General features: G+C 71.3%; 51 protein-coding genes (1 of these 51 only partly in view). 36 read left to right on the forward strand and 15 right to left on the reverse strand.

The window, feature by feature from the left end; all coding sequences use genetic code 11:
• Positions 1–50: 50 nt before the first annotated feature.
• Together GQ466_RS29060 and GQ466_RS29065 are read right to left on the reverse strand one after the other, a co-directional pair.
• Positions 51–1313 (reverse strand): PucR-like N-terminal domain-containing protein, encoded by a 1263-nt coding sequence (locus GQ466_RS29060; RefSeq protein ID WP_161106265.1) that lies wholly within the window; start codon positions 1311–1313, stop codon positions 51–53.
• A 134-nt stretch (positions 1314–1447) separates the two neighbouring features.
• Positions 1448–2311 (reverse strand): universal stress protein, encoded by an 864-nt coding sequence (locus GQ466_RS29065; protein ID WP_161106266.1) that lies wholly within the window; start codon positions 2309–2311, stop codon positions 1448–1450.
• A gap of 83 nt (positions 2312–2394) precedes the next feature.
• Between GQ466_RS29065 and GQ466_RS29070 the strand changes: the two genes are divergently transcribed.
• The 6 genes from GQ466_RS29070 (at position 2395) to GQ466_RS29095 (ending at position 7757) form a co-directional block, all read left to right on the forward strand.
• On the forward strand, positions 2395–3060 hold the full coding sequence (locus tag GQ466_RS29070; protein ID WP_161106267.1) for a dihydrofolate reductase family protein: 666 nt from the start codon (positions 2395–2397) through the stop codon (positions 3058–3060).
• Positions 3061–3172: 112 nt separating this feature from the next.
• Positions 3173–4015, forward strand: coding sequence for an LLM class F420-dependent oxidoreductase (locus GQ466_RS29075; protein WP_161106268.1), 843 nt, complete (start codon positions 3173–3175; stop codon positions 4013–4015).
• A gap of 130 nt (positions 4016–4145) precedes the next feature.
• Positions 4146–4793: an ABC transporter permease subunit gene (locus tag GQ466_RS29080; RefSeq protein WP_161106269.1), complete on the forward strand. Its 648-nt coding sequence runs from the start codon at positions 4146–4148 to the stop codon at positions 4791–4793.
• A complete protein-coding gene (locus GQ466_RS29085; RefSeq protein ID WP_161106270.1) occupies positions 4786–5985 on the forward strand; it encodes an ATP-binding cassette domain-containing protein in 1200 nt (399 codons plus the stop codon). Before GQ466_RS29080 ends, GQ466_RS29085 begins: the two co-directional genes overlap by 8 nt.
• Positions 5982–6779 (forward strand): ABC transporter permease subunit, encoded by a 798-nt coding sequence (locus GQ466_RS29090; protein WP_161106271.1) that lies wholly within the window; start codon positions 5982–5984, stop codon positions 6777–6779. The genes GQ466_RS29085 and GQ466_RS29090 overlap by 4 nt, the downstream gene beginning before the upstream one ends.
• Entirely contained in the window at positions 6780–7757 is a 978-nt protein-coding gene (locus GQ466_RS29095; RefSeq protein WP_161106272.1) for a glycine betaine ABC transporter substrate-binding protein, read from the forward strand.
• A gap of 349 nt (positions 7758–8106) precedes the next feature.
• Here the strand turns inward: GQ466_RS29095 and GQ466_RS29100 are convergent, their stop codons facing one another.
• Complete coding sequence (locus GQ466_RS29100) at positions 8107–8751, reverse strand: TetR/AcrR family transcriptional regulator (RefSeq protein ID WP_337193668.1); 645 nt, start codon at positions 8749–8751, stop codon at positions 8107–8109.
• A 97-nt stretch (positions 8752–8848) separates the two neighbouring features.
• Here GQ466_RS29100 and GQ466_RS29105 point away from each other — a divergent pair, with 97 nt between their 5' ends.
• The 5 genes from GQ466_RS29105 to GQ466_RS29125 all read left to right on the forward strand — a co-directional run bounded on the left by GQ466_RS29105 (position 8849) and on the right by GQ466_RS29125 (position 14264).
• Complete coding sequence (locus GQ466_RS29105; RefSeq protein WP_161106274.1) at positions 8849–9706, forward strand: lipase family alpha/beta hydrolase; 858 nt, start codon at positions 8849–8851, stop codon at positions 9704–9706.
• 71 nt (positions 9707–9777) lie between these two features.
• Positions 9778–11238: an aminotransferase class I/II-fold pyridoxal phosphate-dependent enzyme gene (locus GQ466_RS29110; protein ID WP_161106275.1), complete on the forward strand. Its 1461-nt coding sequence runs from the start codon at positions 9778–9780 to the stop codon at positions 11236–11238.
• A 407-nt stretch (positions 11239–11645) separates the two neighbouring features.
• Positions 11646–11945: a class I SAM-dependent methyltransferase gene (locus GQ466_RS29115; protein ID WP_161106276.1), complete on the forward strand. Its 300-nt coding sequence runs from the start codon at positions 11646–11648 to the stop codon at positions 11943–11945.
• A 151-nt stretch (positions 11946–12096) separates the two neighbouring features.
• Positions 12097–13218, forward strand: coding sequence for an LLM class flavin-dependent oxidoreductase (locus tag GQ466_RS29120; RefSeq protein WP_161106277.1), 1122 nt, complete (start codon positions 12097–12099; stop codon positions 13216–13218).
• Positions 13215–14264 carry an AraC family transcriptional regulator gene (locus GQ466_RS29125; RefSeq protein ID WP_161106278.1) on the forward strand — a complete coding sequence of 350 codons (1050 nt, stop codon included), beginning with the start codon at positions 13215–13217 and terminating at the stop codon, positions 14262–14264. Before GQ466_RS29120 ends, GQ466_RS29125 begins: the two co-directional genes overlap by 4 nt.
• A gap of 6 nt (positions 14265–14270) precedes the next feature.
• Here the strand turns inward: GQ466_RS29125 and GQ466_RS29130 are convergent, their stop codons facing one another.
• Positions 14271–15248, reverse strand: a complete 978-nt coding sequence (locus GQ466_RS29130) for a LysR family transcriptional regulator (RefSeq protein WP_161106279.1) — start codon at positions 15246–15248, stop codon at positions 14271–14273.
• A 96-nt stretch (positions 15249–15344) separates the two neighbouring features.
• Between GQ466_RS29130 and sfnG the strand changes: the two genes are divergently transcribed.
• The 6 genes from sfnG (at position 15345) to GQ466_RS29155 (ending at position 21371) form a co-directional block, all read left to right on the forward strand.
• On the forward strand, positions 15345–16469 hold the full coding sequence (gene sfnG / locus GQ466_RS29135; protein ID WP_161106280.1) for a dimethylsulfone monooxygenase SfnG: 1125 nt from the start codon (positions 15345–15347) through the stop codon (positions 16467–16469).
• Between the two features lie 6 nt (positions 16470–16475).
• Complete coding sequence (locus tag GQ466_RS33210; protein ID WP_378186718.1) at positions 16476–16538, forward strand: putative leader peptide; 63 nt, start codon at positions 16476–16478, stop codon at positions 16536–16538.
• A 48-nt stretch (positions 16539–16586) separates the two neighbouring features.
• Positions 16587–17813: an acyl-CoA dehydrogenase family protein gene (locus GQ466_RS29140; protein ID WP_161106281.1), complete on the forward strand. Its 1227-nt coding sequence runs from the start codon at positions 16587–16589 to the stop codon at positions 17811–17813.
• A 57-nt stretch (positions 17814–17870) separates the two neighbouring features.
• A complete protein-coding gene (locus GQ466_RS29145) occupies positions 17871–19070 on the forward strand; it encodes an SfnB family sulfur acquisition oxidoreductase (RefSeq protein ID WP_161106282.1) in 1200 nt (399 codons plus the stop codon).
• Positions 19071–19088: 18 nt separating this feature from the next.
• Positions 19089–20261 carry an LLM class flavin-dependent oxidoreductase gene (locus tag GQ466_RS29150; RefSeq protein WP_161106283.1) on the forward strand — a complete coding sequence of 391 codons (1173 nt, stop codon included), beginning with the start codon at positions 19089–19091 and terminating at the stop codon, positions 20259–20261.
• A 387-nt stretch (positions 20262–20648) separates the two neighbouring features.
• Positions 20649–21371, forward strand: a complete 723-nt coding sequence (locus tag GQ466_RS29155) for a GNAT family N-acetyltransferase (protein ID WP_161106284.1) — start codon at positions 20649–20651, stop codon at positions 21369–21371.
• An 84-nt stretch (positions 21372–21455) separates the two neighbouring features.
• Here the strand turns inward: GQ466_RS29155 and GQ466_RS29160 are convergent, their stop codons facing one another.
• Genes GQ466_RS29160 through GQ466_RS29170 form a run of 3 tightly spaced genes read right to left on the reverse strand, consistent with a single transcriptional unit; the run spans position 21456 to position 26782 of the window.
• The gene (locus GQ466_RS29160; RefSeq protein WP_161106285.1) at positions 21456–24035 is read right to left on the reverse strand and encodes an ABC transporter ATP-binding protein/permease; all 2580 of its coding nucleotides are present in this window, start codon (positions 24033–24035) and stop codon (positions 21456–21458) included.
• Between the two features lies 1 nt (position 24036).
• Positions 24037–25131: an ABC transporter permease gene (locus GQ466_RS29165; RefSeq protein ID WP_161106286.1), complete on the reverse strand. Its 1095-nt coding sequence runs from the start codon at positions 25129–25131 to the stop codon at positions 24037–24039.
• A gap of 4 nt (positions 25132–25135) precedes the next feature.
• Complete coding sequence (locus tag GQ466_RS29170) at positions 25136–26782, reverse strand: ABC transporter substrate-binding protein (protein ID WP_161106287.1); 1647 nt, start codon at positions 26780–26782, stop codon at positions 25136–25138.
• Between the two features lie 488 nt (positions 26783–27270).
• Here GQ466_RS29170 and GQ466_RS29175 point away from each other — a divergent pair, with 488 nt between their 5' ends.
• From GQ466_RS29175 to GQ466_RS29220, 10 genes are all read left to right on the forward strand, one after another.
• Positions 27271–28827 carry an ABC transporter substrate-binding protein gene (locus GQ466_RS29175; protein ID WP_337193669.1) on the forward strand — a complete coding sequence of 519 codons (1557 nt, stop codon included), beginning with the start codon at positions 27271–27273 and terminating at the stop codon, positions 28825–28827.
• A gap of 5 nt (positions 28828–28832) precedes the next feature.
• Positions 28833–29780: an ABC transporter permease gene (locus GQ466_RS29180; protein ID WP_161106288.1), complete on the forward strand. Its 948-nt coding sequence runs from the start codon at positions 28833–28835 to the stop codon at positions 29778–29780.
• Between the two features lie 79 nt (positions 29781–29859).
• Complete coding sequence (locus tag GQ466_RS29185; RefSeq protein ID WP_161106289.1) at positions 29860–30759, forward strand: ABC transporter permease; 900 nt, start codon at positions 29860–29862, stop codon at positions 30757–30759.
• A complete protein-coding gene (locus GQ466_RS29190; protein ID WP_161106290.1) occupies positions 30756–32399 on the forward strand; it encodes a dipeptide ABC transporter ATP-binding protein in 1644 nt (547 codons plus the stop codon). Before GQ466_RS29185 ends, GQ466_RS29190 begins: the two co-directional genes overlap by 4 nt.
• Positions 32396–33205: a DUF1684 domain-containing protein gene (locus tag GQ466_RS29195; RefSeq protein WP_161106291.1), complete on the forward strand. Its 810-nt coding sequence runs from the start codon at positions 32396–32398 to the stop codon at positions 33203–33205. Before GQ466_RS29190 ends, GQ466_RS29195 begins: the two co-directional genes overlap by 4 nt.
• A gap of 2 nt (positions 33206–33207) precedes the next feature.
• The gene (locus tag GQ466_RS29200; protein WP_161106292.1) at positions 33208–34221 is read left to right on the forward strand and encodes an LLM class flavin-dependent oxidoreductase; all 1014 of its coding nucleotides are present in this window, start codon (positions 33208–33210) and stop codon (positions 34219–34221) included.
• Between the two features lie 19 nt (positions 34222–34240).
• The gene (locus GQ466_RS29205) at positions 34241–35296 is read left to right on the forward strand and encodes an LLM class flavin-dependent oxidoreductase (protein WP_161106293.1); all 1056 of its coding nucleotides are present in this window, start codon (positions 34241–34243) and stop codon (positions 35294–35296) included.
• Positions 35297–35309: 13 nt separating this feature from the next.
• A complete protein-coding gene (locus tag GQ466_RS29210) occupies positions 35310–36704 on the forward strand; it encodes an NtaA/DmoA family FMN-dependent monooxygenase (RefSeq protein ID WP_161106294.1) in 1395 nt (464 codons plus the stop codon).
• Positions 36701–37516 (forward strand): TauD/TfdA family dioxygenase, encoded by an 816-nt coding sequence (locus GQ466_RS29215; RefSeq protein WP_161106295.1) that lies wholly within the window; start codon positions 36701–36703, stop codon positions 37514–37516. Before GQ466_RS29210 ends, GQ466_RS29215 begins: the two co-directional genes overlap by 4 nt.
• Entirely contained in the window at positions 37513–38211 is a 699-nt protein-coding gene (locus GQ466_RS29220) for a GNAT family N-acetyltransferase (protein ID WP_161106296.1), read from the forward strand. Before GQ466_RS29215 ends, GQ466_RS29220 begins: the two co-directional genes overlap by 4 nt.
• A gap of 218 nt (positions 38212–38429) precedes the next feature.
• On the opposite strand, the gene GQ466_RS29225 is transcribed toward GQ466_RS29220, so the two are convergent.
• A complete protein-coding gene (locus tag GQ466_RS29225; protein WP_161106297.1) occupies positions 38430–38957 on the reverse strand; it encodes a hypothetical protein in 528 nt (175 codons plus the stop codon).
• Positions 38958–39019: 62 nt separating this feature from the next.
• Between GQ466_RS29225 and GQ466_RS29230 the strand changes: the two genes are divergently transcribed.
• Together GQ466_RS29230 and GQ466_RS29235 are read left to right on the forward strand one after the other, a co-directional pair.
• Complete coding sequence (locus GQ466_RS29230; RefSeq protein ID WP_161106298.1) at positions 39020–39628, forward strand: TetR family transcriptional regulator C-terminal domain-containing protein; 609 nt, start codon at positions 39020–39022, stop codon at positions 39626–39628.
• Positions 39629–39731: 103 nt separating this feature from the next.
• Positions 39732–40751: an NAD-dependent epimerase/dehydratase family protein gene (locus tag GQ466_RS29235; protein WP_161106299.1), complete on the forward strand. Its 1020-nt coding sequence runs from the start codon at positions 39732–39734 to the stop codon at positions 40749–40751.
• A gap of 96 nt (positions 40752–40847) precedes the next feature.
• On the opposite strand, the gene GQ466_RS29240 is transcribed toward GQ466_RS29235, so the two are convergent.
• On the reverse strand, positions 40848–41741 hold the full coding sequence (locus GQ466_RS29240; protein WP_161106300.1) for an alpha/beta fold hydrolase: 894 nt from the start codon (positions 41739–41741) through the stop codon (positions 40848–40850).
• A gap of 318 nt (positions 41742–42059) precedes the next feature.
• Between GQ466_RS29240 and GQ466_RS29245 the strand changes: the two genes are divergently transcribed.
• The 5 genes from GQ466_RS29245 to GQ466_RS31115 all read left to right on the forward strand — a co-directional run bounded on the left by GQ466_RS29245 (position 42060) and on the right by GQ466_RS31115 (position 48273).
• Positions 42060–43895 (forward strand): MFS transporter, encoded by a 1836-nt coding sequence (locus tag GQ466_RS29245; RefSeq protein ID WP_161106301.1) that lies wholly within the window; start codon positions 42060–42062, stop codon positions 43893–43895.
• A gap of 133 nt (positions 43896–44028) precedes the next feature.
• Complete coding sequence (locus tag GQ466_RS29250; RefSeq protein ID WP_161106302.1) at positions 44029–45390, forward strand: cytochrome P450; 1362 nt, start codon at positions 44029–44031, stop codon at positions 45388–45390.
• 88 nt (positions 45391–45478) lie between these two features.
• Positions 45479–46312, forward strand: coding sequence for a methyltransferase domain-containing protein (locus tag GQ466_RS29255; protein ID WP_161106303.1), 834 nt, complete (start codon positions 45479–45481; stop codon positions 46310–46312).
• Positions 46313–46376: 64 nt separating this feature from the next.
• Positions 46377–47645 (forward strand): cytochrome P450, encoded by a 1269-nt coding sequence (locus GQ466_RS33015; RefSeq protein ID WP_161106304.1) that lies wholly within the window; start codon positions 46377–46379, stop codon positions 47643–47645.
• Positions 47646–47835: 190 nt separating this feature from the next.
• Positions 47836–48273, forward strand: a complete 438-nt coding sequence (locus GQ466_RS31115) for a hypothetical protein (protein ID WP_202421278.1) — start codon at positions 47836–47838, stop codon at positions 48271–48273.
• Positions 48274–48387: 114 nt separating this feature from the next.
• On the opposite strand, the gene GQ466_RS29270 is transcribed toward GQ466_RS31115, so the two are convergent.
• From GQ466_RS29270 to GQ466_RS29290, 5 genes are all read right to left on the reverse strand, one after another.
• A complete protein-coding gene (locus GQ466_RS29270; protein WP_161106305.1) occupies positions 48388–49341 on the reverse strand; it encodes a terpene synthase family protein in 954 nt (317 codons plus the stop codon).
• Positions 49342–49346: 5 nt separating this feature from the next.
• Positions 49347–51287, reverse strand: coding sequence for a squalene--hopene cyclase (shc, locus tag GQ466_RS29275; protein WP_161106306.1), 1941 nt, complete (start codon positions 51285–51287; stop codon positions 49347–49349).
• Between the two features lie 127 nt (positions 51288–51414).
• The gene (locus GQ466_RS29280) at positions 51415–52464 is read right to left on the reverse strand and encodes a polyprenyl synthetase family protein (RefSeq protein WP_337193670.1); all 1050 of its coding nucleotides are present in this window, start codon (positions 52462–52464) and stop codon (positions 51415–51417) included.
• 530 nt (positions 52465–52994) lie between these two features.
• On the reverse strand, positions 52995–54014 hold the full coding sequence (locus GQ466_RS29285) for an NADP-dependent oxidoreductase (RefSeq protein ID WP_161106307.1): 1020 nt from the start codon (positions 54012–54014) through the stop codon (positions 52995–52997).
• A 276-nt stretch (positions 54015–54290) separates the two neighbouring features.
• Positions 54291–54986, reverse strand: a complete 696-nt coding sequence (locus GQ466_RS29290; RefSeq protein ID WP_161106308.1) for a type 1 glutamine amidotransferase domain-containing protein — start codon at positions 54984–54986, stop codon at positions 54291–54293.
• Between the two features lie 105 nt (positions 54987–55091).
• Between GQ466_RS29290 and GQ466_RS29295 the strand changes: the two genes are divergently transcribed.
• Positions 55092–56015, forward strand: a complete 924-nt coding sequence (locus GQ466_RS29295) for a LysR family transcriptional regulator (RefSeq protein ID WP_161106309.1) — start codon at positions 55092–55094, stop codon at positions 56013–56015.
• Positions 56016–56164: 149 nt separating this feature from the next.
• Here GQ466_RS29295 and GQ466_RS29300 read toward each other — a convergent pair whose 3' ends face one another.
• On the reverse strand, positions 56165–56812 hold the full coding sequence (locus GQ466_RS29300) for a class I SAM-dependent methyltransferase (protein WP_161106310.1): 648 nt from the start codon (positions 56810–56812) through the stop codon (positions 56165–56167).
• A 357-nt stretch (positions 56813–57169) separates the two neighbouring features.
• Here GQ466_RS29300 and GQ466_RS29305 point away from each other — a divergent pair, with 357 nt between their 5' ends.
• Positions 57170–57671, forward strand: the 5' portion of a protein-coding gene (locus tag GQ466_RS29305; protein ID WP_337193671.1) for an acyl--CoA ligase family protein. It continues 1058 nt past the right edge of the window; the window shows 502 of its 1560 coding nt (coding positions 1–502); it begins with the start codon at positions 57170–57172; the stop codon falls past the right edge of the window.

The raw sequence follows: 57671 nt of genomic DNA on the forward strand, positions 1-57671 counted from the left end.
CCCCTTCCCGCAGCGCGCCGTTCGGGAAAGGGAAGGGGTCTCCTTTTCTCTCAGCCGACCGTGTCCGCGTCCTCGCGCGCCTGCCGGATCCACGCGCGCAGGAGCAGCATCAGCTCCAGCCGGATCTCGGGGTCCTCGATGTCGAAGTCGAACATCTCGGTGAGCTGCGCCATCCGGTAGCGGACGGTCTGCGGATGGACGTTCAGCGCCACCGCCGCGTCCGTCGCGTTGAACCCGTTCTTCAGGCACTCCAGCAGCGTGACCGCGAGGCTCAGCCCCTTCTTCGAGCGGTTGCGCAGCTGGAGCGGGGCGAGGCGGCGCGCGGCGACGACGTCCACGAGCGGCCCGCCCTCCTGGATCAGCAGTTCGGGAAGGTGCTCCTCCGCGCGGATCAGCCGGCCGGGCCGGGGACGGCCCGTCTCGCGCGGCCCCGGCGCGAGGTCCAGCGCGCGCCGCGCCCAGTGCAGCGACATCCGGGCTTCCTCGGGCGCGACCGTCGGCCCTGCGGCGGCGGTCCATCCGGCGAGCGTCCCGGCGAGCCGGTCCACCTGCCCTGGGCCCTCCGGGTCGGGGACGACGATGCACGGCCGGCCCTGGTCCAGCCCGACGAGCATCTCCGGCGGCAGGCCCGCCGGCCCTTCGCCGCCGTTGCCCGGCCAGGGCTGCAGCACCACGACCGCGAGACGGCGCGGCAGGCGCCAGCCCGCCACCGCCGCCTGCTCGGCGATCACGTTCGGCGGGACGGGCGCGTCCGACAGCAGCAGGGACAGCAGCCGCGCCCGGCGCTGCTCCCGCTCCCCCGCCGCCTTCTCCCTGGCGCGCGCGTATCCGTCGGCGGCGGCGGACGACAGCTCGTCCAGGTACGCGAAGTTCGCCTCGGCCATCGCGCTGAGGAACTCCAGCGGACGGCCCTCGCGCTCGTACTCGGTCGACAGGTACCGCCAGGCGAGCCGGGACGCGATGCGCATGGCGTTCTGGAAGTGCTCCAGGCTGCGTCCCTCGACGGCCTCGCCGTACCCGACGTCGAAGTAGACCTTGTGGACGTCGTCCCAGGAGGTCTCCGGATCGTCGATCAGCCGGACGAAGTGCTCCATCGCGAACCCGACGGCCGCCTCCACGACCTGCCGGTACTGCGGGTCGCCGGGCCGCGCGTACTCGGGCACCTCGCGCAGCACGCCGTCGATCATGTACTGCTCGACGGCCGCGAGGTGGGCCCGCAGCCATACGGCGGCCCCGTCGGGCAGTTCCCGCCAAGGCTCGGCGGAGATCGACACCGGCCAGCCCCCGTCCCTCTGCGTCCTCGTCGCGGTCACCGCGCACCTCCGTATCCCCGGGAATCCCGACCGTAGAGCGCCGTTCGGTCAGGGGACACTCAGCACCCACACGCGGTGATCGGCCGCCGTTGTCACTCGACTCACAAAGCGGGGACGCGCGGCGCTCCGATCGGTCAGTGCCGCTCCGGCGGGACGACCGCGACCGGGCAGTGCGCGCGGTGCAGCATCGCCTGGCCGACCGAGCCGAGCAGCAGGCCGGTGAAGCCGCCGCGTCCGCGCGAGCCGACGACGAGAAGGTCGGCGCGGGCGCTCGCCCCGGCGAGGACGCGGGCGGGACGGCCCGCCACCACCTCCTGGACGATCTCCAGGTCGGGATGGTGCTCCTGCCGTCCGGCCAGCGCCTCGGCGAGCGCCCGTTCGCGGTCGGCGGCGTCGGGCTCGTCCACCGGCGGGACCAGCGCCCCGCCGCCGACCGGCAGCGGCTCGTCGAACACCAGCAGCGCGCGCAGCCGGGCGCCGCGCCGCGCCGCGATCGCGCAGGCCACGTCGATGGCGCGGGCCGAGGTCGGCGAGCCGTCCACGCCGACGAGCACTTCGCCGTAGGGGAACGAGCCCGGTTCGCGGACGACCACCGCCGGCACGGTCGTGTGCGCGGCGACCTGGGACGCCACGGAGCCGAGGAACGCGCCGGTGAGCCGTCCCGCGCCGTGCGAGCCGACGACGGTCATCAGCGCGGCGCGTCCCTCGTCGACGAGCACGCCCGCGGGCTGCCCCGGCAGCTGCTCGACGCGCACCTCGACGTCGCGGGCGACCGAGCGCGCGTGCGCCGCGCAGCGTTCCAGCGCGTCCCGGCCGCCCTGCGCCAGCCAGGTGCGGGCCTCCCGGACGCGCGGATCGTTGCTGTCCGCCAGCAGCCACGCCCCGGCGACGTTGACGAGCCGCAGCCGCGCGCCGGCCCGTTCCGCCTCCGCCGCGGCCCACGCCACGGCCGCCGTGCTCTGCTCCGACTCGTCCACGCCCACGAGGATCTCGTTCATGGCACGGAACGCTACGGAGCGTCGCGGCGGGATGCGCGCACCGTGACACGGGCGTTTCCGGACCGTCCGCCTAGAGTGCAGGCATGGACATGGACGCGATGCTGGAGGCCTATTCGTATCCCGCCACGACGCCGTGGCTGCGCGCCAACATGATCTCGTCGCTGGACGGGGCGATCCGCTACAAGGGCGACACGGGCGCGCTCGGCTACGCGGCGGACTGGGAGCTGATGCGCCGCTTCCGCACGCTGGCCGACGTCGTCGTCATGGGAGCGACCACGATCCGGGAGTACGGCGAGTACCCGGCCTCGGCGGCCGAGCTGGCGATCGTGTCGCGGAGCCTCGACCTGGACTTCGACGGCCCGCTGTTCGCCGACGCGCCCGTCCCGCCGCTCCTCTATACCTGCGCGTCCGCGCCGGCCGACCGGTTGCGCAAGGCGCGCACGCGCGCCCGGGTGCTGCTGCACGGCGAGCACGACGCCGACATCCCCGCGATGCTCGCCGACCTCGCCGACCGCGGGCTCGCCCGCCAGCTCTGCGAGGGCGGGCCGACGCTGCTCGCCGAGATCGCCGCGGCCGGGCGCGTGGACGAGCTGTGCCTGACGCTGAGCCCCGTCCTCGTCGCGGGCGACGCGCCGCGCATCATGAACGGCCGGATCATCGACCTGCAGCGGATGACGCTCCGCCATGCGATCCAGGACGGCGACTACCTCTTCCTGCGCTACCTCCGCGCGGCGCCCGCCGAGACGTGACCCCGAGCGGATTCGCCGCCGACGCGCGGGTACGCGGAACAACGTTGGCCCGGCGGACGCTCTTGCGTCCGTGGAAGGACGGCCTTTCCCCATCACGCGAAGCGGAGGAGACATGACGGACATCGACGTCGGCCGGTTCGGGATCTGGCGGCGCTGGCAGGAGACGAGCCCGGAGTTCGCCCGGGAGGCCGAGGCGCTCGGCTACGGCGCGATCTGGCTCGGCTCCTCGCCCGGCGCGGACCTGGACGTCGCCGAGCGCCTGCTCGCCGCCACCGACCGGATCGTCATCGCGACCGGCATCGTCAACATGTGGGCGACGTCCGCCGACGACGTCGCCGCGTCCTACCGCCGGATCACCGACGCCCACCCCGGACGGTTCCTGCTCGGCGTCGGGATCGGCCACCCCGAGGCGACGCGCGAGTACCAGAGCCCGTACGACACGATCGTCGCCTACCTGGACCGGCTCGACGCGGGCGGCGTGCCCGTCGACGGCCGCGTCCTCGCGGCGCTCGGCCCGAAGGTGCTGCGGCTCGCCGCCGAGCGGGCGCGCGGCGCGCACCCCTACCTCGTCACGCCCGAGCACTCCCGGCGGGCGCGCGAGATCCTCGGCCCGGACGCGCTGCTCGCGCCCGAGCAGAAGGTCGTCCTGGACGAGGACGCCGACCGCGCCCGCACGACGGCCCGCGGAAAAGTCGCGCATCCCTACCTCAAGCTCAGCAACTACACGAACAACCTGCGTCGCCTCGGCTGGACCGACGAGGACATCGCCGGCGACGGCAGCGACGCCCTCATCGACGAGCTCGCCCCGCACGGCGACGCCGCGACGGTCGCGGCGGCGGTGACGCGGCATCTCGAAGTTGGCGCGAACCACGTGGCCCTCCAGCCCCTCACCGCGGACGACGCCGACCCGCTCCCCACCCTGCGCGCCCTGGCGCAGGCCCTCAAACTGACCTGATCCGCCGACAGGACGCCCGCCCGACACGTCAGTTCGTCGCAGCGACGTGCGGGCGGGCGGCGCTCCCGCGGGAAGGGCACGATCCGGTCACAGAGGTGTGATCCGAACAGCCCAGTGGTAGTGATCACCCGTGAACTTTTGGGAGTACCTGCGCAGCCGCCAGGAACTGCTCGTGTTCGAGACGTGGCAGCACGCGAGCATGGTGTTCCAGTGCGTGGTGGCCGCGCTCCTCCTCGGAGTCGCCGTCGGGGTGCTCGTGTACCGGAGCCCGCGGCTGTCGGGGTTCGCCACCGGCACCGCCGGGGCCGTGTTCACGATCCCGTCGCTGGCCCTGCTCGGCCTGCTCATCACCCCGCTCGGCCTCGGCGTCGCCCCGAGCGTCGTCGCGCTGACGCTGTACTCGCTGCTCCCGATCGTGCGGAACACCATCGTCGGCCTGAACGGCGTGGACCGCACCCTCGTGGACGCGGCGCGCGGCATCGGCATGGGGCGCGGCCGGATCCTGCTGCGCGTCGAGCTGCCGCTCGCCTGGCCGGTCATCCTCACCGGCGCGCGCGTCGCCACGCAGCTCGCGATGGGCATCGGCGCGATCGCCGCGTACGTGTCCGGGCCGGGCCTCGGCGAGCAGATCTTCTCCGGGCTCGGCCGGCTCGGCGGCGCGAACTCCGTCAACATGACGCTCGCCGGAACGCTCGGCGTGATCGTCCTGGCCCTGCTCTTCGACGGCTGCTTCCTCGTGATCGGCCGTCTGACCACACCGCGAGGGATCCGTGCCTGACAGCTCCCCCGACGCGCCGGACTCCCCCGCCGCCGGCGCGGCCCCGGCCACCGACCGTGCCGGGATCGAACTGATCAACGTCACCAAGCGCTATCCGGGGCAGAAGACGCCCGCGGTGGACGACGTGACGCTGACGGTCCCGGTCGGCGAGATCGTCGTGCTGCTCGGCCCGTCCGGCAGCGGCAAGACGACCACGATGCGGCTGATCAACCGGCTGATCGAGCCGACGTCCGGGAAGATCACCGTGGCCGGACGGGACGCGCTCGGCCTCAACCCGACCGAGCTGCGCCGCCACATCGGCTACGTCATCCAGGACGCCGGGCTGTTCCCCCACATGACGGTCGCCACGAACGTCGGCCTCGTCCCGCAGATGCTGAAGTGGGACCGCAAGCGGATCGCCGACCGCGTCGACGAACTGCTGGACCTCGTCGACCTGCCCCCCGACCAGTACCGCGACCGGTATCCGCGCGAGCTGTCGGGCGGGCAGCGCCAGCGGGTCGGCGTCGCCCGGGCGCTCGCCGCCGACCCGCCGGTCATGCTGATGGACGAGCCGTTCGGCGCGCTCGACCCCATCACCCGCGAACACCTCCAGGACTCGCTGCTGCATCTGCAGGACGAGCTGGGCAAGACGATCGTGTTCGTCACCCACGACATCAACGAGGCGCTGAAGCTCGGCGACCGCATCGCGATCCTCGACAAGGGCTCGCGGATCGCGCAGTTCGGCACCCCGCAGGAGATCCTGCTCAACCCGGCGGACGCCTACGTCGAGCAGTTCATCGGCGGCGGCCAGGCGATGCGGCTGCTGCGGTTCAGCCGTGTCGCGGACGTGCCGCTCCAGCAGGTGCCCGAGGCGGCCCCCGGCGACGACGCCGACGCCGTCCGGGACCGGCTCGGCGACACCGGGTTCGCGGTCGTGCTGGACGAGCGGCGCCGTCCCGTCCGCTGGATCACCGCGGCGAACCTGGACGGCGTGACCGGTCCCGTCGGCGAGCGCGGCGAGGACGTCGCCGACCCGATCCGGGGACGCAACACGCTGCAGCAGGCGCTGGAGACGCTGATCCAGAGCGACCACGAGTGCGTCCCGGTCGTCGGGCGCGGCGGCGTCTACCAGGGCACGGTCACGCTCGCGACCGTCCAGAACGCGATCCGGGAGATGCGCCGCACCGCCGAGCGCGCGGGGGCGGGCGCGTGACCGCGCCGCCGCTCGGCGACACCGAGGACGCCGCCGCCGGGACGGGCACGCAGGACGCGCTGCACGCCCCGGCCGGACGGTCCTGGCGCGCGCTGCTCCAACCGCTGCTCATCGTCGTCGCCGGCCTCGGCTGGATGCTCTACGTCGAGAACGAGCACCTCGACAGCATCGAGAAGCGCGTCCTCGCCCCCCGCTACGTCGCGCAGAAGACGTGGGAGCACATCGAGCTGGCGCTCGCGTCCACGGCGATCGTGCTGGTCATCGCGATCCCGCTCGGCATCGCGCTGAGCCGTCCGCGCGTCCGCCGCGCCACGCCGCTGGTCCTCGGCGTCGCGAACATCGGGCAGTCCGCGCCCGCGATCGGCGTCGTCGTGCTGCTCGCCGTGATCTGGGGCATCGGGTTCTGGACGGCGATCGTCGCGCTCGTCGCGTACGGCATGCTTCCCGCGCTGCGCAACACGATGGTGGGCCTGCAGCAAGTCGATCCGACGCTCACCGACGCGGGACGGGGCATCGGCATGTCGGCGCCGGCCGTCCTGGGCCGTGTCGAGCTGCCTCTGGCCGCCCCGGTGATCCTCGCGGGGATCCGGACGACGCTCGTGCTGATGGTCGGCACCGCGAGCATCGCCTCGTTCATCAGCGGCGGCGGGCTCGGCGACCTCGTCACCACGGGCGTCACCACGCAGCGGACGCCGGTGCTGCTGACCGGCTGCGTCCTCATCGCGCTGCTCGCGCTGCTCATCGACTGGCTCGGCGGCGTCGCGACCCGGCTCCTCGCCCCGAAGGGACTCTGAATGCTCACCGGACGGCGGTCGCGGACCGCTCTCGCCGCGTGCGCCGCGCTGACGCTGGCCGGCTGCGGCCTGAAACCCGCCTCGGCGTTCATCCCGGACGTCGAGCCGGGCAGCATCCGGCCGATCCCCGGCCTGAAGGACGTCACGTTCCGCGTCACGTCCAAGGAGTTCACCGAGCAGCTCATCCTCGGCAAGATCGCGGTGCTGGCGCTCAAGGCCGCGGGCGCGAAGGTGAAGGACCACACGAACGTGCAGGGCAGCGCGTCGGCCCGCCGGTCCATCACCACCGGCAACAACGACCTGATGTGGGAGTACACCGGCACCGGCTGGATCACCTACCTCGGGCAGGAGAACCCCATCCCGGACGCCGGACGGCAGTTCACCGCCGTCCGGGACCTGGACCTGCGCAAGAACCACATCGCCTGGCTCGCCCCGCCCGCGCCGCTCAACAACACCTACGCGCTCGCCGTCAACGCGTCCGCCCAGCGCAAGTACGGGCTGACGAAGCTGTCGGACATGGCGAAGGTGCCGGTCGCGCAGCGGACGTTCTGCGTCGAGTCGGAGTTCTTCTCCCGCAACGACGGGATGCGCGGCATGCTGAAGGCCTACGGGCTGAACTACGGGTCGACCGTCCCGTCCGGCAACGTCCTCCAGATGAACACGGGCGTCATCTTCAACGCCGTCCAGCACGGCCGCTGCACGTTCGGCGAGGTCACCGCGACCGACGGCCGCAACAAGGCGCTCCACCTCACCGTGCTGGACGACGACCGCCGCTTCTTCCCCATCTACAACCCGGCGATCACCATCCGCGAGCCCTTGCTGCGCGCCCACCCCGAACTCACCGGCATCTTCGCCCAGATCGCGCCCAAGCTCACCACCCCCGTCATGACCGCCCTGAACGCCAAGGCCGACGTCGACGGCAACGACCCCGTCTTCGTCGCCCGCGACTGGATGCGCCAGCAAGGCTTCATCAAGTAGCGCCGCGGACCTCCTCCCTTACGGGCTGGCCCGGGACCGGCGAGACGCTGCGCACGGTCGCCCGCTCTCTCCTCGAATGGCGCGGTCTCCTGGAGGAGCCGGGACGCCGCCCGGCGACGGGACCCCGGTGGCGGCGCGCGCCTACCTGGACGTCTGCTTCTTCCACCCGTTCGCCGACGGCAATGCCCGATCCGCCCTACCGGCGCTCGTGTTCGTCCTCGGCCGGGAGGGCGTGGTGCTCGGCCGGCTCGGGCCGCTGCCCGTCCTGCCGCGTTGGGCCGACGACGCGGACGGCGCGGCGGATCTCGTGCGGCTCATCGAGACACTGGCCCGGCCCGGGGTTGGTTGTTCAGGGGGTGGCGACGCCGGTGCGGACGGCCGTGTAGAAGGCCTGGAGGTCGTCGATCAGCGTGTCCACGGCCGGGTCGTCGGTGAGGAGCCAGTCGGCGACGAGGTCGAAGAGGCCGCCGACCAGGCCGATCGCGATGCGGTGAACGTCGGCGTCCGGGCCGACCGTTCCCGCGTCGCGCCAGAAGCGCTCCACGAACTCGGCGGCCCAGCGGCGGTTCGCGCGGCGCAGCCGTTCGACGGCCGGTGAGACGCCGCTCGCCTGCCCGAACGTGACGAGCGCGCGGCGCGGATCGTCCACCAGCGCGTGCGCGAACGCCGCGATCAGCGCGCGTTCGGCGTCCGGGGCGTCGGGCGGCGCGGCGGCGCGGTGGGCGGTCATCTCGCCCATGATCTGCTCGCTGATCCATCCGACGAGCGCGATGTAGCAGTCCTCGCGACTCGGGAAGATCTCGTAGAAGCTCTTGGTGCCGACATAGGCGTGCTGGCAGAGCTGTTCGATCGAGACGTTGTGGTACCCGTGCGCCGCGCATAGTTCCAGCGCCGACTCCAGGAGCTGGCGGCGGCGCTGCTCCCTGCGCTGGTCGGCGTCGAGGCCCCGGATCCGGCGCCCGCGCGGCGCGTCGGCCGCTTCCGCGTGTGTCACGGTCCCGACATTACCGGCGCGCGAGTTATCAACAAGAGTTCTTGTTCGTAACACGGCAGCGTGCTCTAATGGCGTCTCCCCCAGCGCCGGAGGTCCCATGCGCCGCCGTCTCGCCGCCGTCCTGGCCGCGTCCGCCCTGCTCGTCCCGCTCCTGGCCGGACGCGCCGACGCCGCCCCGCCCTCGTCGGGCTTCAACGACTACAACTGCCGTCCGTCCGCCGCCCACCCCGAACCCGTCCTGCTGCTCCACGGGCTCGGCGGCAACGGGCCCGGCAACTTCCTCACCCTCGGCCCGTTCCTGATGGGCGAGGGGTACTGCGTCTACGCCGAGACGTACGGCGAGGCGCTGCCCCCGATCCCGGTCGGGGGCCTGGTGTCGGTGGACGCGTCCGCGAAGGAGAACGCCGCGCGGATCGACAAGATCCTCGCCGCCACTGGCGCGTCGAAGGTCGACGTGATCGGCCACTCCGAGGGCGGCTACCTCTCCCTGGCCATCCCGAAGTTCCTGCCGGGCTACGCCGCGAAGATCGAGCAGGTGGTGGCGCTCGCGCCGCCGACCCACGGCACGACGTTCGCCGGGCTCGTCACGCTCGCGCAGCAGCTCGGCATCATGTCCCAGGTCAACCAGGTGCTCACCGGCGCCGGGTGCGTCGCCTGCACCCAGCTCACGACCGGCGCGCCCGAGATCGAGCGGCTGACGTCCAGCGCGATCGTCCAGCCGGGCGTCGACTACACGGTGATCGCCAGCAAGTCGGACGAGCTGGTCACGCCGACCGACACCGCGTTCGTCCGCGAGCAGGGCGTCACCAACACCTACGTCCAGGACTGGTGCCCGTCCGACGGCGTCGGCCACATCGGCCTGGCGTACGACGGGGCGGTGGCGCGCTACATCGCCAACACGCTGGACCCCGCGCACCGCAAGCCCGTGTCCTGCGGTTACGGCCTGCCCTTCTGACCGTCCGGTTTTCCGACCCGTACGCCGGGTAGGCGACCGGTCTCCCCGCGCCCCCGATCGAGGAGGAGGACATGGACCACTCCGAGACGCCCGTGCTCGACGCGCTGACGAAGTTCCGCGAGCGCGACGACGTGGTGTTCGGCCCGCCCGGCCACAAGCAGGGACGCGGCGTCGACCCCCGGGTGCTGGACGTTCTCGGCGAGGGCGTGTTCGCCTCCGACGTCCTCCTCCTCAACGGGCTGGACGACCGCCGCGAGTCCCAGAACGTGCTCGGCAGGGCGCAGGAACTGATGGCCGACGCCGTGGGCGCCGACCGGTCCTTCTTCTCGACGTGCGGCAGCTCGCTGTCGGTCAAGACCGCGATGCTCGCCGTCGCGGGGCCCGGCGAGAAGCTGCTCGTCTCCCGGAACGCGCACAAGTCCGTCGTGTCCGGCGTGATCATCAACGGGACGGACCCGGTCTGGGTCCACGCGCACTTCGACGCCGAGCGGCACCTGGCGCACCCGCCGGAGGCCGCCGACGTCGAACGCGCCCTCGACGCCCACCCCGACGCCAAGGGCATGCTGCTGATCACGCCGACCGACTGGGGCACCTGCGCGGACATCGCGGGCATCGCCGAGCTGTGCCACTCCCGCGACGTGGCGCTCATCGTGGACGAGGCGTGGGGCGCGCACCTGCCGTTCCACCCCGACCTGCCCGCGTGGGGCATGTCGTGCGGCGCGGATCTCGTCGTGACGAGCGTCCACAAGATGGGCGGCGCGATCGAGCAGAGTTCAGTGTTCCACCTCCAGGGGGACCGCATCGACCCGGCCGTCCTCAAGCTCCGCGAGGACCTCCTCGGGACGACCAGTGCGTCGTCCCTGGTCTACGCGTCGCTGGACGGCTGGCGGCGGCAGATGGTGGAGCAGGGGCACGGGCTGCTGGACGCCGCGCTGGCCCGCGCCGCGCGCGTCCGCGCCGCGATCGCCGACATGCCGGGGCTGCGGCCGATGGGACGGGAGGTCGTCGGTCCGCACCACGCCGCCGACCTGGACCCGCTCGCCATCAGCATCGACGTGCGCGACCTCGGCATCAGCGGGATGCAGGCCGCCGAGTGGCTGCGGACGGCCTGTCACGTGGACGTCGGCGCCGCCGACCAGTGCCGGATCAACGCGCGCCTCACCCACGCCGACGACGACGCGACCGAGGCCCGGCTCGTGGACGCGCTGCGCGGGCTGACCGCCGACGTCGACCGCATCGCGCCGCAGCCGCAGGTCCGGCTGCCCGATCCCGAGACGCTGTCGCTGGAGACCGTGATGCTCCCGCGCGACGCGTTCTTCGCCCCGACCGAGCAGGTCCCGGTCGAGAAGGCGGCGGGACGCGTCGCGGCCGAGCTGGTCAGCCCGTACCCGCCCGGCGTGCCCGTCCTCGCGCCCGGCGAGCTGATCACCGAGGCCGTGCTCGACTACCTGGCCAGCGGACCGCCTGCGGGGATGCTCGTCCCGGACGCCGTGGACCCGTCACTGCGCACGCTCCGGGTCGTCGCGCACTGACGCCGCGCGACCCGGGCCCGGAAGACGGCGAAATCGGTCAACGACGCGGTCGCGGACATTTCAATATCCAGAAAACGCCAAATGCGCGTGTGCTGACCCGGTTACGTTGCCGACGCCTCATGGCGTCCGGCATGATGATCGAGCGGCGGCCGAGCCGGCGGCACCGGCTTTCCCCGCCGGCGCCGGACCGGCGGACGGCGAGCACGCCGCTCCCCGTCCCGGCCGGACCGCTCCGGGCTCCCGCCTCCGTGCCGCGCGGGAGGCCCGACCCGCGACCACGAGACGGAGCCATGCCAGTGCGCGACCCCGGCGGATCCACCCGCCCGGAACGCCTCCCGGCGCGACCGGACGCAGCCGCCGGGCCGCCGCCCGCACCCATCCGACCACGCCCCGGAATGAGCACGCCGATGCCGACCGGCTCCCCCTTCGCCCCGCTCCCGTCCTGCTCCTCCCCGTGCTGCGGCCGGCCGCCCTGCTTCCAGATCCGCGTCGAGACCGGGACCGGCCGCTGCGTCCCGCGGGCGGCCGAGGCGTGCGGCGTCCACCTGTCCGAGGCCGTCGCGGACGCCACGCGCTGGGCGGGCGAGCGCGGCGCGGCGCACGTCGTCGTGTACGCGACGGCGCGCGGACGACGGCTCGGCGCCCGCCCCGACGGCCCCTTCGACCGGCTCGCGGTGAGCGTCATTCCGGTGGCGCCCCGGAACTGAGCGCGCCTTCCGCGTCACCGCCCGGCACCGCACGGTGATCACACGGGAATGGCTGAAAACGGCCATTCACGCGCCTCTGCGCGCCCATTGCCCCAGGAGATCACGAGTCCGATACTGGGGGCCGGAATACGAAAACCGGAAGGCGGAGGCCGTGGGATTCCAGATCGGCTTGTTCTCTCCCAACACCGAATCGGGCCTGGCCATCACCACGGCGCCGGAACGCTGGCGGGCGACCTGGGAGAACAACCTGCGGCTGGCCCGGCTCGCCGACGACGCCGGAATCGACTTCCTCCTGCCCGTCGCCCGCTGGACCGACTGGGGCAAGGACACCGACTTCCACCGCAGCACCCTGGACCCGCTCGTCTGGGCGTCGGGGCTCCTCACCGCGACCCGGCGCGTCCGCGTCTTCGTCACCCTGCACACGGCGTTCCACCACCCGGTCGTCGCGGCCAAGCAGCTCGCCACCGCCGACCACATCAGCGCGGGCCGGGCGGGGCTGAACATCGTCGCCGGTTGGCACGCTCCCGAGTACGAGATGTTCGGCCTGTCGCTGCCGGACGACCACGACGTCCGGTACGCGCTCGCCCAGGAGTGGTGGGACGTCGTCCGCCGGATCTGGTCCAGCGACGAGCCGTTCGACCACGAGGGCCGTTTCTTCCGGCTCAGGAACGTCGTGGGGTCCCCGAAGCCGTACAACGGCGACAGTTTGCCCGTCATCAACGCCGGGTCGTCCGCGCAGGGACGGTCCTTCGCGGCCCGCAACGCCGACCGCGCGTTCACGGTCGTCGCCGGTCCCGACGACGGAGCGCAGGTCGTCGCGGCGATCCGCGCGGAGGCCGCGACGCACGGCCGCTCGGTCGGGGTGTTCACGCTGGGGCACGTCGTGTGCCGTCCGACCCGCGCCGAGGCCGAGGACCACCTGCGCTACTACGCCGACGAGCACGCCGACTGGCCCGCCGTGGACGAGGTCATGCGGCTGCAGGGCCTGCACGCGCAGTCGTTCACGCCCGAGATGCTCCAGGTCTTCCGCGACCGGTTCGCCGCCGGGCACGGGAGCTGCCCGATCGTCGGCGACCCCGACGACGTCGCGGACGCCCTGGCCGCCTTCGCCGGGGCCGGATTCGATGGGATCGCCCTCTCGTTCCTCAATTACGCGGACGAACTCCCGTACTTCGCCGCCGAGGTCTTTCCGCGTTTGGCGGCGCGGGGCGTGCGGCCCACGCCGGTCGACTATCCTGACGGGACCGTCCCCCACGCACGACACCACACATGACGCGAATCGAGCTGCCCGAGTCCGCCCGCGCGGACGACAATTGCCCGGCGGACCTTTCGCCACCGCTTCTCACCGCGTACCAGCGGGTCGCGAGCAACGACATTCACGAACTGCACGGCGCCGTCGAACCGCTGGCCGTCGGGCACACGCTCGACGCGCTGGAACCGCGGCGTCCGCTCGACGGCATGGTCAACGGCCTCTCGGTGGGTTCGGTCAATCTCGTGTGGGTGCGCTACGGCGGCAGCGGCGTCGTCGTGGAGACGCCGCCCACCGAGGGCGAGTTCGCCATGTGCGCCCCGAACGCGCCGATGGGCGTCGAGTACTGCGGGAACGGTGAGCGGACCGTCGCCGACGGGACGCTCGTCCTGTCCCACGAGCAGCGCATGCGCATGACGCCGCACCCGACGCGCGGCTGCCTGGTCATCGCGACCAGCACGGGCCGGCTGGCCGACCATCTGCGCGACTATCTCGGCCGGGACGCCGAGGCGCCGCTGCGCTTCGGCGGCACCGGCCCGGCCGCCGCGCCGCTGGAGATCGTCGGCCGCACCTGGCGGCACGTCTGCTCGATCCTCGACCACGCCACCGCCGACGGCCTGCACCCCCTCGCCGCGCGCAACCTCGAGGACTCTCTGCTCACCGCGGTGCTCCTCGGCCTGCCGCACACCGCCACGGCCGAACTCACCGAGCCTCCGCGGCGGTCCCCGCACCATCTCGCCGACGTCATCCACGACTGGATCCAGGCGCACTACGACCAGCCGATCGGCGTCGCGGACATGGCCCGCGCCGCCGGGATCAGCGTCCGGCACCTGCAGTTCGTCTGCCGGAACCGGTGGGGGCTCACACCGACGCAGCTCCTGCGCGGCGTGCGGCTCGACCAGGCCCGCCGGGACCTGCTCGCCGCGCGGCCCGGCGCGAACGTCGTCACCCGCGTCGCGCACGCCGCCGGGTACGTCCACATGAGCCGTTTCTCGACCCACTACCGGCAGCGTTTCGGCGAGACGCCGACCCAGACGCTCCGGCGCGGGAACTCCGCGCCGTCCGGCTGACGCGCGTCATCCCGGCCCGGCGCCGTGCGGCTCGTCGCCCCGGACGTGCGGCCGTTCCGCGCACGCGCCGTTCCGCGCGGCGGCCGGACGCCAGCGCGCGGCCTGGGTCGTCAGGAGGCGCATCATGCGGTGGACCGCCCCGGCCAGATGCCGGGTCCGCGCGTGCTGGGCCACGAGGACGACGTCCGGAACGTCGGCGTCCAGCGGCCGGTACGTGATGACGCCGTGCCGTTCGAGCGGGTCGTCGGCGACGCTGTAGTCCGGCAGCAGCGTCACGCCGAGGCCCTCGGCGACCATGACCTTGCCCATCTCGGCGCCGTCCACCGAGTAGGCGAAGGACGGCGGACGTCCGCCGAGCAGACGGTGGACGTAGCGGTGCATCACGTATCCGGCGCGCATCGCGATGAACGGCTCGGCGAACATCGCCTCGGGGCCGATCGCGTCGAGCCGGGCCAGCGGGCTGTCGGCGCGGCAGCACACGGTGGGACGGCCCCGCAGCAGCTCGACGGCGGCCAGGTCGGACGCGACGTCGTCGCCGTCCATGAGGTTGACGAGCCCGAGGTCCAGGCCGCCGCCGCGCAGCGCGTCCTGGATCTCGGTCTGCTGCGCGGTGACCAGCTCCACCTGCGTCTCGGGATGCGCGGCGCGGAACGCGTCCATGACCGGGGTGACGAGCGGGACCGTCGCGGCGTTGACCGTGCCGACGCGGATCATCTGCCGCGTCCGCGACTGGTCGTCGGCGGCCGAGCGCAGCCGCTGCACCGCGTCGATCACCTCGGTGATCCAGGGCAGCAGCTCGCGTCCCTCGGCGCTGATCCGGGCGCCCGCGCGATGCCGGTCGAGCAGCGTGACGCCGAGTTCGCGCTCCAGGTTGCTGATGGTCTGGCTCAGCGCGGGCTGGGAGAGGTGCAGGGACTCGCTGGCGCGGCGCATCGACCCGAGCCGGGTGATGGCCGCGACGCATTCGAGCTGTTCGATCCGCATCGTCCGTCCTCCCGGCCCCGCTGACAGGTTCGGCTTATCGCCCGTTCGGAAAGATGACATTGACCCAGGTCGGGCGGCTTGACCACAATCTAGACTATGTCGATAGACAAACTGGAGAAACCGGAACCGCTGAAGTTCGCGTACTGGGTGCCGAACGTCAGCGGCGGCCTGGTCGTCAGCAAGATCGAGCAGCGCACCGACTGGGGGTACGACTACAACCGCGAGCTGGCCGTCCTCGCCGAGAACAACGGGTTCGAGTACGCGCTGAGCCAGGTGCGGTACATCGCGTCCTACGGCGCCGCGTACCAGCACGAGTCGACCGGCTTCAGCCTGGCCCTGCTGCTGGCCACCGAGCGGCTGAAGGTGATCGCGGCGGTCCACCCCGGGCTGTGGCATCCCGGCGTCCTCGCCAAGTTCATCGCGACGGCCGACCAGCTCTCGGGCGGACGGGCCGCGGTGAACGTCGTCAGCGGCTGGTTCAAGGACGAGTTCACCAAGCTCGGCGAACCCTGGCTGGAGCACGACGAGCGGTACCGGCGCAGCGAGGAGTTCATCCGCGTGCTGCGCGAGATCTGGACGTCCGAGCACGCCGAGTTCGGCGGCGACTTCTACCGCCTGCACGACTTCGACCTGCGGCCCAAGCCCCTCACCGGACCCGGACGGCCCCATCCGGAGATCTTCCAGGGCGGCAACTCCACGAGCGCGCGGCTCATGGCGGGACGCGTGTCGGACTGGTACTTCAGCAACGGCCGCGACCTCGACGGCGTCTCCGAGCAGATCGCCGACGTCCAGGCCGAGGCGGCCCGGCACGGACGGCGCGTGCGGTTCGGCCTCAACGCCTTCCTCATCGCCCGCGACACCGAGGCCGAGGCCCGCGACGTACTGCGCGAGATCGTCGCCAAGGCCGACCAGACGGCCGTCGAGGGCTTCGGCGCCGCCGTGAAGCAGGCCGGACGGTCCACGTCCGACGGCAAGGGCATGTGGGAGGACTCGGAGTTCGCCGACCTCGTCCAGTACAACGACGGGTTCCGCACCGGGCTGATCGGGACGCCCGAGCAGATCGCCGAGCGGATCGTCGCCTACAAGCGGCGCGGCGTGGACCTGTTCCTCCTCGGGTTCCTGCACTACCTGGAGGACGTCGAGTACTTCGGGAAGCGCGTGCTGCCCCTCGTCCGCGAGCTGGAGGCCGACGCCGCCGAGCCCGTCCGGATCGGTTCCTGACGTCCGATGCGTCTCGTCCGCCGCCGCCACATCGACCTGCGCAGGACGTGCAGCGCCCTGTGTCCGTGAACCGTCTTTCCACGACCTGCTCGCTTCCGTCTTCCAAGGAGATCACGCATGTCCGTCGAGACCCGGCTCACCGACCACGTCACCACCAGCGCCGACGACACCGACCGGTACGCCGCGGCCCTGCGCCGCGCGGAGACCGTCGCGGCCGAACTGCGCGCCACCGCCGCCGAGCGCGACCGCGCCAACCGGACGCCGCGCGCCGAGGTCGAGCTGCTGCGCGGCCACGACCTGCTCCAGGTGCAGGAACCCGTCGAGTACGGCGGTGACGGCCTGACCTACGCGCAGGCGTCCCAGATCACCCGCGTGATCGCGCGCGGCGACACGTCCATCGCCCACCTGATCGGCTACCACTACGCCCAGACCCGCATCGCGCCGCTGTTCGGCACGCCCGAGCAGGCCGACGCGCAGTCGCGGCGCAACGCCGAGGAGAAGCTGTTCTGGGGCGGCGTGCAGAACCCGCGCGGCGGCTCCGACCTCGTCCTGACCCGCGACGGCGACGGGTTCCGGCTGAACGGCCGCCGCTCCTTCGCGTCCGGCGCGAGCCTCGGCGACCAGCTCTCGGTGACCGCCGCCTTCGAGGGCGAGCTGGTGTTCGTCTCGCTGCCCGCCGGACGCGACGGGTTCCGCGCGCTCGGCGACTGGGACAACATCGGGCAGCGCCTCACCGACTCCGGCGGCGTCGAGTTCGACAACGCGCGCGTCGAGCGGTCGGAGATCCTCGGCGAGGACCCGCTCACCGGGCGGACCCTCACGCCGTACCAGACGCTCGTCACGCCGCACTGGCAGCTCGCGTTCGTCAACTTCTACATCGGGACGGCCGAGGGCGCGCTGGACGAGGCGCTGGACTGGACGCGCCTGCACGCCGCCCCCTGGGAGACCTCGGGCGTGGACCGCGCGACCGACGACGCCTACATCCTCCAGACCGTCGGGGAGCTGCGCAGCGAGATCCGCGCGGCGGCGCTGCTCGCCGACCGCGCCGGCGACGCGCTCCAGCACGCGCTGGACGTCGGCCCGTCGCTCACCGCCGACGAGCGCGCCGAGGCCGCCGTGGCGATCTACGAGGCGAAGTATCTGACGACGAAGGTGTCGCTGGCGGCGGCGTCCCGGCTGTTCGAGATCCAGGGCGCGCGGGCGACGACCAGCGCGTACGGGTTCGACCGGCACTGGCGCAACCTGCGGACGCACACCGTCCACGACCCGGTGGCGTACAAGGCCCGCGAGGTCGGGGACTGGACGCTGAACCGGCGCGCGCCCGAGTTCTCCCTGTACCGCTGACGCAACGACCCGGCGGGCGGCTCGGGCCGCCCGCCGGGTCCGGACGGAGACCCCCGCATGGCCCATCTCATCCGTACCGCCGGCGAGGCCGTCGAGGTCGCCCGCAAGCTCGCCGCCGCGTTCGCTCCCGGTGCGGGCGCACGCGACGCCGAGCGGCGGGCGCCCGCCGCCGAACTCGCGGAGCTGTCGGAGTCCGGACTGCTCGGCATCGCCGTACCGGCCCGCTTCGGCGGCGCGGAGGCGGACGCGCCGACGCTCGCCGAGGTGTTCCGGACGCTCGCCGCCGCCGACGCGAGCCTCGCGCAGATCCCGCAGAGCCACTTCGTGTTCCTCGACGCCCTGCGTCGGCTCGGGACCGAGGAGCAGCAGGCCCGGTACTTCGCCGCGGCGCTGGCCGGGGAGCGGTTCGCCAACGCGCAGTCCGAGCGGGGCGGGCGAACGGCGGCCGACGACGCGACGACGCTGCGTCCCGTGCCCGGCGGTTACGTGCTGGACGGCGAGAAGTTCTACAGCACGGGCGCGCTCTTCGCGGACTGGCTCGTCGTGCGCGCTGTCCTCACCGACGCACCGCCCCCGCCCGGCGGCGGGCCCGCGCGGGGGCTCGCCTACATCCGTCGCGGAACGCCCGGCGTCACGGTCGAGGACGACTGGGACGGCATGGGACAGCGCACGACCGCGAGCGGCACGGTCCGGCTCGCGTCGGTACGGGTCGACGCGGACCAGGTCGTCCCGTACACGCCGCTGTTCGACGGGCCGACGACCTACGGCGCCCGCGCCCAGCTTCTCCATGCCGCCATCGACGCCGGCATCGCGCGCGGCGCGCTGGACGCGGCGGCCGTCGCGGTGGCGAAGGCCCGGCCGTGGTTCGAGAGCGGCGCGGACACCGCCGCCGAGGACCCGCTGGTCGTCCAGCAGGCGGGCGAGATCGAGATCATCGTCCGGGGCGCCGAGGCGCTGCTGCGGGAGGCCGCCTTGGCGATCGACGCCGCCGAACCCGAGCCGACCGCCGACGCCGCCGCCCGCGCGTCCGTGGCGACCGCCGTCGCGAAGGTCGCCGCCGCCCGCGCCGCGGTCGACGCGTCGTCGGCGCTGTTCGAGCTGGGCGGCACCCGGTCTGCCGCCGCGTCCCTCAACCTGTCCCGCCACTGGCGGGACGCGCGCACGCACACCCTGCACGACCCGGGCCGGTGGAAGGTGCAGCACGTCGGCCGCTGGCTGCTGTCGCGCACCCCGCCGCCGCGCCACGGTCTGCTCTGAGAAAGGATCCCCACCCCCATGTCCCTCACGCTGCACTGGTTCCTGCCCACCTACGGCGATTCGCGGTTCATCGTCGGCGGCGGCCACGGGCAGCCCGCGGGCGTCGCGTCCGGTGACCGGCGCGCCTCGATCGGCTATCTGGCGTCGATCGCGCGCGCCGCCGAGGAGTTCGGCTTCGCCGGCGCGCTCACGCCCACCGGCGCGTGGTGCGAGGACGCGTGGCTGACGACGGCGATGCTGGCGCGCGAGTCCGAACGCCTCGCGTTCCTCGTGGCGTTCCGGCCCGGCCTGATCAGCCCGACGCTCGCCGCGCAGATGGCGGCGACGTTCTCGGCGCACGCGCCCGGACGGCTGCTGCTCAACGTGGTGACGGGCGGCGAGGCGCACGAGCAGCGCGCGTACGGCGACCATCTGTCCAAGGACGAGCGCTACGCGCGCTGCGACGAGTTCCTGTCGGTCGTCCGGCAGCTCTGGGCGGGTGAGACCGTCACCCATCGCGGCGCGCACCTGGACATCGACGCGGCGCGGCTGCCGACCATCCCCGACCCGGTCCCGCCTCTGTACTTCGGCGGCTCCTCGGCGGCGGCCGGCCCGGTCGCGGCCTCGCACGCCGACGTCTACCTCACCTGGGGCGAGCCGCTGGACGCCGTCGCCCGCAAGATCGAGTGGATCCGCGGTCTGGCCGCCGCCCGCGGCCGTCGGCTCAGGTTCGGGATCCGGCTCCACGTCCTCACTCGCGACACCGCCGAGGACGCCTGGGCGCAGGCGGGACGGCTCGTGGACGCGCTCGGCGAGGACGTCGTCGCCGCCGCGCAGGCCAATCTCGCGCGCAGCGAGTCCACCGGGCAGCGCCGGATGCGGGAACTGCACGAGCGCAGCCGCGCCGACGGCACCTGGCGCGACCCGCACGCCCTGGAGATCGCGCCGAACCTGTGGGCCGGGGTCGGGCTCGTGCGCGGCGGCGCGGGGACGGCGCTGGTCGGCAGCCACGGCGAGGTGGCCGACCGCATCGCGGAGTACGCGGCGCTCGGGATCGACGAGTTCGTCCTGTCCGGCTATCCGCACCTGGAAGAGCTGTACTGGTTCGGGGAGGGAGTGCTCCCCCGCCTCATCGAACGCGGCCTGTTCCCCCAGACCGGCACCACCGGGACCGGCCACACCCCATTCCTGCCGAAGGCCGTCTCATCGTGACCTCTGCGTCCCGAGCCCACCTGCCTGGACGGCGCTACCAACCGAGTCATTTCTCGCCCTTCAGCCGTCCGGACACCGCGTCCGTCCTCGCTCGTCCCCTCGCCCGTCCCCTCGGCCGTTGCCGCGCAGTGTCCGTCGTTGCTCCTCCCTTCGACCGCTCCGGCGCGACGTCCGTTCTTCCTGACGCCCTGCGCGGCCACGACGGCCGGGAGCGCTCCGCCGGGCCGTTCCGGGCGACGACGGCGCCCCGCGGCCGAAGCACGCGCGAGCACGTGGCACGATGCAAACGCCGACCGTGACGACGCCGCGAACCCGCCGTCCGGACACCGGTCGGCCTCGATCCCAGGCCGGGTCGAGCGCGCGGACGTCCTTCGGTGAGGAGAGACCATGCTGGAAGCAGGTGCCAAGCCCCCGCACGGCGACCCCGAGACGCCACGGCACCCGCTCGACAATCCCGTGCACTCGTCGCTGGACGGCCCGCACGCCGGCTTCGCCGAACGGCACGGCAGCGCCGTCCGCTACGCCACCGACGTGTCGCCGTTCGGAGCGCTGCCGATCGAGCCGTCCGCGTCCGACTGGGCCGACGCCGCCGCCCTCGCCGGACCGGGCGGCCAGTTCACCGTCGCCGGCGTGACGTCCTTCCCCGACGACTGGGAAAGGATCTTCACCATTCCGGGCGTGCAGCTCGTCGGCTCGGCCGCCGACGGCCGGCCCGACCCCGAGGCCGTCGTGCTCACCCCGGCTGACGTGCCCGAGATGCTCGACCTGGTCGCCCGCACCGAGCCCGGCCCCTTCGCATCGCGCACCATCGAACTCGGGACCTATCTCGGGATCCGCCGTGACGGCCGCCTCGTCGTGATGGCGGGCGAACGCATGCACCCGCCCGGCCACACTGAGATCAGCGCGGTCTGCACCGACCCCGACTATCGCGGCCACGGCCTCGCCACCCGTCTCATCCGCGCCGTCATCGCCGGCATCCACGCCCGGGGTGAGACGCCGTTCCTGCACGCCGCCGCGAGCAACGTCACCGCCGTACGTCTCTACGAGTCCTTGGGCTTCCATCTCCGCCGCGAGATCCTCTTCACCGCTCTCCGCGTTCCTTCCGCCTGACCCGCATCGCCTCGATGGCACCCATCGCTCCCTCAATACCGCTCGTCCGGCACGCCGGACGCGGAGCGACGCGGGGGTCGCCGCTCATGCCGTCGCCTCGTCGGCCAGGCGGTGCGCGCGCCGAGCCGCCTGCTCGACCGGGTCGGGAACCGGCGACGCGGCGATGAGCCGCCGCGTGTAGTCGTGCGCGGGGCTGGTGAGCACCTGCCGCCGCTCGCCCTCCTCGACGAGCCGGCCCCGGTACAGGACGCCGACCCGGTCGGCGAGGGCGTTCACGACGGCGAGATCGTGGCTGATGAACAGCACGGCGAACCCGAGTTCCTTCTGCAGCGCGGCGAACAGGTCCAGGACGCGCTGCTGGACGGAGACGTCCAGCGCACTGGTGGGTTCGTCGGCGATGAGCAGCCGGGGCTGCAGCGCGAGCGCGCGGGCGAGCGCGGCGCGCTGCCGCTGTCCGCCGGACAGTTCGTGCGGATAGCGGCCGGCATGGCCCGCGTCGAGCTGCACCGCGTCGAGCAGTTCGCCGACCCGGCGCCGAACCTCGGCGGCCGTCGGGTCGCCGTGCGCGCGGAGAGGTTCGGCGATCCCGTCCCCGATGGTGCGCTTGGGGTTGAACGAGGTCGCCGGATCCTGGAACACGAAGCCGAGGTGTCTGCGGACCGTCCGGAACTGCCGCTCCCGCGATCCGGCCAGGTCCACGCCGAGCACGCGCAGGTCTCCGCCTGCCGGGACGAGCCCGGCGACGGCGCGCGCGATGGTGGTCTTGCCGGAGCCGGACTCGCCGACGAGCCCGAGCACCTCGCCGCGCGCGATGCGCAGATCCACGCCGTCCACCGCGCGGAACGCCGGGCTCCCCAGCCGCCCCGGATACTCGACCACCAGGCCGCGCGCCTCCACCACGGTGTCACCAGAGAGCGGCGGGGACGCCGGACGCTCGACGGACAGCCGCGGCACCGCCGCGAGGAGCGCCCGGGTGTACTCGTGGCGCGGCGCGGCGAAGAGAGTACGGACGTCGGCCTGCTCCACCAGCCGTCCGCGGCGCATCACCGCGACCCGGTCGGCGAGATCGGCGACGACGCCCATGTTGTGGGTGATCAGGACGATGGCGACATGGCGCGTGTCGCGCAGGTCCCGCAGCAGGTCGAGGATGTCGGCCTGCACGGTGACGTCGAGCGCCGTCGTGGGCTCGTCGGCGACGAGCAGCGGCGCGTCCAGCGCGAGCGCCAGGGCGATGACGATCCGCTGCTGCTGGCCGCCGGAGAACTGGTGCGGATAGTGGCCGACCCGCAGGTCAGGGTCCGGAATGCCGACGCGGTCGAGCAGTTCCACCGCCCGTGCGCGCGCTTGGCGCCGGGTGATCGAGCGGTGTGCGCGCAGCGCCTCGGCGATCTGCCAACCGACCGTGTGGACGGGGTTCAGCGCCGTCCCCGGCTCCTGGAAGATCACCGCGATGTCGCGGCCCCGTACGCGCCGGAGTTCACGCCCTCCCGCCCGAAGCACGTCCCGTCCCCGGACGAGCACGACGCCGCGCGCGCTCGCCGTATCGGGCAGCAGGGCGAGCGCGGACCGCGCCGTGACGGTCTTGCCCGACCCCGACTCGCCGACGATGGCGAGGATCTCCCCGGGCGCGACGGTGAGGCTCACGTCCTCGACCGCGTCCACCGTGCCGCCGTCGGTCGTGAAACTCACCGAGAGATGCTCGACGTCCAGCAGCCCGGCGCTCTCGCGGACCTCCGCAGGACCCGGCGGCGGCTCGCGACGCGGCGTGCGCCGAGCCCGCAACCGCGGGTCGCGGACGTCGTTGAGCCCCTCGCCGAACAGCGTGATGCCGAGGACCGTCAGCGCGATCGCGAGGCCGGGGAACAGGGCCGTCCACCAGATCCCCGCGGCGATGTCGGACTGCGCGCGGTTCAGGTCGTAACCCCACTCCGCAGCCGCCGTCGGCTCGATGCCGTAGCCGACGAACCCGAGGCCGGCCAGCGTCGCGACCGCTCCCCCGGCGTTCAGCGTGACGACGAGCGGCAGCGTCCGGGTGGCGTTGACGAGGATGTGGCGGACCAGGATCCGCCGGCGCGGCACGCCCACGACGCGCGCCGACTCGACGAACGGCTCGTGTTTGAGGCGGGTGGTCTCCGCGCGCACGACGCGGAAGTACTGCGGCAGGAAGATGATCGTGACCGTGACGGCGGTGGACAGGATGCCGGACCACCGTCCGGACGAGCCGCCGCTGACGACGATCGCCAGGACGATGGCGAGCAGCAGCGCGGGAAACGCGTAGATCGCATCGGTCAGGGCGACCAGGACACCGTCGGCCCTCCCGCCCGCGTAGCCCGAGGCCAGGCCGAGCAGCGAGCCGAGCAGCAGCGCTACAACCGTCCCGGCGACGATCACTTCGAACGCTGTCTGCGACCCCCAGATGACGCGGGACAGCACGTCGTATCCGCCGACGGTCGTGCCGAGCCAGTGCCGCGCCGAGGGCGGACGCTGCGCGCCGAAGTAGCCGTGCGCGTCCCGCAGCTGCGCGAACCCGTACGGCGCGAGCAGCGGCGCGAACACCGCCACGACCACGACGGCCGCGACGACCGCCCCTCCGGCCAGCAGCATTCCGCGCTGGTAGCCGTGGGCGCGCGGGATCAACCGGCGCACGCTCGGTCGGACGGCCATCTCAGTACCTCACCCGGGGGTCGATGACGGCGGCGAGCACGTCCACGAGGAAGTTCACGACGGCGACGATCACCGCGAGGACCACGACGATGCCCTGGACCGCCACGTAGTCGCGCGCCTGGAGGTACTGCGCGAGTTCGTAGCCGAGTCCCTTCCACTCGAAGGTGATCTCGGTGAGCACCGCGCCGCCGAGCAGCGACGCGACCTGAAGGCCCATCACGGTGATGATCGGAACGAGCGCGGGCCGCGCCGCGTGCCGGGTCGTCAGCCGCCACTCGCCGACCCCGCGCGAGCGGGCGGCGAGGACGTAGTCGGCGTCCAGCGTGCTCATCAGGTTCGTCCGGAACAGCCGGAGGAAGATCCCGGTGCTGAGCAGTCCGAGCGCGACCGCCGGGAGCACCGCGTGCTGGAGGACGTCCGCGGCCATCGGACCGTCGCCGGCGCGCAGCGCGTCGAGGAGATAGATCCCGCTCTTGTGACCGCGCACCTCAAGCGCGATCTCATCGGCGGTGGTGAGGCGCCCGTTGACGGGCAGCCATCCCAGCCGGGCCGCGAAGACCAGCTTGAGCAGCAGCCCGACGAAGAACACCGGCGTCGCGTAGGTGAGGATCGCGAAGATCCGCAACGCGACGTCGGCGCCGCGGTCCCGCAGCCGCGCGGCGACGGTGCCGAGCACCGGGCCGACGGCGAGCGCCACGACCAGCGAGTACACGACCAGTTCGAGCGTCGCGGTGCCGTAGGTCGTCAGCATGGAGCCGACCCGCACGTGGTCGGTGAACGTCGTGCCGAAGTCGCCTCGCGCGATGTCGCCGAGGTAGTCGGCGTACTGCGCGAACACGTTGCGGTCGTAGCCCGCCTCGTGGATCCTCTGGCGGAGTTGCGCGGCGGTGAGCCGGTCGCCGTAGGCGGCGGTGATCGGGTCGCCGATGACGCGCATCAGGAAGAACACGACGGTCGTCAGCACGAACACGGTCGGCAGGATCAGCAGGAACCGCACCAGGACGTAGCGGCCGAGCCCGAGACCGCGCGGACGCGGCCGGGTCGTCTCGGGCTCGGCGCCCGCGCCCTCGCCGGGCGCCTCGACGAGGGTCGTCATCGGATCAGGACGCCTTCTTCAGCGCCCCGAACGGGAGACCGCCGGTCTTCAGCGCCTCCTGGACGCCGCCGACCCGTCCGTCGGCGACCGCGTTGGACGAACTCTGCAGCAGCGGGACGATCGGCAGCGCCGCCGCGAGCGCCTGCTGGATCCGCAGGGAGAGCGCGGCGCGCTTGTCGTCGCCCGGCGTGGTGGCCTGCTGGTCGATCAGGTCGATGAGCGCGGGGTCCTCGTAGTGGTTGCCGATGAAGCCGTTCTTGCCGTAGAGGGGCTGGAAGAAGTCCTGCGCGTCGAGGTAGTCGGCGAACCAGCCGAGCTGGAACTCGGGATAGGCGTCGGCGACCCGCTGCTTGGCGTACTGCGTCCAGTCGGTGGACTGCAGCTTCACGGTGAACAGCCCGGTGGACTCCAGCTGGTTCTTGACCAGCGCGAACTCGTCCGAGCTGGAGGCGCCGTAGTGGTCGGTGTTGTACTGGAGCTGCAGCGTCACCGGCGTCGTGACGCCGGCGGCCTTCAGGACGGCCGCGGCCTTGGCCTTGTCCGGTCCACCGTTGCCGTCGCCGTAAAGGCCCTTGAGGACGGGGCTGCCGGTCGGGACCGCGTCGGGAAGGAACGTGTAGACCGGCTGGTAGGTGTTCTTGTACACCTGCGCCGCCAGGCCGGACCGGTCGATCGCGTGGGCGACCGCCTGCCGGACGGCGAGCGCCTTCTTCGGGTCGGCCTGGCTCGTGCCCGTCCCGTACGGCTGGGTCTTGAAGTTGAAAACGAGGTACCGGAAGCCCGTCGCCGCGCCGTGGTAGACGGTGAGGCCCTTCTGCTTGCTCAGCGAGTCCAGGTTCGTGATGGACAGGGTCCGGGTGGCCAGGTCGACGCCGCCCTGTTGAAGGTCCAGCTTCAGATTGTCCTCCAGCGCGTAGTACTTGAGGTTCACCGTCGGGAACGACGGCTTGCCGAGGATGCCCTGGTAGTTGGGGTTGGCGCGGAACTGGACGAGTTGGTTGGCCGTGAAGCTGCCGATCGTGTACGGCCCCGCGAACGGCTTCTTGGCGACGATCGCCGCGTCCGGCGTCACGGCGGTCGGAGAGAAGACGGTGTTGTCGACGATCTCTCCGGCGCCGCTGGCCAGCACCTGCGGGAACACCTGGTCATTGGCGGCCTTGAGATGGAACAGGACGGTGGTGGCGTCCGGCGTCTCCACCCGGTCGAGGTCGTAGAGCAGCGAGGACGGGCCGTTGGTGCTCGCGATCTTCAGTTGCCGGTCGAAGCTGAACTTGACGTCCTGCGACGTCAGCGCGTTGCCGTTGGCGAACTTCAGTCCGGGCTTGAGGACGACCTTGTAGACCTTCGGCGCGGTGAACCCCGCGGACGCGGCCAGGTTGGGCTTCAGGACACCGCTGCCGGCCGGACGGTCGAGCAGCGTCGCGTACACCTGGGCGATGACGGCTCCCGACCCGGCGTCGAAGGAGCCGGCCGGGTCGAGGGCGTACACCTTGTCGGTCGTTCCGATGGTCACCGTGTCGCCCGAACCCGAGCCGGCGGTCCCGTCCGAGCCTCCGCAGGCGGCGAGCAGGAGGCTCGCGGCGACGGCCGAGGCGGCTGCGGCGAGCCGCCGCCGGGTCGGCGCGGCCCACCGGGGTCGTGGAGTGCTCATCGTGGCGCCACCCTTCATTGTCCATCAAATTTGTCGGAATACTAGGGTATAGATCGGATCACCGCTCCACTTCCGGCCGGATGCGGACGACTCGGCCATCCCACCCTCGACCCGTACGGGACTCCGCGCGGGGCGACTTCAGTGACGACCGGGCGATGAAGCACTCGCCGTACGCGCACGAGACCCCGGACACCGGGCCCCGATCCGCCGCAACTCCCCCGGACAAGTCGCCAATTTCCTACTTTGTAGGTAGGTATTGACGACTCCATCGCTTCGTGGTTACGGTGACGAGGCCAGTCAGCCCCACCGTTTGGAGCGGTCCCGGGCCGCCCTCCGCCCCCTCTTCACGCCGAGTTCGCGCGCACTACCGCCGCCGGTCGGCACGACCCCCGACGGGAGAACCTTCCGTGAGTCCGACCCTGCAATCAACGCCGAGTCCCGCACCGCGCCATCGCGGGCGCCTGGCGATCGCCGGATCCTTCGCCGCCGTGAGCACGCTGCTCCTGAGCGCCTGCGGCTCCGGCGACGGCGATGCCGGGACGGGCTCGCCGTCCAGCGGCGGCACGCTCACCTTCGCCGTCGGCTCGGACGCCGGGTGCGTCGACCCGCAGCAGGTCGGCAGCAACGACACGATCTACTCCACGCGTCAGCTCGTGGACTCCCTCACCGACCAGGACCCGGCCACCGGCAAGATCGTCCCCTGGCTCGCCGAGAGCTGGACGGTCAGCAAGGACGCCACGACGTTCACGTTCAAGCTGCGTCCCGGCGTGACGTTCAGCGACGGCACCCCGCTGACCGCCCAGGTCGTCAAGGAGAACTTCGACGCGGTGCCGAAGCTCGGCATCCGCGCCCTCCTCGCGAAGAGCTATCTCGCCGGGTACGCGGGCACGACGGTGGTGGACGACCACACCGCGAAGGTGACGTTCAAGCAGCCGAACGCGCAGTTCCTCCAGGCCAGCTCGACCTTCTCGCTCGGCATCGAGTCGTCGGCGAGCGTGCGCAGGACGCCGGAGGAGCGCTGCACCAAGGGCGTCAGCGGCTCGGGGCCGTTCACGCTGTCGTCGTACGTCCCGAACCAGTCGATCGCCCTGGCCAAGCGCAAGGGCTACGCCTGGGGCTCGTCTCTCTTCAAGAAGAAGGGCGAGGCGTACCTCGACAAGCTCGTCTTCAAGATCGTCTCGGAGTCGGGCGTGCGGACCGGCAGCCTCCAGTCCGGCCAGGTCGACGCGATCGGCAGCGTCGGCCTCGCCGACGAGGCGGCGTTGAAGGGCGCGGGCGTCCGTCTCCAGGCGCGGGCCAACCCGGGCGTCGTCTTCGGCCTCGGATTCAACGAGTCCCGGCCGCTGTTCAAGGACGAGAAGATCCGCCAGGCGATCTCACTCGCGATCGACCGGGCGCAGATCGCCGGCACGGTCTACCCGAGCGGCACCAAGCCCGCGACGAGCGTCCTGTCGCACACGACGCCGTCCTACACCGACCTCGGCGCCAAGCTGGCGCTGGACAAGGCGCGGGCCGGCTCGCTCCTGGACCAGGCGGGATGGAAGCCCGGCCCGGACGGGATCCGCAGCAAGAACGGCGCGAAGCTGAGCTTCACCATCACGTGGGCTCCCGTCGCCGCCACCAACCAGCCGTCGCTGGAACTGATCCAGCAGCAGCTCAAGGCCGTCGGCGTGGACGTGACGCTCAAGCTGATCCAGGTCGCGCAGTTCCAGGTGATCCAGCAGAAGAGCGATTTCGACGCGCTGTGGGGCAACATCACCCGGGCCGATCCCGACATCCTGCGCACCTCGTACTCCACCGCGCTCGCCAACATCTACCGCCTGCCGCCGTCCGAGCTGGACAAGCTGCTCGACGGACAGGTCGCGGCGGACGACCCGGCCGAACGGGCCAAGCTGGTCGGGCAGGCCCAGCAGTGGATCGTCGAGCACGCCGTCGTCGCCCCGGTGGTGGAACTGCAGACCGAGCTCGGCGTGGCGAAGAAGGTCCACGACCTCACCTTCGACGCGTCCAGCCGCATCCAGCTCCACGACACCTGGATCGGCTGAGCGCGATGCGCCGGTATGTGATCAGACGGGTCGTGCAGGCGGCGGGCGTGCTGTGGGCGGCCTACACGGTCGCGTTCCTCGTGCTCGACTACCTGCCCGGCGATCCCGTCTCGGCGATGGCCGGGCAGGGCCTCGACCAGACGTCGACCGATCCGGCGCAGATCGCGCAGCTCAAGCACGAGTACGGCTTCGACAAGCCCGTGCTGGTGCAGTACGCGGAGTATCTCGGCAGGGCGGTCCGGGGCGACTTCGGCGACTCGGTGGCCACCGGCCGCCCGGTCACCTCGACGCTCGCGGACGCCCTGCCCGCGACGCTCCAGCTCACGACGGCCGCACTGCTGCTCGCGATCCTGGTCGGAGGCGGCCTCGCGGTCCTCGCGACCTACACGTCGATGCGGTGGCTGCGGCAGGTGCTGCTGTCGCTGCCGCCGCTCGGGGTGTCGGTGCCGACGTTCTGGGTCGGGCTCATGCTGGTCGAACTGTTCTCCTTCCGCGCCCATCTGTTCCCGGCGTTCGGGAACGACGGCCTGCGCGGGCTGGTGCTCCCGGCGATCGCGCTGGCGATTCCGTCCGGCGCGCTGATCTCGCAGGTGCTCGCCAAGAGCCTGCTCAACACGCTGAACGAGCCGTATGTGCAGACGGCGCGGGCCAAAGGCGCGGGACGGGCGCGCGTCCATCTGCGGCACGCCCTGCGCAACGCGTCGCTTCCCGCGTTGACGGTCATCGGTGTGCTGGCCGGGCAGCTCATGGCGAACTCGGTCGTCATCGAGACCGTGTTCTCCCGCAACGGCCTCGGACGCGTCACGGCGACCGCGGTTGGTAGCCAGGACATCCCGGTCGTCCAGGGCGTCGTGGTGTTCGGCTCGTTCGTCTTCGTCCTGGTCAACCTGGTCATCGACCTCGTCTATCCGCTGATCGACCCGCGCATCGTCGTCGCCGGGAGGCCCGCATGAACGAGCCGTGGCCGCGCGCCGCGCGCCGGACCGAGCAGCCGAACGCCGACGGCGCGCGATACGGACGGGTGGAGGGCGCATGAGCCAGATGGTGGACGAGGGCGTCGCCGCCGAGGCGGCCGTCGGTCTCGGCGTCCCGGTCGAGAAGGGCCGGGACGGTGCGGGCGTCGTGCGGTTCTTCCTGCGCCGTCCCGGGCTGGTGCTCTCGATCGTCATGGTCGTGCTGGTCGTTCTCGCGGCGTTCTGGCCGAACCTGTTCACCTCGCGCGACCCACTGACGGGCGTCCCGGCGCAGCGGTTCCAGGCACCGGGCGGCGCGCACTGGTTCGGCACCGACGAACTCGGCCGCGACGTGTTCTCGCGGATCGTGCACGGCGCGGCCCTGTCGATGAAGGCGACGCTCATCGCCGTCGCCGTGGCGATCGTCGTCGGCGGGCTGCTCGGCCTCGCGGCCGGCTTCGTGGGCCGCTGGGTGGACGACGTGCTGATGCGAGCGGTGGACGTCCTGCTCTCGATTCCCGCGCTGTTCCTGTCGCTCGCGCTGGTCACGGCGCTCGGCTACGGCACGATGAAGGTCGCGATAGCCGTGGGCATCGCGAGCGTCGCGACGTTCGCGCGGGTGATGCGCGCCGAGGTGCTGCGCGTGCGGCAGGCCACGTACGTCGAGGCGTCGCGGTCCTGCGGCACGCGCTGGTACGGCGTGCTCGGGCGGCATGTCCTGCCGAACGCGATCGGCCCGGTCCTGGTGCTCGCCACGCTCGACTTCGGCACGTCGATCCTCGCGGTGTCCTCGCTGAGCTTCCTCGGCTACGGCGCGCCCCCGCCGGCGCCGGAGTGGGGGACGGTGATCGCCGCCGGACGCAACTATCTGGCCAACGCGTGGTGGCTGACCGCGCTGCCGGGATTCGTCATCGCGGCGACCGTGCTCGCCACCAACCGGATCGCGCGGGCCCTGGACGGGGAGTGGACGCGCCGATGAGCGACAGCCTTCTGAGCATCAACGGCCTGGCCGTCTCCTACCGGACCCGGACGGGCCGCGTGCCAGCCGTACGAGGAGTGGACCTGGACGTGCGTCCGGGCGAGATCGTCGCGCTGGTCGGCGAGTCCGGTTCGGGAAAGAGCACCCTCGCGCACGCGGTGATCCGGCTGCTCGCCGACAACGCCTCGATCGACGCGGGCCGGGTCGAGTTCGACGGCGCGGACCTGACCGGGTTGTCCGAGAAGGAGCTGCGCACCGTGCGCGGCGCGCGGATCGGCCTCGTCCCCCAGGATCCGGGCGTCTCGCTGAATCCGGTGAAGCGGGTCGGCGAGCAGGTGGCCGAGGTGCTGCGGCTGCACGATCTGTCGACACGCCGGTCCACGCCCGCCGACGCGATCGAGGTGCTGGAGCGCGCCGGGCTGCCCGAGCCCGCGCTGCGGGCGCGTCAGTATCCGCACGAGTTGTCCGGTGGGATGCGGCAGCGGGTGCTCATCGCGATCGCCATCGCCGCCCGGCCGAAACTGATCGTCGCCGACGAGCCCACCAGCGCGCTGGACGTCACCGTGCAGCGCCGGATCCTCGATCACCTGCAGCATCTGACCGAGGAACTGGGCAGCGCGGTCCTGCTCGTCACGCACGACCTCGGCGTCGCCGCGGACCGGGCGCAACGGATCGCGGTGATGTCGCGCGGCCGGATCGTGGAGTCCGGCCCGGCCCGGGACGTCCTCGACGCGCCGTCCGACGCCTACACCCGCCGCCTGCTCGCCAGCGCGCCGAGCCTGTCCGTCGCGCGCCCCCGCACGAACCCGGCGGCGCCGGCACCGGCCGAAACGCCGCTGGTGACCGTCGAGAACCTGGTCAAGGAGTTCCGGCTTCCCCAAGGGGCGGGCGCGAAGCGGATCGTGCGCGCGGTGGACGGCATCGACCTGGCCGTCCGGCGCGGCGAGACGCTGGCGCTGGTCGGCGAGTCGGGTTCGGGCAAATCGACCACGGCCCGCCTGGTCCTGCGGCTCGCGCAGCCGACCTCGGGCCGCATCGTGTTCGACGGCGAGGACGTGACGGCGGCGCGCGGCGGCCGGTTGCGCGGCCTGCGGCGACGGGCGCAGCTCGTCTACCAGAACCCCTACGCCTCGCTCGACCCCAGGTTCTCGATCGGCGAGGTGATCAGCGAGCCGCTGCGCGCGTTCCGCGTCGGCGACCGCGCGTCCCGCGCCGAGCGCGCCCGGCACCTGCTGGAACGCGTCGCCCTCCCCGCTTCGATCCTCGACCGCAGGCCCGCCGAGCTGTCGGGCGGCCAGCGGCAGCGGGTCGCGATCGCCCGCGCGCTCGCGCTCTCCCCCGACCTCGTGGTCTGCGACGAGCCCGTCTCCGCGCTGGACGTCTCGGTGCAGGCCCAGGTTCTGGAGCTGCTCGCGGAGCTGCAGGCCGACACCGGCGTCGCGTACCTGCTCATCTCGCACGACCTGGCCGTGGTCCGGCAGATCGCGCACCGGGTCGCCGTGATGCGGGCCGGGCGGATCGTGGAGACGGGCGCGACCGACGAGCTGTTCGACCACCCGGAGCACCCCTACACCCGGGACCTGCTCGCCGCCATTCCCGGCGGCGGCGTTCACTCACGGCACTACGAGGAGCGGACATGACGATCGAGGCGACCGAGAACACTTTCGTCCAGGAGTGGCGGGCGTGGCGGCAGGCGCACCACGACCGGCTCGCCGACCCCCACGGCTTTCTCGCGATCACCGGGCTGCGCTGGCTGAGCGACGAACCGCAGCGCTTCCCCGACGCGCCGGGCACCTGGTCCACCGGACCGGACGGCGTCGTGGTGGTCCTTGACGACGGCGAGGAACTGATCGTCGACGGGACGACCGTGCGCGGCGAGCACCGGTTCGGCGTGCTGGCCGAGCGCAGCAGCGTCTTCGCCCTGTGGAAGGACGCGGCGATCGAGGTCGCGAAGCGGGGCGGGAACGACATCGTCCGGCCCCGGCACCCCGAGCACTCACTGCGGCTGCAGTTCCAGGGCACGCCCGACTACGAGCCGGATCCGCGCTGGGTGGTGAAGGGCCGCTACATCGCGTTCGACGAGCCCGTCCCGACCACGGTCGGCGCGTCCGTGGAAGGACTTGAGCACGTCTACGACGCCCCGGGACGCGTCGATTTCGAGCTGGACGGCACCGCGCTGAGCCTGACCGCGTTCCCGGGCAAGGACGCGGGCGACCTGATCATCCTGTTCACCGACGAGACGTCGGGGGTCACCACCTACGCGGCCAACCGGGTGCTCAACGTCGGCGCGCCGGACGCCGACGGGACCGTGACCCTCGACTTCAACAGGGCCGCGAACCTGCCGTGCGCCTACACCGACTTCGCGACCTGCCCGCTGCCGCCGGCCGGGAACCGGCTGCCCGTCGCGGTCGAGGCGGGCCAGAAGATCCCCTACGAGCGCGCCTGACGATGGCCGTCGAATCACTGGCGTTCCTCACGCCCGGGAACTACCCCGACGACGACCCGCGCTCGGGTCTGGAGGACACGCTGCGGCTGTTCGAGTTCGGCGAGCGCCTCGGGTACGACGGCGCGTGGATCCGGCAGCGGCACCTCGAACACGGCGTGTCGTCGGCGGCCGTGTTCCTGGCCGCCGCGAGCCAGCGCACCGAGCGCATCCAGCTCGGCACCGCGGTCATCCCGATCGGCTACGAGAACCCGTTCCGGCTCGCCGAGGATCTCGCGACCCTCGACGTCCTCTCGCACGGCCGGCTCCAGGCCGGTTTCAGCACCGGCATGCCCCACGCCGACCTGCTCGGCGACCTGGTGCACGACGGGGACTGGCGCGACTACGACCTGTCCTACGGCCGCATCGTCCGGCTGCTGGAGAACCTGCGGGGCGACTACCTCGGCGGCGAGGACACGCGCATCCAGTCACCGGGGAACGTGCAGCGGCCCCGGCTGCAACCGCACAGCCCGGGGCTGCTGAACCGGGTCTGGTACGGCGGTGCAAGCCTTCGCTCGGCGCGCTGGGCGAGCGAGCGAGGGCTGAACCTGCTGACCGGCAACATCGTCCACGGTGACGACGTCGGCGACGACTTCCAGACCGTGCAGCTCGCGCTGATCGAGGAATACCGGCGGCTGCGGCCGTCCGGGCGGATCGCGCTCGGACGGGTCGTCGTCCCGTTCGACAGCGCGGACACCGCCGCGCGCGAGCGGTACCGCGCTTACGCGGCCGGCCGCCGCGAACGCACCCTCAAGCCCCACGGCGAGCGGCGCACACTGTTCGCCCCCGACCTGGTCGGGACGTCGGAGGAGATCGTGGAACGGCTGCTCGCCGACCGCGCGGTCGCCGCCGTGTCGGAGCTGCGCCTCGAACTTCCCTACGAGTTCGACCGGCGCGACTACGAGCAGATCCTCCACGACGTCCGGCACGCGGTCGCCCCTCGGCTCGGCTGGCGCGTCCCAGCGAGCGTTCCGGCGTGACCGGCCCGAAAGGATCACGATGAGCGGTTCCCGACTGTTCCTGGCCGTCGACCTGGACGGCGACGGCGCCCACCCGGCGGCCTGGCGGCACTCCGGCCGTCCGCCCGGCTCCGTGCTCACCCCGCAGGCGTTGCGGGCGTCCGTCTCGGCCGCCGAAACCGCCGGTTTCACGCTGGCCACGTTCGCCGACACCCCCGTTCCGCCCGGCGACGGGCCGACTCCGGCAGGCCGGATCGAGGCCGGTACCCGGGCGGCGTTCGTGTCGACGACGACCGACCGGATCGGTCTCGCCCCGACCTTGCACGTGACGACCACCGAACCGTTCCACCTCGCCACGCAGTTGGCGAGCCTGGACCACGCCAGTAACGGCAGGGCCGGCTGGGTCGTGGGCGCGGCCGGCGACGAGGCGTCCCTGGCCACGATCGGCGCCACCGCGCCGGACGCCGCGGCGTTGCGCCGCGAGGTGCTCGACGTCGTCGACGCCGCGCGGCTGCTCTGGGATTCCTGGGAGGACGACGCCGTCATCAAGGAGTCCCGGACCGGCCGCTATCTCGACGCGGACCGGGTCCATCACGTCGACTTCGAGGGCGCGACCTTCACGGTCAAAGGACCGCTGATCACTCCTCGGCCTCCGCAAGGGCAGGTGGTGGTGCTCGCTCCCGCCGCCCTCGACGTCGACGACCGCGCCGACATCGTCCTGGTGGACGGCCCGGACGCCGAGGACCGCGAGGCCCTCGCGTTCGCCGAAGTGGAGATCGTGCTCGGCACGACGACCGCGCAGGCCGAGGAACGGGCCGCCCGGCTCGACGCCGACGCCGCATGGCCCCGCTCGCGGCGGCTCCGCCACGTCGGCACGCCCGACGGGCTCGTGGAACTGCTGCGGTCGCTCGCAGTGACGTTCGACGGGGTGCGGCTCCACCCCGCAGTGCTCGCGACCGAGTTCGAGCTGCTGATCAGCGACGTCCTCCCGGTCCTCGCCGACGAGGGGCTGTTCCGTCCGCCCGCGCCCGGCGCCACGCTGCGCGACAGTCTCGGACTGCCGCGCCCCGCCAACCGGTTCGCCGCCGCATCGTGAGGTGATTCCCGACATGACGAGCACGACCCCCGACACCGGCGCCCCGTACGATCCGCACGCCCAAGTCCACCTCGGCGTCTTCCAGGTCGGCGTCGGATCCCTCATCTGGGACGACCCGGCAGCCGCACCGCACGTCGCGATCGAAACCTTCGTCCACGTCGTCAAGCTCCTGGAGCGCGGGCTCTTCGACGCCTTCTTCCTCGGTGAGGGCCTGCGCGTCCGCGAGAACCGCGGTCGCGTCTACGAACTCGACGTCGCCGGGCGACCCGACGCGATCACGCAGTTGGCCGCCCTGGCAGGCGTGACCGAGAAGATCGGCCTGGTCGCCACCCAGAACACCACCTACAACTTCCCCGCCGACCTCGCGCGCCGCCTCGCCAGCCTCGACCTGCTGTCCGGGGGCCGCGCCGGATGGAACATCGTCACCACCGACAACGCGTGGACGGGCGCGAACTTCCGGCACGGCGGCTGGCTGGAGCACGAACGGCGGTACGAGCGGGCCGGTCAGTTCGTCGCGGCGGCCAAGGAGCTGTGGTCGTCGTGGGAACCGGACGCCGTCGCCGACTCCGGTGACGCCAAGAGCTGGGCGCGGCCCGGCGCGATCCGTCCCGTCGAACGGCACACGGACCTCGTGGACTTCCGCGCCACCGCCACCGTCCCCGGCAGCAGGCAGGGACGGCCGGTCCTGTTCCAGGCCGGCGACTCCGACGGCGGTCGTGAACTGGCCGCCGCGCACGCCGACGTCGTGTTCTCGGCGAACACCGAGTTCGGCAAGGCCGTCGCGTACGCCGCCGACCTTCGCGCCCGGCTCGCCCGGTACGGCCGCTCTCCGGACTCGTTGCGCATCCTGCCCGGCGCGTCGGTCGTCCTCGGCGACACCGTGCGGGAGGCCGAGGAGAAGGCCCGCTGGATCTACCACCAGCAGGTGTCCCCCGCCCGCGCGATCGCGTACTTCGAGCAGTACTGGGGCACTGATCTGTCCGCCTACGACCCGCATGGTCCGCTTCCCGACATCCCGCCGAGCGAGGAGGAACTCGACCCCTCGCGCGGCACGCTTCCCATCGAGCGACGCAAGGGGAAGCTGGCGCTCATCGCGCAGTGGCGGGAGAAGGCCGAGCGCGAGAACCTTTCCATCCTGGACCTCGCCCGAGCGGTCACCACGCGGCACGACCCGTTCGTCGGCACACCGTCGCAGGTCGCCGACCGGTGGGCCGAGTACGTCCGGACCCGGGCCGTGGACGGGTTCAACATCCTCCCCGACCAGATCCCCGCGTCCCTGGAGGACATCGTCGACCGGCTCGTCCCCGAACTCCAGGAACGCGGCCTCTACCGCACCGCCTATGAAGGTGACACGCTCCGCGAGCACCTCGCCCTGCCGCCGCTCGCGCCCGAGGGAGTCCGACCGTGACGGTTCTGCACCCGACCTACCAGGTACGCCGCGCCGGGCCCCGGTTCGGCGCCGAGATCTCCGGCATCGACCTGACCCGTCCCGTGGACGACGCGACGGCGGACGCGCTGCGGCGGGAGTTCATCGACCACAGGGTCCTCGTCTTCCGCGACCAGCACCTCGACCCCGACCAGCACGTCGCGGCCGTGCGCATCTTCGGCGACCCGTTCGACCATCCGACCGCGCGGCGCGACGACGCCAACCGCCTGTCGTATCCCTATGACGTCAGCCGGACCGGCAAGGCCAGTGTGTGGCACGTCGGCGGGATCTGGCGGACGCCGCCGTTCAGCATCGAGTCGCTGACCTACCAGGCGGTGCCCGAGCTGGGCGGGCACACGCTCTGGGCCGATCTCCAGGCCGCTTACGACGACCTCTCCGATCCGGTCAAGGCGCTGCTGGAGTCGGTCTCGGCCGTGTATGACGGCGACCCCGGCAACTACGCGCAAGGCAGCGACAAGTCCGCGGTGGGCGAGACCGTGGAGCAACCTGTCGTGCTGACGCACCCCGATACCGGGCGCAAGGGCCTATTCCTCAGTTCGGGCGCCCTCGGCCTGACCGGCGTGACGGCGGCCGAGGCCCGAGTGCTCCTTCCCTTCCTGCTCGACCATGCCTCGTCACCGGACTACTCGATCCGCTTCGGGTGGCAGCCGGGCGATTTCGTTCTGTGGGACAACCTGGCGACCTGGCACTACGCGATCGACGACTACGCGGACGGACCCCGCCGCTACCGCAAGGTGATCGCGACCCGGGAGAACTTCGCGAGGCGCGGATGAGCCGGCCTCATCCGCTCGACCGCCCGGCGTACGCCTCGCTGACCGGGCCGCACGCCCACTTCGCCGAGTGGCGCGGCAACGTGGTGCGCTACCCGGCCGACGTCTCGCCGTTCCTGGTCGTTCCCGAGCGTCCGGACGCGGCCGACTGGGCGGACGTCGCGGCGCTCGCCGGTCCGGGCACGGTCGTCCCCCTGGTGGACGTCCTGTCGGCGCCGCCCGACACCTGGGAGATGGTGATGAGCCTGGCCGGGGTCCAGCTCATCGACAACGGTGTCACCGGCTCGGTCGATGCCGAGGCGGTCAGGCTCACCGCCGCTGACGTCCCGGAGATGATGGCGCTCGTCGAGCGCACCAAGCCCGGTCCCTTCCTGAGCCGCACGATCGAACTCGGGACCTACCTCGGCATCCGGCGGGACGGGCGGCTCGTCGCGATGGCGGGCGAGCGGCTGCATCCACCGGGCTTCACAGAGATCAGCGCGGTGTGCACCGACGCGGCGTACCGGGGGCAGGGACTCGCCACCCGGCTCGTCCGGACACTCGTCGCGGAGATCCGCGCGCGGGGAGAAACACCGTTCATGCACGCCGCCGCGCACAACACGACGGCGATCCGGCTCTACGAGTCGCTCGGCTTCCAGGTGCGGCGCACGGCCACTTTCGCGGCGGCCCGCGTCCCCGGCGAGGTGGCCGCGGCCTGACAGGGGTCCCTGGGGCGGTTCTTACGGCGCGAGGCCGCCCCAGGGCGCCGCGACAACCTCGGAAACCTCTCAGCGTCGTCCGGTCCGCCGTCCAGGTGGCGAGAAGACGCTCGTTCCTCCGCGTACGCGTGCGTGTACGCGGAGGAAACAAGATTCGCTGCACGGCGCGATGGGCGCCTTGCCCTGCTGCGGGGTTCCGATCGTGTTCTCCGCCGAGATCAGCCTTTGCGTGGCGCGATCGTGTAGCTGAAGGAGATCAGGAAGTCCACGACGAGGATGATCGCCCACGGACCCATCACCGCCCACGCGTTCACCGTCTGCGCCACGTTTCCGACGAGCAAGGTGAAGATCCCGAGCACGCCCGCCGCGATCGCATAAGCCAGCAAGTGCCGCAGCCACTGGCCGCGTTCGCGGGCCGCGTGAGCCCGCCCGGACTTCGGCGGGCCGCTGGGCGCGGGGCCGCCCGCGAAACGGTGAGCGAAGCGTTGGTCGGCCCACTGGATCATCTGGTGCCCGAACGCGACCGAGACTCCGAGATAGATCGCGGCGAGACCGTGCGCCGGGGACCCCTCGGCGCCTCCTCGCAGGTCGATGACCGATGCCGCCAGCAGCACGACATCGGCGAGAGGAACGCAGAGGAGCAGCCCCGCGCCGAGCCGACGGGCGCGAAGAAGGTACCGCGCTGCGAGTCCGAGGACGAGCAGCAGCCAGAACGCGACCTCGCACCCCACGATCAGGACGATCACCACGCCTCCTTTCCAACACGACTGTGCCAAATAATTTAGCACAGTCGTGCAATAATGCCGTGGTGCCGAAGATCGTGGACCACGAGGAGCGCCGGGCTGAGCTGGCCGAGGCCGTCTGGCGCGTGATCGACAGGGACGGAGTGGACGGCGTCTCCATCCGCTCGGTCGCCGCGGAGGCCGGCTGGTCGCCCGGCGCACTGCGGCACTACTTCGCCACCCGCGCCGAACTGCTCGCGTTCGCGTGCGAGGAGGTGATCGCACGCGTCACGGCCCGGGTGTCGGCACCTCGTCGAGATCAGGACGTACGGCGGGCCGTCCGCGAGATCCTGCTGGAGACGATGCCGGTCGACGCCCAGCGCACCACCGAGGCGTCCGTCGCCTTCTCGTTCCTCGCACTCGGCCTGAGCGACCCCCATCTCGCGGAGGTTCAGCGCGCCCACTTCGACGCGATGCACGAACTCTGCCGACAGCTCGTGGATCTCCTTGCTGCCGAACGTCTGCTCGCCCCGGACGCCGCCCCGCCCCAGACGCTCGCCCGGCGCCTGCACGCCCTCGTGGACGGCCTTTCCATCCAGCGGCTCGCCCGCCACCTGTCCGCGCATGAGATGACAGCGCAACTCGACGCATACCTCAATGAACTAATGCGCACGTCCAACAAACAACCGACGTGAACCAAGGCGTTTCGTTTTCCGCCCCTCCCGTGTCGATCGCCCACTGCTACGCCTTTAGTGAACACGCGTTCAATGGCCGGCCCCCTGAGCGAACATGACAGGCATGAAGGTGCTGGTCCTCGGCGGTACACATTTCGTGGGACGAGCGATCGTTGAAGTGGCGATCAGCAGGGGTCACGAGGTCACGACGCTCAACCGGGGCCGCGACCGCACGGTCACACCCGACAGCGGCACCCGCCTCATCGCGGACCGGACCGATCGGGAGGCGTTGCGCGCTGCGGTCGCGGACCGAACATGGGATGTCGTCCTCGATACGTGGAGCGGCGCGCCCCGCGTTGTTCGCGACTCGGCACGGTTGCTCGCCGACCGCGCGGGACATTACGGCTACGTCTCCAGTGTCTCGGTCTACCGGTGGCCGATTCCGATCGGTTCTGACGAGCACACTGCCGTCGTCGACGGCCGTCCGGATGACGACGGCCAAGACGATTACGCGATCGCCAAACGTGGCGGCGAGATCGCGGTGCACTCCGCTTTTGAGAACCGTTCTTTGATCGCACGCGCGGGACTGGTCCTCGGACCGTACGAGAATGTGGGCCGTCTTCCGTGGTGGCTGCGGCGAATCCAGCGGGGTGGGGCCGTCCTCGCCCCCGGCGAGCCGGGCCGGCACGTCCAGTACATCGACGCGCGCGACCTGGCTGAGTGGATGCTCGCCGCTGCTGAACGCGGAGTCGGTGGAACCTTCAATGTGGTCGGCCCCGCCGATGCCACGACGATGGACGAGATCCTGCGAACCGCCATCGACGTGACGGGCTCGAACGCCGATCTGGTCTGGGCGGCTCCTGACTTCATCGAACAGGCGGGACTCAGCCCGTGGACCGAACTGCCCTTGTGGCTCCCACCCGACTCCGAGTACGACGGCATGCGGACCGTCGACTCATCCGCCGCGTACCGGGCCGGACTGAGCTGCCGTCCAGTCGCCGAGACGGTTCGCGACACCTGGGACTGGCTGGTGAGCGAGGGCGACCCGCGCCTGCGACCCGACCGCCAAGCCCCCGGACTCGACCGCGCGAAAGAGGAGCGGCTGCTCCGCGAGCTCGCCGGGCAGGTGAGACCGGCTCCATGAGGTGGCCCGCAGAGGCAGATCATGGACGAATTGGCGCGCCATTCACTGCCGGTCTTCCCTACGCGGCTCGACGTCGGCGAGCGTTCGAGTTCGACCTCAGCCGGACACCCAGTCCAGGATCTTCCGGTTGACCTCGCCAGGGCGATCGAGGTGAGGGAAATGGCCCGCGCCCGCGACGAGATCGGCGTGCGAGCCCGGCGGTAGCGCAGCCATGACCCGGTTCAGGTCTCCGGCGGGAGCGATGATGTCCGCGCCGAGCGCGCCGTCCTCCATGCCGTGCAGGTACAGGACGGGACGTTCCCCTGTCGCCGCGACGGCTTCCTGTTCGCGCGCATAGCGCTCGAAGTGAAGTGAGTGGTCGAAAAGCGCCCGGTAGTACTCGATTGCCGCCGTCGCATTCTCCGGCGCGGCCAAACATTCTGCGGCATAGCTGACGTCCGCCGCTATGTCGGCGCTTTCCGGCGACCAGTCGCGCCACAGCCCCTCGATGAACAGCCGGTCCAGGACCAGTTCGGCCAAGGGAGTCTGGAACAAGAACAAGTAGAACCAGCGCTTGAGCTGCTCATAGCGCTGGAATGCGTCGCCCGTCGCCGCGAGCGGCGGCCCGGCCAGCGTCACGACTCTGCGCCAGCGCTCGGGAGCGATCACGGCGGCCCCGTAGGCCGCCGCCGTACCCCAGTCATGACCGATGAGAACCGCGTCCTGGTCTCCGCCGAGTTCTTCGTGCAGGGCGACGGCGTCGGCAACGAGCGCTCCGCTCTGATACGCGCCGTCCGCCGGGACGGCCGTCGGCGCGTATCCCCTCGCGAACGGCGCGACGGCACGGTACCCGGCGGCGGCGAGCTCGGGCAGGAGATGCCGCCACGTATAGGCCGAGTCGGGGAACCCGTGGAGACACAACGCCAGCGGACCGCGTTCGGGACCGGCTTCCAGAAAGCCGAACTTCAACCCGTTCGCCTGGATCGAACCTTTCGCAATTTTGTACTCCATACATTCACCGCACTTTCGGCTACATCGAGTATGTGCGACATTCCAGGCATGGATGATCGCCCACCTTCGATTGCACAGGTCAACGCGAGGTAGTCATACAGTAACCGTGCATCTATGTGTTGGCGACGATACGGTTTGACGCGAGCGTGGCGGACCAACTGCGGAGGGCAATACATGGGCTTGCGTCGCCGAGAGACCACTGCTCGCATCCGAACGCAACGACCCAAATCCACCTCTGGCAGCCCATCTCGCTTTTCCCTCACGACAGGCCGGATCCAAATGGACCGGACGAATTCGGGCACGAGTCCGGCTGTGAGCATGCGGCGCCGTTGGGCCGCGACCGTGGTGGTGTGTCTCGGGCTGTTCCTGATCGGGATCGACTTCACGGTCCTCAACGTCGCGATCCCCGATCTGCAGCGTGACCTGCGACTGTCCACGACGGATGTTCAGTGGATCATCGACGGCTACGCCGTGGCCATGAGCGGAACCGTTCTTGCCGCCGGTGCGGTGGCCGACCGGATCGGACGGCGACGGGCGTTCGTGCTCGGAATGCTGCTGTGCGTCGTCACTTCGGTGGTCGGCGGCCTGGCCGACACGTCGGTGCAGGTGATCGCGGCTCGCGTCGGGATGGGCCTCGGTTCTGCGCTGATCATGCCCGCGACCCTGTCGATCGTGACCCGGCTGTTCCCGGAACCGGCCCTGCGCCGCCGGGCCATCGCGGTGTGGTCCGCGGTGGCGGGCGTCGGCGGCCTGCTCGGACCGGTCATCGGCGGCTGGCTCGTGGACCGGTGGTCCTGGCACGCCGGTTTCTGGGTCAACGTTCCGATCGCCGTCACCGCCGTCGTCCTGGCGTTGTGGCTCGTCCCCGAGTCCCGCGCGCCCGGCAGGATGTCGCTGGACCTTCTCGGCGCGGTGCTGTCGGCGCTCGGGCTGACCGCCTTGGTGTGGGCGGTCGTGGAGGGTCCCGACCGCGGCTGGACGAGCGCCCTGGTCGTCGTGGCGTTCGGGTCGGCGGCACTGCTGCTGGTCCTCTTCTTGCTGTGGCAGGTGCGTCACCGGTCTCCGATGCTGCCGCTGTCCCTGCTGCGCGTCCCGCGCATCGGGACGGGCTTGGCCGCGCTGGCGCTGATGTCCTTCATCGCCTTCGGGTCGTTCTTCATCCTGGTCGTCTACCTCCAGGGCGTCCTCGGATACTCCCCGTGGGAAGCGGGCGTCCGCACCCTGCCCATGTCGGTCGCGATGATCGCCGGCTCCGCCGCCACGCTGCCGCTGATGAGCCGGGTGGGCGGCGACACCATGACGCTGCTCGGCTTCGCATGCGTCACCGGCTCGTTCGCCTTGCTGGCCACCACCACCGCGGACTCCGGTTACGACCGCCTCGTGGTGTTCCAGCTCGTCCTCGGCGTCGGCTGCGGGCTGTCCCTGTCCGCACTCACCGGGACCGTGATGGACGCGTTCCCCGCCGCATCCGCAGGGCTCGGCTCGGCGCTCAACGACGTCGCCCGGCAGGTCGGCATGGGCCTCGGCGTCGCGGTACAAGGCTCGATCCTCGCCGCCGTGTCGTCCCATCGCCTCCACCATCTGCTCGGACGAAACCGCGGATCGGAGGACGTCAACGCGATCCTCGCGACGTCCGCCCACGGTCACGGCGGCCCGTCCGCCCAGACCGTGGTCGCGGCCAAGGACGCGTTCGTGACCGGTATGGCCCGCTCGTCCGTCGTCGACGCCGTCGTCCTCGGCGCCGTGGTCGTCGTGGCCGCGGTCTGCCTGATCCGCGGCCGGGTCATCCGGCGCGCCGAAACCACCCCGTCTCACACGATCCCAAGGAGTCGTTCCGTGCTGCGCAGACAGCTTCCCTTCCCGTTCCGCGCCCCTGCCGAAGCCAGGCCCGAGAACCGTCAGGTCGTGGTGCGCCTCCCCATGCCGGGAGCGTGGTCGTTGGCGCTGATCCCCCTGCTGACGGCGTCCTGCGTGTTGTGGTGGCGACGCTCTGCCCGGGGGAACGAGCGTGGTCGCGTCGGGCTGGCGGAGATCACTCTGGCGGGCCGCCAGCTTGTCCAAGAGATGCTGCACGCCGGACGGTCCTCGGAGATCGGACGACGCGGACGCAGGCTCCTGCACGACTTCCTGGTCGGACGCGACCGGCGAGCGTGACCTCACCGAAGGAGTAAGACCTGTCCGCCCTATCGGGTAGCGCCTTACCCCGGGAAACCACAGTGAGTAGTCAAGCATGTGTAATGTGCGACGGGCCGAGCAGCGGCCCCACCACCTCTGAGGAGTCCAGCGAATGATCACGGCACGGTCGGACCGGATCCCCCTCGCGCCCGGTGGTGTCCCCCTGCTCGGTCACACGGTTCCGCTGCTGCGCGGCTCACTCGACTTCCTCAGCCGGCTTCCGGCCTACGGCGGTGTCGTCGGCGTGCGCGTGGGGCCGCTGCGGACGATCGTCGTCTGCGACCCCGAGCTGACCCGTGAGTTCCTGCGCGACGACCACGTCTTCGACAAGGGCGGCCGGTTCTTCGAGCTGGCCCGGGAACTCGCCGGACACAACCTGGCGACCTGCGCGCACGAGCGGCACCGCCGCCAGCGCAGGCTGATCCAGCCCGCCTTCTCCCGTGATCGCTTCGACGGTTACGGACGGATCATGACGGCCCGTTCCACCTCCGCTGCGAGCGCGTGGCACAACGGCCAGGTCCTCGATGTCCTCCCGGAGATGCAGAAGATCACCCTCAGCACGCTCGTCGAGACGATGTTCTGCGACGAGCTGCCCGGCCATGTCGTCGGCCAGGCCGTCGAGGACCTCAGCGCAATCTTCGGCGGCTCATACCTGCGAGCCAGCGTGCCGTCATGGCTCGCCTGGGTGCCGGGGTTCGGCAAAGGGCGGATGGCCGAAGCCGCCGCCCGGCTCCGCAAGAACCTCGCCGTCATCATCGCCGAGCGCCGTGCGGACGGCACCGACCACGGCGACCTGCTGTCCGCTCTCCTTCCCGGCCGCGCCCCTGACGGCCGGGAAATCTGCACCTTCGAGAACGGCTTCACCGGCAGCGAGGTCAGCGACCAGGTGATGGCGTTCTTCGGTGCGGGCACCGACACCACCGCCGCCGCTCTCGCATGGACACTGCATCTGGTGGCTTGCCACAGCGAGGTCCAGCAGCGTGTTCAGACGGAGGTCGACGCGGTGCTGAACGGCCTTCCGCCCAGCCTCGACGACCTTCCCGCGCTGCGCTTCACCGGCCGGGTGGTCACCGAAGCCATGCGGCTCTTCCCGCCCGCGTGGATCCTGACCCGCGTCATCACCGCGGACGCGGATCTCGGCCCGTACCGGCTTCCCGCCGGGTCCACCGTCGTGTGCAGTCCCTATCTCATTCACCGCCGCGCCGATCTCTACTCGGCACCCGAGCGGTTCGACCCGGACCGGTGGGACGCGTCCAGACCGCAGCCGCCGCGCTACGCCTACATCCCGTTCGGAGCGGGCGCCCGCAAGTGCATCGGCGACCAGTTCGCTTACAAGGAGGCCGTTCTGGCGCTGGCGGCGATCAGCTCGCGCTGGCATCTCAGTCCCGGGCCCGGCCGGGGTCCCAAGGTCTACGCCGGCGTCACTCTCCGGCCCCAAGGACTGCGCTTGCGGGTGACGTCCCGCACGAAATGACCACGCACTCGGCCGCTCCGCCGGGTGCCCCCGCCGAAGGTCTTCGGCATCCCCCATCGAACACCGCCCGGAAAGGCTGTGACCGAACGTGACCGAGACCCAGCTCCCGACCCCGTCCATGGTCGGCTCGATGTACGACCGGTTCAACGACCTGTTCACCCAGCATCTCGGGGACAACCTCCATCTGGGCTACTGGGACGACGACACCGACGACACCCCGATCTCCAAGGCGACGGACCGCATCACCGACATGGTCGCGGCCCGGCTCGCCCCGCTCCCGGGAGCGGAGATCCTGGACGTCGGGTGCGGCAACGGGCGCCCCTCCGTCCGCATCGCCACCGAGTACAGGGTCCATGTCACGGGCATCACGGTCAGTCCGCACCAGCTGCGGGTCGCGCACGCGCGCCCGGAAGCCGGGCCGGGACCGGGGCACGCCGCCTTCCAGCTCGCCGACGCCATGGCGCTGCCCTTCCCGGAAACGCGTTTCGACGGCGCCTACGCCATCGAGTCGCTGCTGCACATGTCGGACCGCGCCCGCGCCATCTCCGAGATCGCCCGGACGTTGCGTCCGGGAGCGCCCCTCGTCGCGCTCGACTTCTACCAGGACGGCGACCTGCCCCACGAGGACGCCGACATCATGGACCGCCTCCACCAGGCGTTCGAGCTTCCGCCGCTGGCGCGCGTCGGTGAGTACGAGACGTTCATGGCCAAGGCCCGGTTGGACGTCGTCGACTGCGAGGACATCACCGGCCACGTCCGCCGCAGTCATCGCCTGCTCGCCGACGCGATGCGACGCATCGCCTCGGACGCCGACTTCGACACGGAGATCCGCGATCGCATCGTCGCCTACGCCGAGCTGAACGAGAACATCGGCATTCACCCGCAGGTCCACTACACGCTCATCACCGCCCGACGGCGCTGACTCCCACTCCCCGGCTTCTGTTCCTGCAACCCGTCCAGCACAGCGAAGGCATCCGATGACAACCGTGGACCAGATAGACGAGAGCGACGTCGACCTCATCGACCCGTGGTTCCGTCACCGTCAGCCGGATCGGTGGTACGCCCTTCTCGCGCACCTGCGCACCCTCGACCGGCCGATGTACTTCCGGGAGAAGCCGTTCCCCTTCCTCCCGCACGGCGACGGCTACTACGCGCTGGTGACGCATGCCGACGTGAGCGAGGCGACTCGCGACGCCCGCGCCTTCCGCAACGCGCCGACGGCCACCGTGCCCGAGACTCCCCGCTGGCTGGCCCGCTACAGCGGCGACATGATCCTCGACACGGACAATCCGCAGCACACCCGATTGCGCCGGATCGTGTCCCGCGCCTTCACGCCGCGGACGCTGACCCGGATCGACGAGCAGATCCGGCGGGCGGCCGGGGAGATCGTGCGCGACTTCGCCAAGTCCGGCGGCGGCGACATCGCGTCGCGGGTCGCCGCCCCCATGCCGGCGCGGATCATCTGCGAGATGATGGGCGTCCCGCGCTATCTCATGTCCGAGGTCCTGGACCTCAGCCTGTCCCTCGCGGGCGGCTACGACCCCGGCTACGGCGGCTTCCCGGAGAGCCGCAGCCCTGTGCGGAGTCTCGCCACCGGAGTCCGGTTGTTCTACGGGAGCCGCCGCCTCAGCCGGATCGGCATGTCCGTCGCCCGCGAACGGGCCCGGCGGCCGACGGGCGACATCGCGTCCCGGCTCGTCACCGCCAATCCGGACGGCGAGCATCTCACGCCGCGGGAGCTGAGCTCGTTCGTCAACACGTTGCTGGTCGCGGGCAGCGAGACGACGCACAACGCCATCACTCACGGCATCAAGCTGCTGACGGACCACCCCGCGCAGCGCGAACTCCTGCTCAGCGATCTCAACCGCTACCTCGACGGAGCGATCGAGGAGATCCTTCGCCTCAGCAGCCCGATCCTCACCTTCCGGCGGACCGTCGCCGAAGAACGTGAACTCGGTGGACGCACGTTCCGGCCCGGCGATCGGGTCATGCTCTTCTACCCCTCCGCGAACCGTGACGAGCGGGTCTTCGACCGGCCGGAAGAGTTCGACATCACGCGTGACCCCAATCCCCACCTGGCGTTCGGCGGTCCCGGGCCGCACTACTGCCTCGGCGCCCACCTCGCCCGCCGTGAGCTGAGCGCTGTGTTCCGTGAACTCTTCACCCAGTTGCCCGGCCTCCGGGCAGTCGGCGAGCCCGAATACCTGGTCTCGCCGCAGCTCAACGGGATCACCCGCCTCGACTGCACGTTCTGACCCCCCCGGCACCGCTGCGTCCCTCACCCCCTCTTCAGGGGCGCAGGCAAGACGCCAAGCCGCTCCGGCGAGCGCGTGAGCATGCTCGCGACCACGCCGGAGTTATCCACAGAACCGGCTTCGGGTGGCGCGCCCATCACGGGTCTCGGTTTCCTTGGAGGTCCGTACACCGAACGAAGGGACGCGACCCATGAAGGGCGACAAGATCCAGGTGCTGGTCGACACGGGCGAGGGGACGCCTCGAGTCTTCGAGATGACGGCGACGCAAGGAGGTCGACGGGTCGAGGTCGTCGTGGACGGCCCCCTGGTCACGATCAGGGAGGTCAAGCGCACGGGAAAGCCCGTCCGCTCGATGCGGTTTCCCACTGAGCGGATCGTCGCGCTGATCGAGATGCCGATCGAGACGGCGAAGGGTCGGCATCCCACCGTCTCCGCCGTGGAGGAAGGTTCCGAAGCAGGGCCGACCGACGCCGGTGATGACCGACCCGCCTTTGCCGCTCGGAATCTGCCCGCTCCCCTTCCGACAGGCGGTGGTCGGCCGTCCGGTCGACGGCCGACCACCGCCCCGCACCAGAATCCGTCGCGCGGGAGGAGCGCGGCAGGCCGGTCGAAGAAGGGGAAACGTTGACGTCTTGGGGATCGTCCGCTGGGCGGGCTCGGCGGTAGGTCTTTCCTGCTCGGTCTACCGGACGTAGCCCGTCGATTCCGACTAGGTCTTCCGGCGGGGATGCCGGGATCGTGGTCAGCGATAACGGTCTGCAGCGACGACCGTGTGCCAGGAGGCGAAATAGCCTACGAGATTACCGACCACGTCACCGTACTCACCGACGTGCCGATCGTGGGTGGTCTTCAGGTGAGCGATGGTCTCGTGAGCACGAGCCGTCTCCGTTTCGCACATTGCGGAGATGATCGAGATGCTTTCGTCCAGAGAGCATCGGCGCTCGTGCATGAGAAGTGTCGGAAGCGTGATCGCCGTGTCTCCGGACCTGTGCTCCTTCCGATGGGAGGCGAGGTCATTGACGCAGGCCAGCAGCGTGCATGCCGTCGTGTTCAGCTCGCCGACCTCGGGAACGTCATGAATCTCGGCCGGAAAACGCGAGTGTTCGAGGGGTTCGAGCAGCGCGACCAGAGACCATGCGGCCACGGTGTGCCTTCGTGCGACCAGGTAGTCCGCGACCGAGGGCGGAGACGTGGCGGACTCGATGTCGACGTGCCAGTTCTGTGCCGCGATGAACGCGGTGAGCGCCTTGGCGAGGCGACTGTGGTGCCGGTGCGGCAGGATCGCCGCGCTGCGAGTGAGGAGGTCTTCCAAGGCGGCGACGAATCCGGTCTGGTCGCCGGCTCGCCGAGAGGTCGTGGCGTGCAGGGTCTCGTTCAGATGCAGGGTGAGGCGGGTGAGGTCACCGGTTCGCCTGTCGCAGCCGTCCACGAGGACGTCTCCGAACGCGGTGATCCAGACCATGACGTCTCCGGCCAGTTCCAGCACGTCCGGCGGGGCTTGCGGGAACAGCATGGCGAACGCGGCGCCGGCGTTGATGCGCTCGACGCGTGCGCGCGTCTCCGGATCCGGTGTCAGGTCGAATTGGTGAAGCCAGTCGAGAGCGTGCCGCTCAACGACCACGGCCCGGTCGTTCAGCACCCAGTCAGCCTGTCCGGTCTCACTCGGCGGCGGGGTCGACGTCGTGGACATGTGCATGGTGATCACCTCTTCCGGTCCGGCTGGGCGATGCGGAATCCGTTGCGCAGTCGTCGATCCCTGGTGGGCTGACGCGGGGTCGACGCCTGCGCCGGTCCGGGATCCGCCGCAGGACGGCGGTAGCCGGCCAGTGCCAGGGTCGCGAAGACCTGCGCATAGGAGCCGTACCGGATCGGCGCGTCCCGTGGGAAGCCCGTTCCGGTGTACGCGGCCTCGTGCCACGCGCCGGAGGCGTCCTGCTGCCGCAACAGCCAGTCGATCCCGGCTTTGACACGGTCGCCGCGCTCCCCGGTCGTGATGAGCGCGTGGACCGCCCAGCCGGTCTGGGAGGGTGTCGATCGTCCCCGGCCGTGCCAGACGTCGTAGAAGTAGGATCGCTGGTCTTCACCCCATCCGCCGTCCTCGTTCTGCCGGGAGTACAACCACTCGATGGCCTGCCGGACGGCAGGATGCGCGGCGGGCACTTTCGCCGCCGTCAGCGCGCAGAGAGCGCCCGTGGTGCCGTAGATGTAGTTGCAGCCCCACTGCCCGTACCAGGAGCCGTCGGGTTCCTGGTTGTCGAGCAGCCAGCGCACGCCGTCCCTCGTCGGGGCGGCATACTCCTGGCCCGCCGCAGCGAGCGTCTCGACGACATGCGCCGTGACGTCGGCGGTCGGCGGGTCGACGACAGCCCGTGCGTCATGCCACGGAAGCCGCAGCACCCGCCGTACTCTCGCGTCGGTGTCGAAGGCACCCCAGCCGCCGTCGCTCCAGGCCATTCCGGCGAGCCACCGGTGTCCGCGGTCGGCGGCCTGGAGAGTCTGTTCGTCCGACGAGGACGCCGCGTCCAGGGCGCGGAGGACGAGCGCCGTGTCGTCGGTGTCAGGACCGGTGCGGTTGGCGACCTGGAACGACCAGCCGCCCGGTGCGAGTTCCGGACGGTGCCGGGACCAGTCGCCCTGAGCGGTGGTCTGCTGTCCGAGCAGCCACCGGTGTGCACGGTCCACCGCCGGGTGATCGTTTCCGAGGCCCGCCGCGCGCAGGGTCAGCAGCGTGTTCGCGGTGTCCCAGATCGGACCGTGCGAGAACTGCACCCTGCTGAGGCCGTCGCCGCGTGGTCGCACGAAGGCGCCGAGTCCGGTGACCGCGCGGCCCACCGCCTCCCGGTCGCCGGGCCCGTCCAGGAGATGCAGGGCGATCGTCGCGTAGACCGTGGCCGAATGGGTGCCGTTCCAGCAGCCGTCGGTCTGCTGGCGCTCCAGCAGCCAGCGACGCGCCCGCAGCAGGGAACGGCGGCGAATCCGGGCCGGGACCGAGGCGTGGTAGAGCGCCACCGGGCGGGCTCGGAATCGCGAACGCGGCGGCCGGTCGCAGATCTCGCCGAGGTCGAGTCCGGTGCGCCGGACCGGGCGCAGCGCCGTGATCACAGCGAGGGGGACGACCAGATGGCGCGCCCAGTCCGCGAAGTCGTCGAGGGCGATCGGCCCTTTCGCGGGGAGCAGCATGATCTCGGGTGGAAGCATCTTGAGGTCATGCCACGGCCACAGGCCGAACAGCGCGAGCCAGAGCCGCGTGGACGCCCGGCAGGCTCCGGGGCCGCCGAGCTGATGGATGCGCCGGGCCGCCACGCGCATGTGCGGCGCCTCCGCCTGCTCGCCGCCCATGCGCAGTGCCAGGTAGGCCATCACGCTGGTGGACAGTTCGTCCGGACCGCCGACGAAGTTCGGCCAGCCGCCTTCATCGGTCTGCTGCGTGCGGATCCAGGTGCGGATCTCCCGGCTTTCGGGCGGTTCGGGGAGGCCGAGGAAGGTGTGGGCCAGCAGGTGGTGAGCGTCCACGCTGACCTTGTTGTCGAGGCCCCCGTCCCAATGGCCGTCGTCGGACTGCCGGGAGAGGAGCACCGCCACGGCGCGATCCAGCGCGTCGGCGATCCGCTCCGCCCGTTCTTCCTCGGTGAAGGATTCCACCTGGTCATGCCTCCGTCCTGCGCGCCGCACAGCGACCGGCTCAGTCGGACCGGCGCGTCCGTGTTTCGGTTTCGGTGGGATCGCCGTGGCCGGACGCATGTCCGACCACGGCGTACGGTGCGCGCCGCTACCGGTGGGTGCCGGAGCTGGTGATCATGGCCGCCAGGGTGTTGAGCCGTGCGGCGGCGGCCGGATCGGTGGCGGCGACCTCCAGGTGGAGGCGGGCCTGACGGATGTGGTGGTCGGCGCGTTCGCTGGCCCACGCGCGTCCGCCGGCCGCTTCCACCAGGTCGGCGGCGCGTGCCTGCTCGGCCGGGGTGAGAGGAGTTTCCTTCTGGTAGAGATCGGCCAGTTCGGCGCGTGCGGCGCCGGTGTTCGCGAGCGCGTAGGCGACCGGCAGCGACTTCTTCCCGGACGCCAGATCGGACGTGGGCTTGCCGGTCACGGCGGGATCGCCCCAGATCCCCTTGATGTCGTCGATGAACTGGAAGGCCAGGCCGAGGTCGAGCCCGAAGGAATGCATCCGCGCGATCTGCTCGACGGTCGCGCCGCCCGCGATGGCGCCGAGCGCGCAGGCCGCGGCGATGAGCGACCCCGTCTTCGCGGTGGCCATCGCCTGCGACTCGCTGAGGGTGGTGGCCGGACGGCCCTCCATGAGCAGGTCGGTGTGCTCGCCCTCGATGAGCTGCTGGACGGTGCTGGTGAGGATCATGACGCCCTGGCCGGCCAGCGGAAGAGACTCGGCGAGAGTCCGTATGGCGACGAAGAACAGGGCATCGCCGGCCAGGATCGCGTCGGCCACACCGAACGTCCGCCAGACGGCGGGACGCCCGCGGCGGGTCTGGTCACCGTCGATGATGTCGTCGTGAAGCAGCGACGCGTTGTGCACGAGTTCCACGGCGACTGCGGCCGGAAGTGCCCGCGCCTGGTCTCCGCCCACTGCCTGGCACGCCAGCAAGGCCAGCGCCGGGCGCACCGCCTTGCCGCTGTCACCGTCGATCGGTGTCCCGTTCCTGTCGTGGGTCCCGAGGTGATAGCCGACAATACGGCCCAGTTCGGCCGGGAACTGGTCGACGACATGCCGGAGCGCGGGCGCGAGGAGTTGCCGCGTTCCGGCCAAGATCTGAACCGCTTCCGAGGTGCCGTTGTCACCGAGTTTCGTATCCAGCGCTTCCACAGACCACTCCTTCCAGCCCAAGGCCGGACAAATTCATCAGCCACTCCTGGTCATGACTTGCGCACTACAGGTAACAGCGCGAAGGCGGGCTCAGGTAAGTAACGGCAGGTGTCAACAGTCAGCCCGAAGAGTTAGGTAGCTCAGACCCTGCAATGGGCAAGGCCGCAGCACCCCATCGGAAAAGCACACACAGTAGAGAGCGAATCGGGCGAGGTGGACAAATGACAACGTCGCCAACGTAACTCGCACAGATTTGCTTTATGTGACGCGCGGGGAGCATGACGAAAGTCTGGACGCGATGCGCCGACCCCGCCGGACTCGGCTGCATATGCCCTTAAGCCGACTTGCGGCAGCTAGCGACACCGCGGCCGGCGTCTCCATACCTAACGCGACAAACGTCAGACTCGTACGGCCGTAGAATAGGTCGGCCATCTGCCAGAATGGTCCACGATACGGGGACGTCGGCATTCGACGGACGCGTGAACGCCCGGTGCGGAAACGTTTCCACACCGGGCGTTCATGGCGCTGCGCTAGTTCGCAGACGCGTTCAGCCGGACGAGCATCTTGCCGGTGTTGGCGCCGCGCAGCAGCCCGAGGAAAGCGTCCACGGCATTGTCGATGCCGTCGACCACGGTCTCGCTGTACTTGAGGCTGCCGTCGGCGAGCCAGCCCGCCGCAAGCTGCGCGTACTCGGTGGCAAGGTCCTGATGGTCGGTGACGATGAAGCCGCGGAGGCTCAGACGCTTACCGATCGCCAAGCCCAGGTTGTTCGGCCCCGGAACGGGTCCGGCGGCGTTGTAAACGGAGATCGCTCCGCACAGCGCGACGCGACCGTTGGTGTTCAGTGCGCCGAGGGCGGCTTGAAGGTGGTCACCGCCGACATTGTCGAAGTAGACGTCGATGCCGTCCGGCGCGGCGGCTGCGAGCTGTTCCGCGAGGTCGCCCGCCCGGTAGTCGATCGCCGCGTCGTAACCGAACTCCTCGACCAGGCGTCGTGCCTTGTCCGGGCCGCCCGCCGAGCCGATGACCCGGGACGCGCCGAGATGCCGCGCGATGCGTCCGGCGAGGATGCCGACCGCTCCGGCCGCACCGGACACGAACACGACGTCGCCCTTTTCCACGGGCGCGATCCGGACCAGGCCCGCGTAGGCCGTCAGTCCGACCATGCCGAGCGCGCCGAGGTAAGCCTGAGCCGGAGCGATCGAGGTGTCCACGATGCGGACATGCCCGGCGGGCAGCACGGCGTGCTCACGCCAACCTGCGCCGTGCAGCACGGTCGCGCCGACCGGGACGTCCGCAGACTCCGAGGCGATCACGGTGCCGACCGCGGCACCGTCCAGGGCCGCACCGAGCTTGAACGGTGGCGTGTAGGACTTCACGTCGTTCATCCGTCCGCGCATGTAAGGGTCCACCGACATCCAATCGTTGCGGACCAGCACCTCCCCCGCTTGGGGCTCCCCCACAGCGACTTCGGCAAGAGTGAAGTCCGACGGGCGGGGCTCTCCCACCGGACGGGCGGCAAGGCGGATCTCACGACTGGTGTCAGGCATTGATGCTCCAGATCACAGCAGGCCGTCGGAGCAGGGCGACGACGGCGGACCGAAAAAGGCGGGTGTTCTCGGGCGCGGCCTCGAAGCCGCGCACCAGTGTCAGGCATACACCGGCCGCCTCGGCGGTGGGCACAACGGTCCGGCAGTGTGCGAACACGTCCGTCAGCAGTTGCCGCAGGCGGGCGTCGAATCCTCAGAGACGTCTCCGAACCGCCGTAGAGGGTCACGCACTCGTAGGTCGCGTCGAGCACGTCGCCGAGCCGGTCAGTGGCCATGTCAGCGCAGGCGCGCCACGATCTCTGCGGCGAGCGGTGCGGACGACGCCGGGTTCTGCCCTGTGAACAGGTTGCGGTCCACCACGACCTTCGGCTGCCACGGCTCGCCTTCGCGGAAGTCCACGCCGAGTTCAACGAGCCGGTCCTCGAGCAGCCAACGCGCCTTGTCGGCGAGGCCCGCCTGCTTCTCCTCCTCGTTCGTGAAGGCCGTGACGGCGTAACCGGCGAACGGTGAAGAGCCGTCGTCGCGGCGAGCGGCGAGCAGCGCCGCCGGCGCATGGCAGACGACGCCGAGCGGCTTGCCCGAATCCAGTGCCGCGGTGAGCAGCCGTCCGGAGTCCTTGTTGACGGCGAGGTCCTCCATCGGGCCGTGGCCACCGGGGTAGAAGACCGCGTCGTAGTCGGCCAGCTGGACGTCCTCCAGGCGGAGAGGGTCCTTCAGCCCGGTGATCGCATCCAGCTCGGCGGTGATCTCCTTCGCGCCGTCCTCGCCGCCGTTGACCTCGGCGGCAAGGCTCGCCTGGTCCACGACCGGCACCGCACCGCCAGGGGTGGCGAACACGATCTCGTGGCCGGCGGCGGTGAAGGCCCGGTACGGCGCCACGGCCTCCTCCGCCCAGAATCCGGTCGGGTGCCGGGTTCCGTCCTTGAGCGTCCAGTGGCGCGCTCCGGTCAGGACGAACAGGATCTTCGACATGGGTGCTCCTCAACCGTCGGTTCGACGTTCGCCGTCCAGATCGTCCGAACGTCGATGACCCCAACGTAAGCACCGGTGGATCAACCTAGAAATAGAATCGCCTATATGACCGATCGGAATGCCAATGGGCCGGTGGACCTCGGCTGGCTCCGCTCGTTCCTGGCCGTCTACCGGACGGGGTCGGTGACCACGGCGGCCCGGCTCGTCGGGTTGTCCCAGCCCACGGTGACGACGCAGATCAAGGCGCTCGAAGACCGCCTCGGCCGCGCGCTGTTCCAGCGTCTGCCGCGCGGCATGGCTCCGACCCCGCCCGCACACGACCTCGCCGCCCGGCTCGCCGGGCCGATGGACGAGCTCGAAGCCGTTGCCGGGAACGGCCCGGCGGAGCGGCCGGCGCCGGAACCGCCCGTCCATCTGGGCGGCCCGGCGGACGCCGTGGCCGCGCTCGTGCTGCCCGCGCTCGCGCCGCTGATCGAGCGCGGCGTCCGGCTGCACGTCACCACAGGCCTCGCCGACGAGCTGCTGACCGCCCTGCGCGCGGGCACCTGCGATCTCGTCGTCTCCGCCGTCCGGCCGCGCGGCCGGACGCTGCTCGCCCGGCCGCTCATGGACGAGGAGTTCGTCCTCGTGGCCGCCCCGGGACGCGCCGCGCGTCTGGACCTCGACAGGCTCACCGCCCACGGGCCTTCCGCCCTCGACGGGGTGCCCCTGGTCTCCTACGCCGAGGATCTGCCCATCCTGCGGCGCTACTGGCGGCACGTCTTCGGAGTGCGGCTGAATGCGAAGCCCGCCGTCGTCGTCCCGGACCTGCGCGCCGTGGTCGCGGCCGTCGCGGCGGGCGCCGGGGTGAGCGTCCTGCCGCGCTATCTCTGCGCCGCGCACCTGGACGCGGGGACGCTCGTCACGCTGCTCGACCCCGATGATCCGCCGATCAACACGGCCTTTCTCGTTGAGCGTGCCGGAGCACCGGACCGTCCGCACATCGCCCTCGTCCGCGACGTCCTCGTCGAAGCGGCACGTTCGTGGTGACGCGCACCTGTGGGCCGACAGTCGACCGCTTTCCGGCGGGCATTAAGGCGGCAGAAGCAAATCCTCCTGCATGTACGGACGCTGCTGTGCGATGTGGCGGGCTGGCCGTGAGCCGACCACGACCACGTGTGTGGTCATATCGCGGCGCATCACCGCGCTGACCGGCGGCGCCGGATCTTCAGGATGTTGTCCGGGCGGGTCGCCGGCTGCCCGTCAGGGCCGGTGAGCTCCTGCACCACGGTCTCGTCCACCTCCACTTGCCAGTCTTCGTCCGGCAGGGCGAGGGCGGCCAGGACCTCGCCGGTCGTCGGGAAGTGCAGTGCCGGGTCGTGGTCGGTGTCCCAGGACGGCCCTCCGGCGTGCCCGGCGACGAGAAGGCGGCCACCGGGCGCCACCGCTGCGGCGGCCCGCCGCAGGATCTCTTCGCGCGGCATCTCCACCGGCGAGTGCAGGAACTGGGCCGACACCAGGTCATAGGTGCCTTCGGGGAAGCTGACCGCCAGGTCGTGGCGCCGCCATGCGATCCGCTCGGCGACGCCCGCAGCGGCGGCGTCCCGGGCGGCGCGGCTCAGCGCGGTGGCCGACACGTCGACGGCGGTGACCGTCCAGCCCTGGCGCGCGAGCCAGATCGCGTCGGCTCCTTCTCCGCAGCCGAGGTCCAGCGCCGTTCCGGGAGCGAGCGCTGTCACCTCCCGGATGAGGATTCCGTTCGGGTTTCCGCTGAAGATCTGGTCCTCACGGCCGTAGAAGCCCTCCCAGAACTCTTCGGCCGATGCGCCGGGCTCCGCATGCAACATGGTTCTCGTCCTCTCGGTGAGCAGTCAGCCCAGGATGAGGCGATCCAGGCCGGTTCAGCCAACTTTGTTGCAGGAACGGCAAACGGTTCGCGTCGGGACGGCGGACCGGTCGATTGTCTCGGTCGGAACGACGAAGCAGGCTGCCCGGTGTGTCGGGCAAGGCCATCGCCGGGAGGGCCCTGGGCCCTGGGCCTTCGCCGCTATGGCCGCCGATTGGCGGAAGTTCCGGCGCTCCGCCGTAATGCGGTGGGGACACGGATGGGCATCGACTCCCGAGCCGGGGGTAGCCGCGGTGGCCCGTCACGGGCTAGAACCGCCGCAAGCGCTCGTCTTCCATCCCGTAAGCAGGTGACCGCAGTGATCACACCGTTGAGCCCGTTGGCCTTCCTCGCCCGTTCGGCCGAGGTGTTCGGTGACAAGACCGCGATCGTCTCCGCAGAACGCCGTCTCACCTACCGTGCGTTCGCCGCCGAGGCGACCCGGGTCGCCCACGCTCTGCGGGCGTCCGGCATCGGGCCGGGCGACAGGGTCGCGTACCTGTCGCCCAACCTGCCCGAACTGCTGATCGCGCACTTCGCCGTGCCGCTGGCCGGGGCGGTCCTCGTCGCCGTCAACACCCGCCTCGCGCCGGAGGAGATCGCGTACATCCTGGATCACTCGGGCAGCGGGCTCGTGGTCGTCCACGAGACGCTGGCGGACCGGCTCATCCCCGCCGAGGGACGGACCACCGTCGTCATCGGCGCCGCGCGGGACGGCGCGCTGAGCTACGACGAGCTGCTGGCACGCGGTTCCGATGAGCCGCTGCCCTGGTCGGTGGACGACGAGAACGCCACGATCTCCATCAACTACACGTCCGGGA

Origin of the sequence: Actinomadura rayongensis, from assembly GCF_009831215.1 — a bacterium.
GTDB lineage: Bacteria > Actinomycetota > Actinomycetes > Streptosporangiales > Streptosporangiaceae > Spirillospora > Spirillospora rayongensis.

Bases quoted from the DNA above. Each gene is read 5' to 3' on its own strand.
- GQ466_RS29065 (WP_161106266.1), bottom strand. From the start codon at position 2,311: ATGAACGAGATCCTCGTGGGCGTGGACGAGTCGGAGCAGAGCACGGCG.
- GQ466_RS29070 (WP_161106267.1), top strand. From the start codon at position 2,395: ATGGACATGGACGCGATGCTGGAGGCCTATTCGTATCCCGCCACGACG.
- GQ466_RS29075 (WP_161106268.1), top strand. From the start codon at position 3,173: ATGACGGACATCGACGTCGGCCGGTTCGGGATCTGGCGGCGCTGGCAG.
- GQ466_RS29095 (WP_161106272.1), top strand. From the start codon at position 6,780: ATGCTCACCGGACGGCGGTCGCGGACCGCTCTCGCCGCGTGCGCCGCG.
- GQ466_RS29105 (WP_161106274.1), top strand. From the start codon at position 8,849: ATGCGCCGCCGTCTCGCCGCCGTCCTGGCCGCGTCCGCCCTGCTCGTC.
- GQ466_RS29110 (WP_161106275.1), top strand. From the start codon at position 9,778: ATGGACCACTCCGAGACGCCCGTGCTCGACGCGCTGACGAAGTTCCGC.
- GQ466_RS29115 (WP_161106276.1), top strand. From the start codon at position 11,646: ATGCCGACCGGCTCCCCCTTCGCCCCGCTCCCGTCCTGCTCCTCCCCG.
- GQ466_RS29125 (WP_161106278.1), top strand. From the start codon at position 13,215: ATGACGCGAATCGAGCTGCCCGAGTCCGCCCGCGCGGACGACAATTGC.
- GQ466_RS29130 (WP_161106279.1), bottom strand. From the start codon at position 15,248: ATGCGGATCGAACAGCTCGAATGCGTCGCGGCCATCACCCGGCTCGGG.
- sfnG (WP_161106280.1), top strand. From the start codon at position 15,345: ATGTCGATAGACAAACTGGAGAAACCGGAACCGCTGAAGTTCGCGTAC.
- GQ466_RS29140 (WP_161106281.1), top strand. From the start codon at position 16,587: ATGTCCGTCGAGACCCGGCTCACCGACCACGTCACCACCAGCGCCGAC.
- GQ466_RS29145 (WP_161106282.1), top strand. From the start codon at position 17,871: ATGGCCCATCTCATCCGTACCGCCGGCGAGGCCGTCGAGGTCGCCCGC.
- GQ466_RS29150 (WP_161106283.1), top strand. From the start codon at position 19,089: ATGTCCCTCACGCTGCACTGGTTCCTGCCCACCTACGGCGATTCGCGG.
- GQ466_RS29155 (WP_161106284.1), top strand. From the start codon at position 20,649: ATGCTGGAAGCAGGTGCCAAGCCCCCGCACGGCGACCCCGAGACGCCA.
- GQ466_RS29160 (WP_161106285.1), bottom strand. From the start codon at position 24,035: ATGGCCGTCCGACCGAGCGTGCGCCGGTTGATCCCGCGCGCCCACGGC.
- GQ466_RS29165 (WP_161106286.1), bottom strand. From the start codon at position 25,131: ATGACGACCCTCGTCGAGGCGCCCGGCGAGGGCGCGGGCGCCGAGCCC.
- GQ466_RS29170 (WP_161106287.1), bottom strand. From the start codon at position 26,782: ATGAGCACTCCACGACCCCGGTGGGCCGCGCCGACCCGGCGGCGGCTC.
- GQ466_RS29180 (WP_161106288.1), top strand. From the start codon at position 28,833: ATGCGCCGGTATGTGATCAGACGGGTCGTGCAGGCGGCGGGCGTGCTG.
- GQ466_RS29185 (WP_161106289.1), top strand. From the start codon at position 29,860: ATGAGCCAGATGGTGGACGAGGGCGTCGCCGCCGAGGCGGCCGTCGGT.
- GQ466_RS29190 (WP_161106290.1), top strand. From the start codon at position 30,756: ATGAGCGACAGCCTTCTGAGCATCAACGGCCTGGCCGTCTCCTACCGG.
- GQ466_RS29195 (WP_161106291.1), top strand. From the start codon at position 32,396: ATGACGATCGAGGCGACCGAGAACACTTTCGTCCAGGAGTGGCGGGCG.
- GQ466_RS29200 (WP_161106292.1), top strand. From the start codon at position 33,208: ATGGCCGTCGAATCACTGGCGTTCCTCACGCCCGGGAACTACCCCGAC.
- GQ466_RS29205 (WP_161106293.1), top strand. From the start codon at position 34,241: ATGAGCGGTTCCCGACTGTTCCTGGCCGTCGACCTGGACGGCGACGGC.
- GQ466_RS29210 (WP_161106294.1), top strand. From the start codon at position 35,310: ATGACGAGCACGACCCCCGACACCGGCGCCCCGTACGATCCGCACGCC.
- GQ466_RS29220 (WP_161106296.1), top strand. From the start codon at position 37,513: ATGAGCCGGCCTCATCCGCTCGACCGCCCGGCGTACGCCTCGCTGACC.
- GQ466_RS29235 (WP_161106299.1), top strand. From the start codon at position 39,732: ATGAAGGTGCTGGTCCTCGGCGGTACACATTTCGTGGGACGAGCGATC.
- GQ466_RS29240 (WP_161106300.1), bottom strand. From the start codon at position 41,741: ATGGAGTACAAAATTGCGAAAGGTTCGATCCAGGCGAACGGGTTGAAG.
- GQ466_RS29245 (WP_161106301.1), top strand. From the start codon at position 42,060: ATGCGGCGCCGTTGGGCCGCGACCGTGGTGGTGTGTCTCGGGCTGTTC.
- GQ466_RS29250 (WP_161106302.1), top strand. From the start codon at position 44,029: ATGATCACGGCACGGTCGGACCGGATCCCCCTCGCGCCCGGTGGTGTC.
- GQ466_RS31115 (WP_202421278.1), top strand. From the start codon at position 47,836: ATGAAGGGCGACAAGATCCAGGTGCTGGTCGACACGGGCGAGGGGACG.
- GQ466_RS29270 (WP_161106305.1), bottom strand. From the start codon at position 49,341: ATGCACATGTCCACGACGTCGACCCCGCCGCCGAGTGAGACCGGACAG.
- GQ466_RS29285 (WP_161106307.1), bottom strand. From the start codon at position 54,014: ATGCCTGACACCAGTCGTGAGATCCGCCTTGCCGCCCGTCCGGTGGGA.
- GQ466_RS29290 (WP_161106308.1), bottom strand. From the start codon at position 54,986: ATGTCGAAGATCCTGTTCGTCCTGACCGGAGCGCGCCACTGGACGCTC.
- GQ466_RS29295 (WP_161106309.1), top strand. From the start codon at position 55,092: ATGACCGATCGGAATGCCAATGGGCCGGTGGACCTCGGCTGGCTCCGC.
- GQ466_RS29300 (WP_161106310.1), bottom strand. From the start codon at position 56,812: ATGTTGCATGCGGAGCCCGGCGCATCGGCCGAAGAGTTCTGGGAGGGC.